This is a genomic window from Promicromonospora sp. Populi, from assembly GCF_041081105.1.
In the GTDB taxonomy this organism is placed as follows: Bacteria; Actinomycetota; Actinomycetes; order Actinomycetales; family Cellulomonadaceae; genus Promicromonospora.
In genome coordinates, this window is record NZ_CP163528.1 from 1,258,006 (window position 1) to 1,315,517 (window position 57,512).

The following is a 57,512-nucleotide window of genomic DNA, read 5'->3' on the forward strand; positions in this document are numbered from 1 at the left end:
CGTGAGCGCCGCCGTGTCCACGAGGCCGCCCCGCGCCGTGTTGATCAGGACGGCGCCCGGCCGCATGAGCGCCAGGCGGCGCGCGTCGGCCAGGTGCCGGGTCTCCGGCAGGTCCGGGGCGTGCAGCGTGACGACGTCGCTCTCCCTGAAGATCTCGTCCAGCGTGACCCGGCGGGCGCCCAGCCGGCGCGCGGTCTCGTCGTCGACGTGCGGGTCGTGGAGCAGGAGGTCGAGGTCGAAGGCGGCGAGCAGCGCCAGCACCCGGCGGCCGATCCGGGAGGCCCCGACGACGCCCACCGTGCGCCGGTAGTTCCCGGCCGCCGGAAAACGCGTGTGCCAGTCCGCGGTGGTGCGCTCGCTGCGGTACGCGGCGCGCATCGCGTCGAGCTCCTTGTTCGCCAGCAGCACCTGGGCGACCGTGTACTCGGCCACGGGGACGGCGTTGGCGTCCGCCGCCGAGCTCACGGCGATCCCTGAGTCCCAGAACTCGTCCGACAGGTGGTTCTTGACCGTGCCGCCCGCGTGCACCACCGCCTGGAGCCGGCTGGCCGCCAGGGCCGCCGGATCGAGCAGCGGGCTGCCCCACCCGGTCACCAGGACGTGGGTGTCGCGCAGCGCCGCACGGGCCTCGGGCCGGGAGAGGTCGTCGATCACCTCGGTACGCACGGTGCCGAGGGCCGCCAGCCGCCGCATGGCGGCGTCGTCGAACAGGCCGGGCCGCAGGCCTGGACTCATGGCGAAGGAAATGACGAAGGACATGGTCCGCGGGGTGGATCGCGACATTGGCATCCTCTTCGGTCCGGGGCTGTCCGGACGATCCTCGCGCCGCGCCGCGCTCAGGCCGAGCAGGGGCCCGGCAAACGATCACGAACGATCACGAGCCGCCGGTTGCCCGGGCGCGCGCCGGGGCGGGCGCCGTCGTCGAGCGCCGCAGCACCAGCCGCGGGACGAGCCGGATCCGCTGCGTCGCAGACCGCCCGCCGGTCAGCAGGCGGTGCGCCGCGACCTGCACCGCGAGGCGGCCCACGTCGAACTTGGGCGGAGCCACCGCGGTCAGCGGGACCGAGCCGAGGGGGGCCAGGACGTCGTCGTAGGCGATGATCGACAGGTCCTCCGGCACCCGCAGCCCGCGGTCGAGCGCGAGCCCGAGGAGCGCGATGGCGTCGTCGTCGGAATGGACGATCACCGCGGTGGTCCCGGTGGCCGCGCAGTCGTCCAGGACGGACTCCAGGTCGGAGTTCCGTTGTGACGGGTCGTGGTCGTCCCCGGCGAAGCGGACCGGCGGGAAGGGCGCGGTCAGCCCGCTCTGCGGCCCGAGCGCGGCCAGGTACCCCTCGACCAGGCGGATCGACGTCGGCGTTGTCGCCCGTACGACCAGAGCTACCCGCTCGTGCCCCTCCCGGGCGAGGTGGTCGAGCGCGACCTGCACGCCCGCCTCGTGCTCGGAGCGGACGTAGTCGATCTCACGCGTGTCGCACTGCCGTTCCACGAGCACAACCGGCTTGTCCACGGTGTCGAACCAGGCCGGCAGCCGGGTGTCCGTCGGCCGCGCGGTGGCGATCAGCAGGGCGCCCACGCGTGCGCGGCGCAGCCGCTCGACGATCCGGCTCTCCTCGGTCTCGTCGTAGTACGACGTGGCCAGCACAAGCCGGACGCCCGCCTCGCGCGCGCCCTGCCGCGCGCCGGCGAGGATCTCCTGGAAGTAGCCGTGCCCGGACGGCACGACCATGCCGACGACGCCGCGACGGTTCCCGTCGTCCGTCTCGGTGGGGATCAGGATGCCGCCCCCGTGGACCCGTTCGAGCTTGCCCAGCCGCGCGAGGGCCGCGACGTCACGACGTGCGGTGACCAGCGAGACGCCGAACCGGTCGGCGACCTCCGCCACCCGCACCGAGCCGTGCAGGCCGAGCTCGGTCAGGATCGCCGCACGGCGTCGTGCGACAAGCTCTCGCTCACGTGCGCTCATCAGCGGGCTCCCGTCCAGGCTGCCGTGCGGGCGGCGCCTGCCGGCCGCACTGCCGGATACCGGCGGCTCCGCCGGGTCCCGGCAACTGTGCCGGGTGGCGCAGCCGGGTGTCCGCCCCGGCGAGAAGACTGATCATAATTGATCACCTGTAATAGACGGCGTCGGCCCGCGACGCGAGGATCAGCGCATGACAACGCACCGGCGCGTGGCCCAGGATCCCGATCCCGTCCGGGAGGCCTGGCCCGCGGCCTGGGGCACCGCTCCGGCGGACGACCCCACCACCAGCGGTTCGACCGGGTTCACCCGGGAGCACTGGATCGCCGCGGCGGACGGCCTGCTGCGCTCCGCCGCGCGGTACGCGACGCCGAGCGGGGCCCGCATCGTCCCTGACGGCCCGCCGTCGTGGAACGGCCCGGACTCGGATGCGCTCGAGGGGTACGCGCGCACGTTCCTGCTCCTCGCGTGGCGCCTGTCCGGCACGGGTGAGGTCGAACCGGAGCTGCTGGAGCAGTACACGTCCGGGCTCGTCGCCGGCATCAACGCCGAGCACCCTGAGGCGTGGCCCAGAATCTCGCCGGACTGCTGGCAGACCGTCGTCGAGGCCGCCTCGATCGTGCTGGCCCTGCACCAGACCCGGCCCTGGATCTGGGAGCGGCTCACGCCGGGGCAGCGCGACGCCGTTGTCGGCTGGCTCCTCGGCGTCTTCACCGTTGACCTGCCGGACAACAACTGGCACTGGTTCCGGGTGGTCGTGGCCACGTTCGTCGAGACCACGGGACACGTGCTGAGCGACGCCCAGCACGCCGTCGTCGACGCCGATCTCGCCCGGATCGAGGACTTCTACGTCGGCGACGGGTGGTACCGCGACGGGGCCGGCGACGGCGACCGGTTCGACCACTACGCGGGCTGGGCCATGCACTTCTACCCCGCCCTGTGGCACCGCATGTGCGAGTCGCTCCCGGCGACGTCGCCCCTCGCCCGGAGCTCGGCGACCGTGCGGGACACGCACCGGGCGCGGCTCGCGGAGTTCCTCGACGACTACGGGAGCCTCGTCGGGGCGGACGGCGCCCCGCTGTTCCTCGGCCGGTCGCTCACCTACCGGTGGGCCGCGGCGGCGGCGCCGCTCGTGGGCGTCGTCGCCGGGAGCACACGCTGGGAGCCGGGCGTCACCCGGCACCTCGCGAGCGCCATGCTGCGCTACTTCCTCGACCACGGCGCGATCGGGCCGGACGGGCTGCCGAGCCTGGGCTGGTTCGGGCCGTACCCGCCCATGATCCAGGGGTACTCCGCCCCCGCGTCGCCGTTCTGGCTGTCCAAGGCGTTCGTCTGCCTCCTGATCGACGCCGACGACCCGTTCTGGACGGCGCCCGAGCTGCCGCTGCCCGCGGCCGTGGCGAGCCAGACCCGGACCATGCCCCGCCCGGGCCTGGTCGTGTCGTCCACCGCCGACGACGGCATCGTGCGCGTGGCCAACCACGGCACGGACAACCACCTGCCCGGGACGCCCGACGACCCGCTCTACTCCCGGCTGGCGTACTCGACAGCGACGGCCCCGGTCCTGGGGCCACTGGCGTCCGTCGTGCCGGACAACCACGTCGGCCTCGTGTCCGGCGGCCGGATCACTCGCCGCGGGCGCATCCACCGGACCACGGCCGGGGACGGCAGCGCCGGTTCATGGCACGTGCCGACCTGGGTCGACGGCGGCGCGGTGGCCCTGGTCACCGGCGCGCGCATCGAGACGATCAGCGTGCTGGAGGGTCCCTGGGAGCTGCGCATCCACCGGGTCGAGGCCGTCGAGGGTTTCGCTGTGCTGGACAGCGGCTGGGCGATGGCCGACGACGTCCCGCCCCGGGTCGAGCGCGTGGGACACCAGGTGCGGGTCACCGGCCAAGGGGGTCTGGTGAGCGTGCTGATGCCGGTCCTCGACGGCGGGCCCGGCAAGCACGTCGTCGAACCCGCTGACGAGCCCGTCGTCGAGGACGCGGCGGGCGGCAGCCCGCTGGGCCCGTTCGTCAAGGTGCCCACCCTGACCACCCCGCGCAGGCCCGGTGCGGTGAGCGTCCACGCGGTCCTCGTCGGCCTCGCGGGGTCGTTGTCGAGCCTCGTGCTCGACCGCGACCCGCAGGTGGTGGTGGAGGAGGCCGGCGGCGAGCACGTGGTCCGCGTGACCATGCCGTCCGGGTCGCAGCGGCTGCTGCTGCTGGGCTCCGGACGGCATCGTCAATCCCCCGTCAGCCCTTGACGGCGCCCTGCATGATGCCTGCGACGAGCTGGCGCCCGGCGAAGGCGAAGACGAGCAGGAGCGGAAGGGTGACGAGGAAGACCCCGGCCATGATCAGGGAGTAGTCGTCGTGGTAGCCCGCGGTGAGGTTCTGTACCGCGATGGGCAGCGTCGGATTCTGTGACCCCAGCACGATCGAGGGCCAGAAGAAGCTTGTCCACTGCCCGACGAAGACGAACAGGCCCAGCATGGACGCGGCGGGCAGCGCCGCGGGCATCGCGATGCTCCAGAAGGTGCGGATCATGGACGCCCCGTCCACGCGGGCGGCCTCGATCAGCTCGTACGGCAGCGCCGAGTCGAGGTACTGCGTCATCCAGAACACGCCGAACGCGGAGACCAGGTGAGGCACGATCACGGCCTCGATCTTGCCGATCCACGACAGCTCGGACATCAGGATGTACAGCGGGATGACGCCGAGCTGGGTGGGTACCGCCATGGTCGCGATGACAAAGACCAGCAGGGCGTTGCGCCCGGGGAACCGCAGCTTGGCGAACGAGAACCCGGCCAGCGTCGAGCTCAGCACCGTGGCCAGCGACACCACCACGGCGATGATCAGGGAGTTGGCCAGCGCGAGCCAGAAGTTGACCTGGGTGTTGGTCATGACGTTCGCGAACCCCGCGAAGATGCTCGCGTCCGGCCAGAGCTGCGGCAGCGGCCGCTGGGAGATCGACACCTGGTCCGAGGAACCCAGCAGCAGCGTGTAGTACAGCGGGAACGCCGAGACCACCAGCACGACCGCCAGGATCGTGTAGGTCACCCACCCCGGCCGGCGCACCGCCGAGATGGTGCCGCGCCGGTCCTGACGTGCCCGCTTGCGGGCCACCGCCCGTGCGGAACCCCTGCCGGCGGACTGCGCGGCGGCTGCGACGGATGTCATGAGTCCCTCCGGGTCGTTGTGGTGCTGGTTGTCTTACCGGTTGTCGCGGTTGTCGCGGTGGTCGCTGGGTTCGCGTCGCCCGCGGCCCGGGCCTCGGCCCGCAGCCGGCGCGTCACGGACCGCGGCACCCGCGCGGTGCGGGTGGTGGACGACGCGATCCGCCGGCTGAGCAGGAAGTTGCCGAACCCGATGATGAGGATCAGCACGAACAGCACCCAGGCCACCGCGGCCGCCCGGCCGAGGTCCCGCTGGTTGCCCCATGCGACGTCGTACAGGTAGAGCACCGTCGTCATCCACTGGCGGTCCGCGCCGCCCAGGCCACCGGCGTCGAACAGCCGCGCCTCGTCGAAGATCTGGAGGCCGCCGATGCTCGCGGTGAGCACCACGAAGATCACCGTGGACCGGATCTGCGGGACCGTCACCGAGAAGAACTGCCGCCAGGGACCCGCGCCGTCGATCGTCGCGGCCTCGTACAGGTCACGCGGCACCGCCTGCATAGCGGCCAGGAAGATCAGGGTGTTGTAGCCCGTCCACCGGTAGTTCACCATCGCCGCGACCGCCACGTGGCTGGCGAACCGGTCCCGGTGCCAGCCGATCGGGTCGAGGCCGAACGTGCCCAGGATGTCGTTGATCAGGCCGTACTGGTCGGCGAACAGCCGGCCGAAGATCAGCGACACAGCGATCGGCGCCACGACGTACGGCACCAGGACACCCATGCGCCAGAACGTGGCGTTGCGGATGTTCTGGTCCAGCAGCGCCGCCAGGGTGATCGCGATGATGATCTGCGGCACCGCGGAGAGCAGGAAGATCGACAGCGTGTTGACCAGGGACCGCCAGAACGTCTCCTGGCTGAGCACGTCGGCATAGTTCTGCAGGCCTACGAACTCCCCCTGCCCGCCCAGCAGGTTCCAGTCGTAGACCGACACCACCGCCGTGTACCCCAGCGGGAACAGGCCCGTGAGCGCGAACAGCACGAAGAACGGCGAGACGTAGAGGTAGGGCGAGACCTTGACGTCCCAGCGGCCCAGGGTCTGGGAGAACCCCAGCCGGCGCGGTGCACGCTGCGGAGCGTCCGGCGTCGGCGCCGGCTGCGTGGTGGTGAGTGCGGCCATTTCAAGCTTCCTGATCAACGGGGCGAGACGAGGACGGGTTGGGTTCTAGAGACCGAGATCGTCGTAGGCGCTGAGCGACTTCTCCCACGAGGAGTCGGGGTCCTCGCCCGTCGTCTCGACGCGCTCCAGCCCCTGCTGCACCGTCTGGTGGATCGCGAAGTAGTTCGGGCCCTTGAACGGGTTGCCCTCGATCGCCTGCGCGCGGTTCGAGAAGATCTGCCCCACCGGCGCACCGTTCATGAACTCGTTCACGAACGACTGCACCTGCTCCGACTCCTGCGCCTCGATCTGCGACGGGAAGTTCCCGGAGGTCTCGAACGCCGCGGTCTGCTGCTCGGGCGCGGTCAGCCACGCCGCCAGCTCCTTGGCCGCCTCGGTGTGGGCGCCGGACGCGGGCACCGTCAGGAACGAGCCGCCCCAGTTGCCGCCCCCGCCGGGGAACACGTCAGCGATGTTCCAGCCCGTGACCCCGCCCGAGTTGGACTCGATCGAGCCGGTCATCCACGCGGGGCACAGCATGGTGGCGAAGGCGTCGTTCTGGAACCCGGAGGCCCAGTCCTCGCCCCACTGCACCAGACCCGCCGAGAGCCCGGCCTCGTGCTGCTCCACCACCAGGTCGTACAGGTCCTTGATCTCCGTGTTCCCGGCCAGCGGCTTGGGTGTGCCGTCCTCCTCCTCGTAGGCGAAGTCGACCTGGTTCACCAGCCCCTGGTACGTGGCGACGCCGGAGTCGTACCAGGCGGTGTCAGAGTTCTCGACGAAGTCCGCGCCCGCGGCGAAGTAGTCCTCCCACGTGGCGTCCTCGCCGCCCAGCAGCTCCGCTACCTCGTCCGGCTCCGACGGGAGGCCCGCCGCCTCGAACAGGTCCTGGCGGTAGCAGATCGCCTCCGGCCCGATGTCGGTGCCGTAGCCGATGAGCTTGCCGTCCGGCGTGGTGGCCTGCTCCACCTTCCAGTCCATCCAGCGCCCGTCGAGCGCGGGGTCGGTCATGTCGGTGAACAGGTCGGGGTACTGGGCCAGCTCGCTGATCCAGTCCACCTCGATCGCCTCGACGTCGGCCAGGCCCTCGCCGCCGGCGGCGAGCTTCGTGGTCAGGTTGGTCCGCGCGTCGGCTGCGGACGCCGCGTCGATCAGCTCCACCGTGACGTTCGGGTGCTCGTCGGTGTACCCGGCCAGGAGCTCGTCGGAGTACCCGAAGTCGTTGAACGTGGCGACGGTCAGCGTGATCGGACCGTCGTCGGCGGCCTCGCCGCCGCCGTCGGACCCACCACAGGCGGTCAGCGCGAGGACAACGACGGCGGTGCCGGCGGTGGCCTGGAGGGTGCGCGCGACAGCGCGCCTGGTGGGTCGGGTGCTGCTTCGCACGATGACTCCCTTGTCTGGTGTGAAAGCGGTTACCCAGATGGTCATTCCGGTCGCCGGAACCGTCAACCAGCCCTCTAGCGGCCCGGGCCTGAAACGGGCTCAGAACGGCCAGTTCCCGCGGCTCACGGGCCCCCCGGGGCGGGGGCGCCAAGTGATCGGTATTGATCGTCTCCGAGGCTCGTCCCCGGAACCGCTCAGCGGCCCGGTGGCCTCACGCGCGCTCGGCGTGATCGGTCCGGTCGGCCAGCAGCTCGTGGGTGAGCTGGTCCACGAGGCGCTCCACCTCCGGCTCGTCGCACTCGGGCCACTCCGCGACGTAGCGCCGCAGCTCCTCCCGCTCGGCCGCCCGGATCGATTCCGCGACGGCGTCCCCGGCCGGCAGCGCCCGGACGGTGTCGCCGTCGACCGCAACAAGCCCGCGGGCGGCGAGGGCGTCCGCGACCGAGCGCACCGTGTCCTCGGAGCCCGCGCTGCGCTCGGCCATGAGCCGCACCGACCGGGTGCGCTTGAGGGAGACACGCGTGACCATCCACGCCTCCTGTGGGGACAGCCCGACGTGCCGCGAGACCAGCTCGTACACCCGCAGCGGGTCGCTCTTGCCCACGCGGCGCCACAGGATCATGCGCAGCTCCTCGATCGAGGTGCGCGACGACGGGATGGCGAACGACTCGCCCGCCGCATGCCCCGCCGCCGTCGCACCATCACCACCACGGGTAGCGGTGCGCAGCTCGACCTCGGGTAGCAGCCAGGTCAGGAGGAAGGCCAGCGCCGCGACCGGCACCGCCCCCAGGAAGACGATGTGCAGGGCGCCGGAGTAGGCGTCGAGGAACCAGGCCTGCACCTCGGGCGGGCACTGCGTGACCGTCTGGGCGGACGCCGCGAGCGCCCCCGGGCCGCAGGCGCCCTGGGCGGTGTCCGGGATAGCGCGCACCAGCTCGTCCGTAAGGCGGTTCGCGAAGATCGTGCCGAAGACCGCGACGCCGACCGACGCGCCGATGGTGCGGAAGTACGTGGTGCCCGACGTCGCGGTGCCCAGGTCGCGATAGCTCACGGCGTTCTGCACCGCGATGACGAGCACCTGGGTGACCATGCCGAGCCCGGCGCCGAGCACGAACATGCTCAGGCCCGCCTGGACCGTCGTCGTGTCCTGGTCCATGAGGGAGAGCAGGTAGAGCCCGACGGCGGTGACGGCAGTACCGAGGATCGGGTAGATCTTGTAGCGCCCGGTGCGGGTGATGAGCTGCCCCGAGCCGATGGACGTGATGAGCAGGCCGAGCATCATCGGCGTCATCTCGAGCCCGGACTCGGTGGGGGTGGAGCCCTTGACCGTCTGCAGGTACAGCGGCAGGAAGGTGATGGCGCCGAACATCGCGAAGCCGACGGCGAAGCCGATGACCGCAGCGACGGAGAAGGTCTTGCTGCGGAACAGGCGCAGCGGCAGCACCGGCTCCGGGGTGCGGCGCTCGACCATGATGAACGCGACCAGCCCCGCGACGGCGAGGGCCACCATGGCGTAGACGGGGAGCGAGGCCCACTCCCATGTGGTGCCGCCCAGGCTGGTGACCAGCACGATCGCCGTCGAGATGGTGGCCAGCAGGATGATGCCGGCGTAGTCGATGCGTGGCCTGGCCCCTGCTGCGATGCGCGGCAGCACGGCGGCGACGACGATCAGCGCGATCGCCCCGAGGGGGATGTTGATGTAGAAGACCCAGCGCCAGTCGAGGTTGTCGACGAAGAATCCGCCGAGCAGCGGTCCAGCGACCGACGAGACGCCGAAGACCGCGCCGAACAGGCCCTGGTACCGGCCGCGCTCCCGCGGCGGCACGACGTCGCCGATGATCGCCTGGGACAGCACCATGAGCCCGCCGCCGCCGATGCCCTGCACGGCGCGCCAGGCGATGAGCTGGCCCATCGTCTGCGAGGTGCCGGCCAGGATCGACCCGATGAGAAAGATCAGGATGCAGGCGATGAACAGCGCCTTGCGCCCGAAGAGGTCGCCGAGCTTGCCCCAGAGCACGGTGGTCGCGGTGCTCGCCAGCATGTAGGCCGTCACCACCCAGGACAGGTGCTCCGCGCCGCCGAGGTCGGAGACGATGGTGGGCAGCGCGGTGGCGACGATCGTCTGGTCGAGGGCGGCGAGCAGCATCGCGAGCATGAGCCCGGCGAAGATCGCCCAGACCTTGCTCTGCGGCAACGCCTGCGGCTCGGCCTCTGTGCTCGGTGCGGCCATGCGGCGCCTCCCTGCGTCCGGTGGACAGCGGGGTACGCGCGACCGTGCGCGCGCCCCGACATGCAGGCTTTCACGGCCCGTCCAGGTCGGCGCGGGGAAGCCGTCGTGTGCCGCTGCCCACCCGGGGGTTGCGGAACGATATATCTTTGATGTATCTTTCGTTTGTCGGTAGAGCGCAGCAGCGCTCCCGGCCGACGAGGGCGAGACGCCGTAGTGCGTGACCACGCACCGCATCGCACCGCTTCCACAACTCAAGGAGAAACATCATGCGTACCCACAACTTCTTCCCCCAGCCCCCCGAGATGCCGGGCGGTTATGCCGCGAGCGAGCAGCGCGGCCGAGGCCCACGCCCCGGCCGCGGGGGCTTCGACCCGCGCGACCTCGACCCCCGCGACTTCGGCCGCGGCGAGCTCGGCCGTGGTGCGGGACGCGGAGGCTTCGGCCCCCGTGGACCGCGCGGCGACCATGGAGACCACGGAGACCACCGGGATCGCGGAGACTACGGTCACCGCGGTCCGCGTGGCCCCCGCGGCCCGCGGCGCGCCGGGCGCGGCGAGATCAGGGCAGCGATCCTGCTGCTCCTGGCCGAGCAGCCCATGCACGGCTACCAGATCATCGGTGAGCTGGCCGACCGCACCGACGGTCGCTGGCGCCCGAGCGCCGGCGCGGTCTACCCCGCGCTGTCCCTGCTCGCCGACGAGGGCCTCGTGGCCCTCACCGAGGACGGCGGCCGCAAGCTCGCCACGCTCACCGACGAAGGCACCGCCTACATCGAGGAGCACAAGGACGAGCTCGGCTCCCCCTGGGAGCAGGTCGGGCGCGGTCACGGCCGCCAGCTGCGGCACGAGCTCCACGCCCTGGCCGACGCCGTCGAGCAGGTGTCCCGCACCGGGACGGCCGAGCAGGCGACGACCGTCACGTCGATCCTCGACCGGGCCCGCCGCGAGGTCTACCTGACCCTCGCGGGTCAGGCCCCCGCCTCGGACGCACCTGTGTCCGACGCACCCGTCTCGGACGACTGAGCCGCGGGATGACCTCCCGCGCACACTGTCGCAAGGACAGCAGAACGGCCGGACCTACCACCTGGTAGGCCCGGCCGTTCGTCGCTCACGGTCCGGACCGGCCTGCCGGCCGCTCACCCCAGCGTGCGGAGGACCGCGACCACGCCGTGCTCCTCGACCGTGCCGGTCACCTCGCCCGCCGCATCCAGGACGGCCGCCGGCGCATGGCCCATCGCGACGCCGCGCGCCGCCCAGGCGAGCATCTCCAGGTCGTTGACGCCGTCCCCGACGGCAACGGTCTGCGTCCGGTCCACCCCGATGTGCTCGCGGACCCGCTCGAGCGCCGTCGCCTTGCTCAGGCGCCGGGGTGTGACGTCGATCCAGTCCGGGCCGGCCGGGGTCGGCGTGACACCCAGCGCACGCAGCGGCTCGATCAGGGCCCCCACGCCGTCGGCCCGCAGGATGACCCGCGAGGCGGGCAGGCTCCACAGCTCCTCGTCGGAGACGCGGCGCTGCAGCCCGTTGACCAGCCCGGGCTTGAAGAGCCGGTTGACCCGGTAGCCCCAGCCGATCTCCTCGACGCCCACCTGCACCCCGGGGATGGCGGCACGGGCCCGGCGGATCACCGGCTCGACGTCGAACGAGTGCACCTTCTCGAGTCGGTAGCCGCCCGGCAGGGCACGACCGACCCGCGCGGTGACCGCGCCGTTGGAAGCCACTACCCAGCCCTGGTCGATGCCGAGCTGGCGCGCGACGGGCAGCACACCCACGAGGGACCGCCCCGAGGCGAGCACCACGTGGTGGCCGGACCGGCGCGCGTCCTTGACCGCTCCGATCGTCACCGCCGGGACGGTCATGTCGGCGCCCAGCAGGGTGCCGTCGATGTCGAGTGCGACCATTGTGGTTGTTCCGGCGTTTTCCGCCGGAAAAGGGACAGAGGTTCTGTGCATACCGCCGGAGGGCGGGGTGACCGTTCCCGTGGTGTCTGTCATGCATCTCAGACGCACGGCGGGGTGATAAGTCACAGCACTTTGCTGACGAAAGCTTTGGCGGACAAGAGGAGATCTCGCAGATGACCCAGGTAGCCCAGGTCGGCACGGTCTATCAGACCAGCCAGGAGCTGCTCGAAGCCGACCTGCCCCACCTCAGCGTCGCGCTGGACGCCAGCGGCTACGCGGTCCAGCGGGACATGGACGGCAACTGGTACAGCGTGTCGTCCGTCGGCCCGGCGGATCTCGCGGAGGTCTACACCCTCATCCATCTCCCGACCGAACCGCTCCCAACCGCTTACGGTTCCGTGGTCATCGCCGACAACGGCACACCCTTCATGCGCCGCTGGGACGCCGCGACCGACGACCGCTTCGGTCTTGAGCACTGGATCGGGCCCGACGGCGCCACCGTGACCGGCACGCACCTGCGCCGGCTCGGCATCGCGCGCGCCTGGGACGCGGGATCGACCAACGGTGCCTCGAGCCTTGGCTCCCGTAGTCGATCCCGCGCTGCCCAGCACTCCCCCGGTCACTGACTCACTCAAGCAGCCCGCCGGGCAGCAGCGTCAGGCGGTCGCAGCGTGCCGGTGCGGCCACAGCGCGATGGCCAGGCCGGCCAGGGCGCTCAGCAGGTGCAGCACGTTGTCCGCCGCGTTGATGTTGAGGAAGTTGATGTCGGGGTTGCCCACCGCGATCAGCCCGAAGACGAACGTCGCGCCGTAGCCGACCACGAGCAGCCAGCCGAACGTCCGAGCGCGGCTCGGGACGGACCACAGGGCCAGCCCGAGGATGCCGATCAGGATGTGCACGATGTTGTGCAGCGGGTTCACGGCGAACCCGAGCAAGGTCTGCTCGTGGTCGTGCTCGACGAAGCCGCCGAACCCGGTCACGAAGAATCCCGCGATGCCGACCAGCAGATAGACGGCGCCGATCGTGAGGGCGAGCCACTGGTGCGGCGCCCGGGTCTGCGTCGAGGACATGGACTGCGTCATGGTGTCTCTCCATTCTGTGTAGTTGTAGCCAGAATGGTTCGGAGCCACGGCAGCGCCGGATGGGGCTTTCCTCCCGGATATTTTCAGGAACGCCTGGGGTCGAGAGTGGTCGCCCACAGGGAGCGCCCGGCCTGGTCGCGCAGGTCGACGCGCAGCTGCCCGGAGACGCCGTCGACGTTCACCTCACCGAAGTGCTGGAAGCCCTCCAGCGGCGAGGTGTTGGCGCGTGGCGGAGAGCTGACGAACACCTGCCGCGGCCCGAACGTCGGGTCGAGGGAGTTCGGGCCGAACGCGCCGGCATGCAGCGGTCCGGAGACGAACTCCCAGAAGGGGTCGAACCCGTCGAACGCGGCCCGCTCGGGCGAGTAGTGGATCGCCGCGGAGTAGTGCACGTCGGCGGTGAGCCACACGGTGTTGCACACCCGCCGCCGGCTGATCTCCTGCAGCACCCACGCCAGCTCCGCCTCGCGACCGTTGGGTACGCCGGGCAGACCGTTGGCGACGCCCTCGATCTTGTCGCCGTCGGGCACGACTATGCCGATCGGCATGTCCGAGGCGATGACCTTCCAGGTCGCGCGCGACCGGGCGAGGGAGTCCACCAGCCAGCGTGCCTGCCGGGCGCCGAGGATCCGCTCCGGTGTGGTGCCGGTCGAGTTCGGGTCGCGGTAGCTGCGCATGTCGATCACGAAGATGTCGAGCAACGGGCCGTGGGACACCTTGCGGTACACCCGGCCGTCGACGGCGTCCTGCTTGCGCACCGGCTGCCACTCGTGGAACGCCTGGAACCCCCGCGCGGCGAGCACGTCCACGCGCTGCTCGGTGTAGCGGGCGTCGTCCAGGATCTCGCCCGGGTACCAGTTGTTCGTGACCTCGTGGTCGTCCCACTGCACAAGCTGCGGGACCTTCGCGGCGAAGCGGCGGACGTTCTCGTCGAGCAGGTTGTAGGCGAACTGCCCGCGGTACTCGGCCAGCGTCTCGGCCACCTTGGACTTCTCCGGCGTGACGACGTTGCGCCACACCCGGCCATCGGCCAGCGTCACGGTCTCCTGGAGCGGCCCGTCGGCGTACACAGTGTCCCCGCTGTGCAGAAAGAAGTCCGGGTTGCGGGCGGCCATCGCGTCGTAGATCGTCAGCCCGCCGATGTCGGGGTTGATGCCCCAGCCCTGGCCCACCACGTCACCCGACCACACGAACCGCACGTCCCGGCGGCCGGCCGGCACGGTACGGAACTGCCCGGCCAGCGACTGGCTCTCGGCTCGGCCGTCCAGGTCCTGCGCGACGACGCGGTAGTGCACCTCCTGCCCCGCCGGCAGGCCGGCCAGGCGCACCTCACCGGTGCCGTCGGTCTCCGGGGTCAGCAAAGGGCCTCGGATCCGCGTCGTGCGACGGAAGTCGGGATCCCGGGAGAGCTCGACGAACATGCGCGACGGCCGGTCGGCCCGGGTCCACACGACAGCCCCGTCCGGACGCGGGTCACCGAGCTGCACACCGTGAGTCAGCACGGGGCGGCCGGCCCGGGCAAAGGCAGGAGCGGCGAAGGCACGCGAGGCGGGGGCCGGCGCAGCAGAGGCCGGTGCGGGCAGCAGCAGCGCGGCGGCGGCCAGCCCGGTCGCACCGAGCAGGGTGCGCCGGTTGATCTCAGGACCAGGGTTCATGTGCCCGTTCTAGTCCCGCCAGGAGACACCCGGATGACCGCATCCCCAATCCCGGGTGAATGGCGGTGGCAAGCGCCGAGCCGGCACGCAAAGTTCAGGTCGTCGAGTACTTGTGTTCGGACGTCCGAACTTTTAGGGTCACGACATGCCCTCCGCTCGCCGTGCACCCGCTCTCCTCCGCCTCGCGCTCCCGTGCCTGCTGATCGCGGGAGCTCTGTCCGGCTGCGCGATCTCGGTCCAAGGATCGGGCTCGGGGGCCGACGACGACCGGCCGGTGGTGCTCACGACGTTCACCGTGCTCGCGGACGTCGCGCAGAACGTGGCCGGCGAGCACCTCCGCGTGGAGTCGATCACCAAGGTGGGCGCGGAGATCCACGGCTACGAGCCGACGCCGGGCGACATCGCGCGGGCGTCGGAGGCCGACCTGATCCTCGACAACGGGCTGAACCTGGAGCTGTGGTTCGGGCAGTTCGTCGAGTCCGTGGACGTGCCGCACGTGGTCGTCTCCGACGGCATCGACGTGCTGGACATCACCGAGGACGCCTACGCCGGCAAACCGAACCCGCACGCGTGGATGAGCCCCGTGAACGTCTCGATCTACGTGGACAACATGGTCGACGCGTTCAGCGAGCTCGACCCGGCGCACGCCGACGACTACGCGGCCAACGGCGCGGCGTACCAGACGCAGCTGCAGGAGGTGCAGGACGAGCTGGAGACCGGGCTGTCGACCCTGCCCGAGAACGAGCGAGCGCTGGTGAGCTGCGAGGGCGCGTTCTCCTACCTCGCCCGCGACGCCGGGCTGACCGAGCAGTACATCTGGCCCGTGAACGCCGAGCAGCAGGCCACGCCGCAGCAGATCACCTCGGCCATCAACTTTGTCGAGGACAACGGCGTCCCGGCCGTGTTCTGCGAGTCGACGGTATCGGACCAGGCGATGCAGCAGGTGGTCGAGGCGACCGGCGCGGCCTTCGGCGGCACCCTCTACGTCGACTCCCTCTCCGAGGCCGACGGGCCGGTGCCGACCTACCTCGACCTGATCCGCTACGACGCGACGACGATCATCAACGGCCTCACCGGGGGTGCCTCATGACCCGCTCGAACCAGACCGCGACCGACCAGGCCGCCACCGACCAGGCCGCCACGGACGAGGTCGCCGCGATCAGGACCACAGCGATCCAGGTGGACGACGTCGTGGTCCGCTACGGCGAGGTCCTGGCCCTGGACGGCGTGACCCTGAACATCGCGCCGGGGCGGGTGACCGGGCTGATCGGGATGAACGGATCGGGCAAGTCGACCCTCTTCAAGTCGATCATGGGTCTGGTCCGCCCCGACCGCGGGCGCGTGCTGATCGACGGCGCCGACCCCGCGGCCGCGCGCAAGCAGGGCCAGATCGGGTACGTGCCGCAGAGCGAGGACGTCGACTGGTCGTTCCCCGTCTCCGTCCGCGACGTCGTGATGATGGGCCGCTACGGGCGCCAGGGCCTCACCCGGCGAGCCAAGCCGGCCGACCACGCCGCCGTCGCCGAGGCTCTGGACCGGGTAGAGCTCACCGCCTACGCCGACCGGCAGATCGGGCAGCTCTCCGGCGGGCAGCGCAAGCGGACGTTCGTCGCCCGCGGCATCGCCCAGGACGCCCGGGTCCTGCTGCTGGACGAGCCGTTCGCCGGGGTCGACAAGCGCTCCGAGGCCACCATCGTCCGGCTGCTGAAGGAGCTCGCCGACGACGGCCGGACCATCCTGGTCTCCACCCACGACCTGCACGCCCTCCCCCGGCTCGCGGACGAGGCGGTGCTGCTGCTGCAGCGCGTCCTGTTCCACGGCGAGGTGTCCGAGGCGCTTCGGCCGGCGAACCTCGCCCGCGCCTTCGGTCTCGACGGCGTCGACGTGCTCGACTCCGGCGATGGATCTGGAGGTGCGGCATGAGCCCCCTCGACCTGCTCCTGGAGCCGCTGCAGTACGACTTCATGGTCCGCGCGCTGGTCACCACGGTGATCGCCGCCGTCGTCTGCGCGCTGCTGTCGTGCTGGCTCGTCCTGGTGGGCTGGTCGCTGATGGGCGACGCCGTCTCCCACGCCGTCCTGCCCGGGGTGGTGATCGCGTACGTGCTCGGTGCCCCGTTCGCGCTGGGCGCCCTCGTCTTCGGGTTCCTCGCCGTCGCCCTGATCGGCGCCGTGCGCGGCACGAGCCGAGTCAAGGAGGACGCGGCGATCGGGATCGTGTTCACCACCCTGTTCGCGCTCGGCCTGGTCCTGATCTCCGTGACGCCGAGCCAGACAGACCTGAACCACATCATCTTCGGCAACGTCCTGGGCGTCTCCGCCGCCGACCTCGTCCAGATCTCCGTGCTCGCCGCCGTCGCGTTCGTGGTCCTGGTCGTCAAGCGCCGCGACCTGACCCTGTACGCGTTCGACCCCGTGCACGCGCACGCCATCGGGCTCTCGCCACGGTTCCTCGGGGCGCTGCTGCTCGGGCTGCTCGCCCTGACCGCCGTCGTCGCCCTCCAGGTCGTCGGCGTGATCCTGGTCGTGGCGATGCTGATCATCCCGGGCGCCACCGCCTACCTGCTCACCGACCGGTTCGGGCGCATGCTCGTGATCGCCCCGGTGCTGTCGGCGGCCTGCTCGGCGATCGGGATCTACCTCAGCTACTGGCTCGACGCGGCGTCCGGCGGGCTCGTCGTCGTCGTGCAGGGCGCGGCGTTCACGCTCGTCTACCTGTTCGCCCCGCGCCACGGCCTGCTCGGCAAGTACCTCACGACCAGGAGGCAGACGGTCCCCGTGGGGTGACGGCGTCGGAACGCCGTCACCCCACGGGGACCGCTTGCTACTGGCCGGTGATGGTGAACTGCGAGCCAGGCTCGATGTCGATGTTGCCCTGCCCGGAGTTGGTGATGGTCACGTTCGACAGGATGGCGTTACCGCGAGCGCCGCCCATCGCGAGGATGCCGGACCCGTTGTTGGACCCGTCGATCCGCACGTTCGTGATCCGCACGTCGGGCATGTTCCCGCCGCCGGTCTTGAACTGGATGCCGTCGTAGGTGGAGTCGTAGATGTCCGTGTCACGGATGGTGACGCCGACGATCGGGTGCCCCTGCGGGAAGAGCGTGATCGCCCCGAACTCCTGGTCCTCGTTCCAGAACGCCCCGCCCGTGCGGTACAGGCCGTTGTTGGCGATGAGCGTGGTCCCCGAGAACGGCAGCGGGGAGTGGTCGGTCGCCAGCATGATGCCTGGGTAGTTGGCGGTGTCGTAGATCAGGTTGTTCTGGATGGAGTTGCCGTAGCCGCCGTAGATGGCGATGCCGTTGGCGCGCCACGGTAGCTGCACCGTGTTGTTGCGGAACGTGTTGCTGTGCCCGACGTCGACGTTCGTGTCCCGGACGTACGTGCTGGCCCAGACGGCCAGCGCGTCGTCGCCCGTGGTGCGGAACGTCGAGTTCACGACGGTCGAGTTGCGCGTCCCGTTGGTGAAGTTGATGCCGTCCGCGTAGGTGTTGCGGATGCGCATGCCGGAGAACTGGAGGCCGTCGCCGGGTCCCCACAGCTCGGGGATGTTGGTGTAGTCGCGGCCGACCCACACGCCGACGTTCGCGTGCTCGATCCAGACGTTGGTGATGTTCGTGTTCTGGCCGAACCGGCCGTTGAGGCCGACGCCGCCCTCCTGCTGCCCGTTGTTGCCGCGGATCGTGCCGGAGCCGAAGATCGCGATGTCGGAGATCTGGACGTTGTCGTCGATGTCGAACCCGAAGTTGCCCTCGTGCGGGTGGTTGATCATGCCCGGGGCGTTCTGCGGCTCGATGAGGCTGTAGAGCTGCGAGTGCCACATGCCCGCACCGCGGATCGTGACGTCGCTGATGCCCACCTGGTTGTGTGTGCCGCGGTTGAGCGGGTCGTCAGTGAGGATCTTCTTCTCCTGGCGCCACTGCCCTGCCGGGATCCACACGCAGGCGATGTCCCCGTTCTGGTCGGCGGTGACCGCTGCCTGGATGGCCGCGGTGTCCTCGAGCCCGTCGTTGGGGATGGCCCCGTACTGGGTGATCGAGGTGCAGTTGGCGGGCTGGCTGGCCGCGGGTGCGACCTGCTCCAGCTCGATCAGGTCGATGACGTAGAACGCCGCGTCGTCTGCGGCGTCACGCTGGAGCCGGAACACCGTGCCCGCCGGGTACGACTGGCTCAGCAGCGCGTGCGACTCGTCGAAGAGCCGGCGTGCGTCACCGCCCGGGGTGTTGGTCAGGCCCTCGGGGTCGTCGGTGGTCCCGTACAGCCACGAGTGCCTGGACGACAGTGTCAGCCGCTGCACGAACTGGCCGTTCGCGTACAGGCTGATCGTGTCCGTCTGGCCCCCGCCGCCCGCGGCGTCGGGGATGGAGTTGCGCACGACTATCGAGTTGGTCTGGTTGGTGGAGGTGAACTGCACGTACTGGCCAGTGCTGTTCAGCCGCACCGACTCGCGACCCGACGACTCGGAGGCGAAGTTGGTGTGCCCGAACGTGCGCAGCGCGTCGGCCTGCAGGAGCGTGCCGTTGTGCGAGCCGTCCTCGGCCTCGTAGCTCGTGTACGGGACGGCGGCACCGCGGCCCACGGTCACGGCCAGCGTGCGCGTGTTGTTGGTCTCGTTGGTCTCGTTGACGACGCCGGTCGCGTCTACCGTCGCGGTCGCTGTGACCCCGCCGTTCGTCGCGGTCCACGTGCCGGACGGGGTGACCCTGACGGTGGCGCCCGCGGCGATCGCCGGGGTTGTGCCGTTCAGGGTGGTCGATCCCGCCACGACCCGGGTCACGGAGCCGGCCGCGACCGCCTGGTTGCCGCGGTTGCGCACCTGGACCGAGAAGGACACCGCGGAGCCGACGGCGGGGCTGGCCGGGCTGGAGGACACCGAGACGATCTCGAGGTCCGGTCCGGGCGCCTCGCCGACGACGAGCGGCTCGGTCGCCGTGAACGAGTTGTCGGACTCGTTCTGCTCGGCCACCGTGTTCGCCGGGTCAACCACCGCGCCGACGGTGTGCTGCCCCGCCGGACGGGTACCTACCGCTACCTGGACCTGGGCGCTGGCGCCCGGCTGCAGGGCCCCGACGTTCGCGGTACCCGCGGCCGTGCCGGCGATCCGCGCTTCCACCGACGTGGCCACAGACGCCAGGTCGCCCGAGTTCCGCACGGTCGCCGTGACCGTGATGGGGGTCGTCGCCGTGGGCGAGGCCGGGGACGTGGTCACCGCGGTGACCGTGAGGTTGGGGCCCGGCGCCGGGGCGCCGTAGACCTCGAGCTCGGCGACCTGGCCGTTGCCGGCGCCGGTGTTGGCCGTGAAGCGCAGGCGCACGTCGCTGACCGTCCCCGTCACGGGGATGTCCACGAGGTTGCCGGTCGCGGGTGCGAACGCGTGCGCGGCCGAGGCCCGCAGGTCCTGCCAGGCGCCCGTTCCGGTGCGGCCCTGGACGGCGAAGGTCTGCGTGCGCGGACCCCATGCGCCGTCAGGGTTGAGCCGCACGCGCACGCTGCTGAGCTGGGTCGGCGCGGCCAGCGCGACGTCGAGCGTCGACGGGTACTGCCCGCCGCCGCCCTCCCAGTACGTCCCGGCCTGACCGTCCACCGCGTTGCCGGCGACATAGGTCCACTCGGTAGACGACGCCACGGCCGGGCGGCCCTGCGCGTAGTTGGTGCCGGTCGGGTCGGGCGGGTCGACCGGGCCGCCGCCCGTGAGCTCGCCCCACACCTGCAGCTCGGAGACCTGGCCGTTGGCCGCTCCGGTGTTGGCGGTGAAGGCGAGGCGGACCTCGTCGACCTCCCCGGTGACCGGGATCTCGACCTGGTTGCCGGTCGCGGGGTTGAAGGTGCGGGCCGCCGAGGCTGCGAGCGTCCGGTAGGCGGTCTCGCCGTCGGACCGGCCCTGCACGCTGAACGTCTGCGTGCGCGTCGCCCACGCGGCGGGCGGCGGCAGCGTGACGACGACCCGCTCGAGGGCGGCCGCCCCGCCGAGGTCGACGGTGAGGTGCGACGGGTACTGGTTGCCCGCGCCCTCCCAGTAGGTGTTCGCGTTGCCGTCGTTCGCGTTGCTCGCGACATAGCTCTGCGTCACCGACGACGCCACGATCGACTTGCCGACCGCGAGGTTGGCGACGACGGCATGCGCGACGGTAGCCATGCCGAGCGGCGCGACCAGCGCCGCCGCGGCTACCGCCACGACCGTGTGCTTCCAGGGGATTCTCATGAACGTCCTCGTTCTCCCGCCGGGGCGGGGGCTCGTCCACCCGTGGGCAACGGTGCCCGACGGCGGCGCGCGCCGTGCTGGTGCGCGTCGGCGTCCTGGGTGGGTCGGGTCGGCACCTCCGAAGCGACCCAGGGATGGATCCGTCGCGCCGGGGCAGGTTGAAGAGTTGCAGAGCATGCACTGCTTTGTGCTTCGCGTCTGTCAAGTTCTTGCAGGTTGCTGTATGGACGTTACGAGACGGCAACCGGGGCGTCAAGAGATCTGCACACATATGTGCCGCAATCCGCCAGGGCGCGCGGCGCCTCCGGGATTGCCTACAGTGGCGCCATGAATCAACCGTGGACGATCACGCTGGGCGCCCTCGACGAGAAGCTGGGCATCAAGGTCCTGGAGCAGTCGACGCAGCGCGTCGTGGCGACCATGCCGGTGGCGGGCAACACGCAGTCGCTGAACCGGCTGCACGGAGGGGCGACCGCCGCATTCGCCGAGGCCCTGGGGTCCTGGTGCGCACTGATCCACGCGAGCACCACGGGCCGGGTGTGCGCCGGCGTCGACCTCAACATCACGCACCACCGCGGCGCGACCGAGGGGATGCTGACCGGTACCGCGACCCCCGTGCACCTCGGCCGCACGATCACCTCGCACGAGATCGTCGTGACCGACGACCAGGGGCGGCGGATCTGCACCGCACGCATCACGAACCAGCTGTTCGAACCCCGCTAGGCCCTCTCGCCGCTGCTAGCCTGACCGCTAGTATCCTGACTGAACGATCGGTAAGTAACTCGACGACCCCGACCAGCGACGATCCCGACCAGCAGGGAGATCTCCGACCCATGATCACACTGACCATCGACGACGACGTCGCGGAGGTAGTGCTCGACGCTCCAGGCAAGCTCAACTCGCTGGACGAGTCGGCGCTGGCAGAGCTGGACGACGCCTACGTGCGCGCCGAGGCGGCCGGCGTGCGGGCCCTGCTCCTGCGCGGAGAGGGCCGGGCGTTCTGCGCCGGCCGGGACATCTCCGCGGTCAAGCCCGAGACCGACGACGCGCTGGGTTACCTCCGGGATCGCGTGACGCCGGTACTGCAGCGGATGGCCGCCTTCCCGGCACCGACGTTCGCGGCGGCGCAGGGCGCGTGCCTGGGGGTCGGGCTCGGCCTGCTCATCGCCACCGACGTCGTGTACGTCGCCGACAACGCCAAGATCGGGTCGCCGTTCGCGAACCTCGGCGCGACGCTCGACTCCGGCGGGCACGCGCTCTTCTTCGAACGCCTGGGCGCGCACCGCACGCTCGACCTCATCTACACGGCCGAGCTGATGAGCGGGGCGGACGCGGTGGCCTCCGGCCTGTTCTCGCGCGCCGTGCCGGCCGAGGAGCTGCTCCCCTTCACGCGGGAGCGCGTCGAGAAGGCCGCCCGCGGCGCGACGAACACCTTCCGGGCCTCCAAGCGCCTGGTCACGGAGCTGCGCGACGAACGTGTGGCGTTCTGGGCGTCCGTGGCTCACGAGAACGAGGCGCAGGGCGACCTGTGCCTGACGGAGGACTACCGGGAGGGCTTCGCGGCCTTCCAGGAAAAGCGCGCCCCGAAGTTCACGGGACACGCCACCGCCGGCGACTGACCCGCGTTCAACAGGCTCCAGCGGACCGTCGACACGAGGTTGACGGCCCGCTGGAGCCTGTTGAACCGACGTCAGGACACGTCAGAGGCGAGGTATGGCTGCTGCCGGGTTTTCTATCGCGTCGGCTACCGAGCGCATGAAGCCTGCCGCCGTGCCGCCGTCGCAGACCCGGTGGTCGAACACGAAGGACATCTGGGTGATCTTGCGCGGCACGATCTGGCCGTCGACGACCCACGGCCGGTCGATGATGCGGCCGAAGCCCATGATCGCGACCTGCGGGTGGTTGATGATCGCCGCGCTGCCGTCGACCCGGAACCCGCCGTAGTTGTTCAGCGTGAACGTTCCCGCCGCCTGCTCCTCGGGCGTCGCCTTCCCGACGCGAGCGCGCGCGACGAGGTCGCGGAGGGCGACGTCGAGCTCGGCGGTGGTCTTCGAGCCCGCGCCGAGCACCGCCGGGACGACCAGCCCGTGCTCACCCTGGACGGCCACGCCCAGGTTGATGGCGCTGGGCATGACTATCTCGTCGCGTTCGACGTCGAGGCGCGAGTTGAGCACCGGGTACTCCTTGAGGCCCGCGACGACGAACCGGGCGAGGTAGGCGAGCAGCCCCGGCCCCGGATCGGTGGGCGTGCGGGCGGCCTCGCGCAGGTCCCACAGCGGCGTTGCGTCGACGTCGACCCAGACGGTCGCCTCCGGGATCTCCGCGCGGCTCCGCGACAGCACCTTGGAGGCTGCCTTCCGGAACCCGCTGAGCGGGATGCGCTGCTCGCCGGGAACGTTCGGCGCAGCGACTGCGGGAACCGGAGCCGGTACGACGGCGGGAGTCGCATCGGGCCCAGCGGCCGGCAGCGTGCTCACGGCGGCGGCCAGCACGTCGGACCTGGTGACAACCCCGCCGGCTCCGGTCGGCCGGATCTCCCGCAGGTCCAGCCCTGCGTCCCGCGCAAGCCTGCGGACGATCGGGGAGACCACCTTCACCGGCGGATTCTGCGGGGCCAAGGTCGCGGTGGATCCAGCGCCCCCGGGTGCTGTCGGGTCCGGACCGACGGGCGGCGTCAGTCCGGCACTCACAGGCGCGGTCGGTCCGGCCCCTACGAGTGCGACCGGCCGGGCAGCGCGGGGCCGGCGTCGTCGGCCCGGACCGGGACCTGCCGAGGTGCCATAACCGATGAGCACGTTGCCGGAGCCGGCCTGCTCCTCCGCGCGGTAGGTCTCGGCGGCGGCCACGACTCCGCCCGGTGCGGGCTCGATCTGCGGCTCGGGCCCAACGGCGCCGTCGGCGGTGATGGTGATCAGCGGCTTGCCGACCTCAAGTACCTGCCCCTCGGCGGCGTGCAGCACGGCGACCCGGCCCGCGTACGGGCTGGGCACCTCGACCACGGACTTGGCCGTCTCGACCTCCACCACCGGCTGGTCGACGGCGACGACGTCACCCTCGGCGACGAGCCACTGCATCACCTCGGCCTCGGTCAGGCCCTCGCCGAGGTCGGGCAGGAGAAAGGTCTGCCCGGTCGCTGCGCTGGTCGGGCCGCTGGTCGGGCCGCTGGTCGTTCGGCTGGCCGTGCCGCTGGTCATGCGTCCTCCCACTGGAGATCGTCGACGGCGTCGAGGATCCGGTCGACCGACGGGAGCTGGACGTGCTCCAGCTTGGGCGGCGGGAACGGGATGTCGAAGCCGGTGACGCGCCGCACCGGCGCGAGGAGCGAGTGGAAGCAGCGCTCGCTCACCCGGGCGGCGATCTCGGACGCGACGCTGGCGAAGCCTGCCGCCTCGGCGATCACAACTGCGCGGCCCGTCGACTCCACGGCCGCGCAGATGGTCGCGTCGTCGAACGGGACGATCGAGCGGACGTCCACGACCTGCAGGCTGCGGCCGTCGAGTGCCGCGACCTCGGCGGCCGCGAGCGCGATCGGCACGGCCGGCCCGTAGGCGATGAGGGTGGCGTCCGTGCCCTGACGTCGGACAACGGCCTTGCCGATACCCGGCTCGCCGGCACTGCCCGGGGTGACCTCCCCCTTCGTCCAGTAGAGCTTCTTCGGTTCGAGGAAGACCACCGGGTCGGGCGAGGCGATCGCCTCGCGCAGCAGGGTGTAAGCGTCCGCGGGGTTCGACGGCGCGACGACGTGCAGGCCGGGTGTGTGCGCGTAGTAGGCCTCCGACGAGTCGCAGTGGTGCTCGACCCCGCCGATGCCGCCCGCGTACGGGATCCGGATGACAAGCGGCAGCTCGATGCGGCCGCGGGTCCGGTTCCGCATCTTGGCGATGTGGCTGACCACCTGCTCAAAGGCCGGGTACGCGAAGGCGTCGAACTGCATCTCGATCACGGGGCGCATGCCGTTCATGGCGAGGCCGACGGCGAAGCCCGCGATCCCGGCCTCGGCGAGGGGGGTGTCGAAGCAGCGGTCCTCGCCGAACTCGGCGGTGAGCCCGTCGGTGACCCGGAAGACGCCGCCGAGCGGGCCGACGTCCTCGCCGAGCACAAGGACCGTCGGGTCCTCGGCCATGGCATCACGCAGGGCCTGGTTGATCGCCTGGGCGGTACTGAATGTCTTGGGCTGTGCCTTGTGCTCCACCGCGGTGGCGGTCATCGGTGGGCCCCCTCTCGGCTCGGGTCGTCGCTGCTCGTCTCGTCCCTGCTCAATTCGTCGTGGACCATCGCGAGCTGCTCCACGAGCTGCGGTGTGGGCTCGGAGTAGACGTAGCGGAACAGGTCGTCGGGGTTCGGCTCGACGTCGCGGTTCATCCCGTCCCGCGTGTGCTGGGCGAGCTGCTCGGCGGCCTCGGCGAAGCCGGCGGCGCGGGCGTCGTCCAGGATCCCCTCGGCGCGCAGGTAGGTCTCCAGCCGCACCAACGGGTCCTTGGCTGCCCACTGGGCGACCTCCTCGTCGGCGCGGTAGCGGGTGGCGTCGTCGGCGTTGGTGTGGGCCTGCATCCGGTAGGTGTGGGCCTCGACGAGCTGGGGCCCCTCGCCGGCGCGCGCTCGCGCGACGGCCCCGGACAGCACGGCCAGGAGCGCCGCGAGGTCGTTGCCGTCCACCTGTTCCCCGGGAATGCCGTAGCCCACACCCTTGTGCGCCAGCGACGGCGCGACCGACTGCCGGGACAACGGCACCGAGATCGCGTACTTGTTGTTCTGCACGAGGAACACAACAGGCGCATGGAACACGGCAGCGAAGTTCAGCGCCTCGTGGAAGTCGCCCTCGCTCGTGCCGCCGTCCCCGCACAACGCCAGCACCACGGTGCTCTCACCGCGCAGGCGCGCGGCGTGCGCCACTCCGACGGCGTGCGGGAGCTGGGTCGCGAGCGGCGTCGTCAGCGGGCCTACCCGGTGCTCGTACGGGTCGAACCCCGAGTGCCAGTCGCCCTTGAGCAGCCCGAGCACCTCGACCGGGTCGACGCCCCGCGCGACGGCGGCCGCGGTGTCGCGATACGTCGGGAAGAGCCAGTCCTCGGCGCTGAGGACCTGCGCGGCGGCCACCTGGCACGCCTCCTGCCCGTGGGAGGAGGGGTAGACCGCCAGGCGTCCCTGCCTGACGAGCGCGGAGGCCTGGTCGTTGAACCGGCGGGCGACGACCAGGCCCGCGAAGCCGCTCAGGAGGTCGTCGGCCGCGGGCAGGGAGGTCTTGCCGGCGGCAGTCGGGCTGCCGTCCGGGTCCAGGAGCATCACCGGCTCCTCGGACGGCAGGAGACGATCCACGTCGATTGTCATATAGATATACTCGTCAAGGTTCTATCCGGATTCCATCAACCGCAAGGATCCGAGAGAACGTCCAGCAATCGCCGCGCAAAGCGATCCAAATGTCCAGGAGTGAGGGGGCGCAGGACGTGGCCGCGAGACAAGTGGCAGGGGGCCTCGACGACGTCGACCAGCGCATCGTCGACGAGCTGCGCGAGAACGGCCGGATGTCGATGCGCTCGCTGGCCGAGAAGCTGCACATCTCGCGGGCCAACGCCTACGCGCGCGTGCAGCGCCTCGAGACCACCGGGGTCATCCGCGGCTACCGCGCGGACATCGATCCGGTGCTGGCCGGCCTCGGCACGTCGGCCTACGTCACGGTCAACCTGGAGCAGTCCCAGTGGCGCACGGTCCGCGAGGAGCTCCGCACCCTGCGCGGCATCGACCACATCGGGCTGGTCGGTGGGGAGTTCGACCTCGTCCTGCTGGTCCGCGCGCGGGACAACGCCGACCTGCGGCACCTGATCCTGGACCAGATCCAGGGCATGCCGGGCATCCTGAACACGCACACGCTGCTGGTGTTCGAGGAGCCGATCCCCGCCGGCCCAGGCCCGGCCGCGGACCGCGACGCCGGCTCCGCGCCCTAGCCCGACAGCCCCCTCCGAGCAAGTGGCTACAGTGATAGACACTTGCGCGTCTAGCCAATTAGACTTTAGGCTCATGGTCGACGGGACGAGGTCTGCGCAGCAGGTGCTCAAAGCAGTCCGCAAGCATGCACGCCGACTCGGATACACGGTCGAACAGCTGCCCAAACGAGGCAAGGGGTCTCACACGATCTGGGTCGTCCTCGACACGGAAGGCAAGGAGATAGGGCGCATCGGCCTTACCGGCCATGCCGGCCAGCAGTCCCAGGCGGTGACCAGGTCGAACGAGAACGCACTCGAAGGCCTGCTCGGAGAAGGGTGGTTGGACAAGTGAAGGTAACCGTGAAGGTGACCCGAGAGGGCAAGTGGTGGATCGGCGATGTCGAGTCCGTCCGCGGCGCAACCACCGAGGCCACCCGTCTCGCCGAGCTGGAGACCGAAGTACGTGACCTGCTCGGCGGCCTGCTCGACATGGACGACGACGCGTTCGACCTGACCTGGGACATGTCCGCAGTGCTCGGCCCTGAGGGTCAGGCGATGTGGGAGAACTACCTCACCGAACGAGCTGAGCTCGCCGAGCGCCGCGCCAAGTTCGAGGCGGACCGGGCCGCAACCGTGCGGCTCCTGCACGACGCCGGCGTATCGGTACGTGACTCCGCCGCACTGGTCGACCTGTCCCACCAGCGCGTATCGCAGCTGCTGAACAAGTAGCGGCGCGGCTACTCGTACGTGTCCGTCCAGGCCGGCCCCCAGGAGGTGACGCGCCAGTCCTCGACACCCGGGCACGCGTGGAACTGCGCCGCCGTCAGGCCGTCGGGCGAGATCTCTTCATCAGTCATCCCGACATTGTGTCCGCGACCACTGACATCCACGGCGTCAGGAGCGGTTGGCGGCGTCGCCATCGGCCAGCGGGAGCGCCCTGCGGGACGACGCCGCCACCACGGCCAGGCACAGCGCCGCCGCGACAGCTCCGAAGCCGAGCATCTCGCCGTAGGACCAGATGCTGTGCAGCCAGGCGAGCACCATCGGCACGAAGAAGCCGAGGTACGTCAGGGAGTAGAAGACGGCGGTCAGTCCGGCGAGCTGGCCCGGTCCCGCGATGCGCACGACCTCGCTCAGGCCCGCCACCAGGCTCAGCCCGTAGCCCGTACCGAGCACCATGGCCGCCACCACGCCCAGCGGCAGCGAGAGCGCCACTGACGCCCAGGCGGCGAGCGCCATCCCGGCCGCGACGATGGCGAGCGCCACCACGGACGCGCGAGCCGACCACGGTGTGTCGATCCGCCGGGCCACCACCTGGACACCGATGCCGCAGCCGAGCGCGAGCACGGCCATGATCCCCGCAAAGGCGACGGGGATGCCGCCGACGTGGTCGGTGAGCAGACTGGGCAGCACCGCGAAGGCGCAGCCGGCGCAGCCGAACACCCAGGGCGCGAGCGGCACCACAACCCGCAGGAAGCGCGGGTGCCCGATGGCGGTGATGCGCAGGTCGTCGAGCAGCGGCGCCCGAACGCCGCGTGGGAGGGTCGGACGGGTCTCCGGTACGCGTAGCAGCAAGAGCCCGGCGAGCAGCGCGCCGGCCGCGTGCAGCACGTACGAGAGGTGTGTTGGCCACGGGGCGAACTGCGCGAGCATGGCGGCGACGCCCGCGCCCGAGAGGAACCCTGCGGTCAGGGACAGGGACCCGCGCCTAGGGCCCGCGGCACGGTCGCCCGTGGCCGCGCTGAGCTCGGTGAGCCAGGTGGATCCCACGGCCATGGCCAGGCCGAGCGCAACGCCGCACAGCAGGCGTCCGATCCCGAGCACCACCGGGCTTGCCGGGTCCAGCGCGAGCACCAGCGACCCGAGCGCCGAGACCGGCGCCGCGGGAAGCAACAGCAGGCGACGCCCGAACCGGTCGGACAGCGGTCCACCGAGCAGCAGTGCGGGGACCAGGCCGAACACGTACACGGCGAGCAGCGCGTCGACGGTGACGGGCCCCATGTCTCCCTGCTCGCGGTACATCACAAGCAGCGGGGTGAACTCGTTACCGCCCCAGGCGACGGCCAGCAGGACGGCGGCCACCGGCCACGAGGTTCGCCGGTCCCCGGTGAGCGGGGTCAGGGCAGGGGTGTCCCTCGGCGGCGAATGTGGCATGACCACATCCTGCGCAACAGGTGCCCGGGTAAACAAGCCGCAGGGCTGTGAGGGTACGCACAGGGGGCGACGACGCCGTTGACCGGCGGGGCAAGACGTACCCGCTGGGCTCGGCTCGACGGGCTACTTGCTCCCGGCCGGGTCCGCGGGGCTCGCGTCGGTGTCCACGACCTCGGGGTCCGCGACCTTGGCCGCCGCGGCCTTGGCACCCTTGGCGTCCGCACCCTTGGCGTCGTCAGCCTTGGCATCGGCAGCTTCGACGTCCGAACCATCGGCGTCCGAACCATCGGCATCGGCACCCTCGGCGTCCTCGTCCACGGGCTCCCGCCCTGGCATGTACACCGATTCCTCGGGCTCCGGGTGCCGCCGGCCCTGCACCACCACGATCGCGATGCCCGCCAGTATCGCGATCCCGGACGTCCAGATGTTCGCGGGCACGCCCAGGGGCGCGTCGCTCGTGGGGTCGATCCGGATGGCCTCGAGCCAGCTGCGGCCCAGGCCGTACCAGATCAGGTAGAGACCGAACAGGCGGCCCCAGCGCAGACCGGGCCCGGGTGTACCGCCGTCGGCCAGCAGGGTGGCGTTGCGACGCACCACGCGGCGCTCGATGTACAGCAGCACGGCCACGCCGATGAGGTTCCAGATCATCTCGTACAGGAACAGCGGGTGGAACAGCGTGCCCTCGGGCGTCCCGGCAGGGAACATCGGCGCGTCGGAGCGGATCTCCAGGCCCCACGGCAGCGTGGTCGGCAGGCCGAACAGCTCCTGGTTCACGTAGTTGCCGAGGCGGCCGATCGCCTGGGCGACGAGCAGGGCGGGCGCGAGCGCGTCGGCGAACGACCAGAAACGCAGGCCGGTCATGCGGCAGCCGATCCAGGCGCCGACCGCACCGCCGAGCAGCGACCCGAACAGGGCGTTGCCGCCCTCCCAGATGCGCACCCAGGCCCAGGCGTCGACGTCGGGACCGGTGAAGTCGCCGAGGTGGGTGAGCACGTGGTAGATCCGGGCGCCGACGATGCCGATCGGCACTGCCCACATCGCGATGTCGATGGCGAGGCCGGGGGCGGCGCCGCGCGCCCGCAGGCGCCGGTCGGTGATGTACGCGGCGGCAACGATGCCCGCCAGCAGACACAGGGCGTAGGTGTGGATGGTGAGCGGGCCCAGGTGGATCTGAGACCACACCGGGTCAGGGCTGGGGATACTGGCCGGAAGCACGACCTGAAGGTACCGCGACTCGGGGTCGGAGCACGACTGTGCCGGGCGGCAGTTTCAGTAGTTTCGATAGTTTAGCCTTACCTCACTATGCCTGACCTTGCCCCGGCCCGACGCGCCGCCGTGTTCGCCGCAGCGCTCGTCGCACTGGCCGTGGCGGTGGTGCTGAGCCTGATGATCGGCCGCCAGGTCCTCGCGCCAGGCACCGTGGTGCACGAGCTGTTCACCGCCACCGGGTCGCAGGCCGGCGGCATCGTGCGGGGTCTGCGCCTGGAGCGCACGGTGGTGGCGGTCGTCGTCGGGCTGGCGCTCGGCGGGGCCGGCGCGCTCATGCAGGCGCTGACCCGCAACCCGCTCGCCGATCCCGGCCTGCTCGGCGTCAACGCGGGCGCCGCGGCCGCCGTCGTGACCGGAGTTGCCCTGTTCGGCATCTCGAGCCAGCACGCGCAGCTGTGGCTGGCGCTGGTCGGCGCCGCAGCGGCGTCGGTCGTCGTGTACGCGATCGGCACCGGCGGGCGTGGCACCACAACACCGGCCCGCCTGGCGCTGGCCGGCGCCGCGCTCTCCGCGGTGCTGGTGTCCTGGATGAACGGACTGGCGCTGCGCGACCAGCAGACCTACGACACGATGCGGCACTGGGTGGTGGGCTCCGTGGTGAACCGCGGCCTCGACACCCTCGCACAGGCCCTGCCGTTCCTCCTGGTCGGGGCCGTGGCCGCGCTGGTGGTCACGCCCGGCCTGAACGCGCTCGCGCTCGGCGAGGACACCGGGCGCTCCCTCGGCCTCAGCGTGCCGCGCACCCGCATTCTCACCGCCGTCGCCGTGACGCTGCTGTGCGGCGCGGCCACCGCCGTCGCCGGGCCCATCGGGTTTGTCGGCCTCACCGTGCCGCACGTCGCCCGCTTCGCCGTGGGGACCGACCAGCGGGCGGTAGTACCCCTGTCGATGCTGCTCGCGGCGACAGTCCTCGTGCTCGCCGACACGGTGGGCCGGGTGGTCACCTCCGGCCGTGAGATCGAGGTGGGCGTCATGACCGCCCTCCTTGGCGCCCCGGTCTTCGTCGCGCTGGTCCGGCACCGCAGGCTGGTCGCCCTGTGAGCGCGGCGCCCCGCGCCCTCGAAACCGGGCCTGGCGCCCTGCGCGCGCTGAGCCTCGGGCGGTGGTCAGTGCTGCTCGACCCGCGGTCGGTCCTCGTGTGCCTGCTGCTCGCGACCGCGCTCGCGATCGCGATCGTCGCGGCCGTCCTGGCCGGCGAGCACCCCATGCCGATAGCCGCCCTGGCCCGGGTGCTGAGCGGCACCGCGACGCCCGCGGAGGACCTGATCATCGGCCAGCTCCGGGCACCGCGCGTGCTCACGGGCGCCGTGGTGGGGCTGGCCCTGGGCCTGGCCGGCGCCCTCTTCCAGTCGGTGACCCGCAACCCGCTGGGCAGCCCCGACGTGATCGGCTTCGACACCGGTGCGGCCACCGGCGCGCTCGTGGCCATGCTCTTCACGGGCGGCGGAGTACGCACCACGGCACTGGGCGCCGTCGCGGGCGGTGCGGGCACAGCCGTCGCCGTCCTGCTCCTGGCCTCCGGGCGCGGCCAGGCCGCCCGGCACGGCCCGGACGCGCTCCGCCTGGTCCTCGTGGGGCTCGGCATCGGGCTCGGGCTCGCGGCGCTCAACTCGTTGCTCGTGGTCGGCTCCAACATCTACGACGCGCAGAGCGCCGCCGTCTGGCTCATCGGCAACCTCGCCGGGCGCGACTGGTCCCGCCTCGCGCTCCTCGCCCCGGTGGTCGCGGTGGGCCTGGTCCTCGCGCTCCTGCTCAGCCGCCGGCTCTCGGTCGCAGAGCTCGGGGACGACGGCGCTGCCGCCCTCGGCCTGCAACCCGGCCCGCTGCGCCTCGCCGCCGTCGCCGTGGGCGTCCTGCTGGCCTCGTCGGCGGTGGCCACCGCCGGCCCCATCGGCTTCGTCGCGCTCACCGCCCCGCAGGTCGCCCGCCGGCTCACGCGGGCCGACGGACCCGGCCTGCCCGCCGCGGGGCTCACCGGCGCCCTGGTCCTGGTGCTCGCCGACCTGGCCGCCCGGGAGGCGTTCGTCCCGCGCGAGGTCGCGGTCGGGGTCCTGACCGGCGGCGTCGGCGGGCTCTACCTCATCTGGCTGCTCGGTCGCGAGTGGCGAAAGGGACACGCATGACCCACGACACGACACACCGGCTGCGCGCCGAGCAGGTCACGCTCGGGTACGGCGGCCCACCGATCGTCGACCGGCTCGACCTGGCGGTGCCCGACGGGTCGTTCACCGTCATCCTCGGCGCCAACGGCAGCGGCAAGTCCACGCTCCTGCGTGCCCTGGCCCGCCTGCTGCGGCCCACCAGCGGCACGGTGCTGCTCGACGGCGAGCCGGTGCACCACCGGTCGCCCAAGGACGTCGCCCGCCGCCTCGCGCTGCTGCCGCAGTCCCAGGTCGCCCCGGAGGGCATCGGGGTCGCCGAGCTCGTCGCCCGCGGCCGCTACCCGCACCAGTCCCTGCTGCGGCAGTGGGCGCCGTCCGACGCCGACGCCGTGCGTACCGCCATGGAGCTCACCGACACCACCGACCTCGCCGACCGGCGGCTCGACGAGCTGTCCGGCGGCCAGCGCCAGCGCGTGTGGCTCGCCATGGCGCTCGCGCAGGAGACCGACCTCCTGCTGCTCGACGAACCCACCACCTTCCTCGACCTCGCCCACCAGGTCGAGGTCCTGGAGCTGTGTGCCCGCCTGCGCGCCGACCACGGCCGAACGGTGGTCGCCGTCCTGCACGACATCAACCTCGGCTGCCGCTACGCCACCCACGTCGTGGCCATGAAGGACGGCGCGATCGTCGCGACCGGCACACCCGCCGACGTCGTCACCCCCGACCTGGTCGAGCACGTCTACGGGCTGCCCGCCCGTGTCATCGCCGACCCCGAGTCCGGCACCCCGCTCGTCGTCCCGCGCCTGCGGGCGCCACTCAACCACGAAGGAGAGACCCCGTGAACCACGCTCCCCACCGCCTCGCCGCCGTCGCCCTCGCCGCGACCACCGCCCTCGCCCTCGCCGCCTGCGGCGCCGCGGGCGCCGACACCACCTCCACCGACGACGAGGCCGCACCCGCCGGCCCGTTCGAGTACACCGACGCGCGCGGCGAGACCGTGCAGCTCGACACCGTGCCGCAGACGGTGGTCGCGCAGTCCAGCATGGCCGCGGGCCTGTGGGACGCGGGCTACCAGGTCGACGGCGTCTACGGCGAGCTCGCCGAGACCGACGGCGAGCTGAGCTACCAGGCAGGCAACATCGACCTCGACCAGGTGACGACCCTCGGCGCCACCTACGGCGAGTTCGACGTCGAGGACTACGGCCTGATGAACCCGGACCTGCTCATCGACTACACGTACGACGGCGAGAACCTCTGGTACGTCCCTGCCGAGCAGGCCGAGCAGATCCTCGGGCTCGCCCCGTCCATCGGTGTGGGAGGCACCTGGGCCAACACCGACGACGCGATCGCCGAGTTCGTGGACCTGGCGGGCAAGCTCGGCGCCGACACCGGCAGCGCTGAGCTCGCCGCCGACAGGGAGGCCTACGAGGCAGCGCTCGAGGACGTCTCCGCGGCGTCGGCGGAGACCGGCCTGCAGGTGGTCGTCGTCTCCGCGGACGCGGACACCCTCTACGTGGCCGACCCCGACTCGCTGCCCGAGCTCAGCACCCTGCGCGCGGCCGGGCTCGACATCCTCGACGACGAGGGGGCTGACGGCGAGGTCTTCCACCAGCACAGCTGGGAGGAGGCCGGTGACTACGCCGACGCCGACGTCATCCTCTTCGACGCGCGCTCCCGCGAGTCGAACGAGGCCGACCTCGCGGAGATCGACACCTGGGCAAGCCTGCCCGCCGTGCAGGCCGGCCAGATCTACGACTGGTACGCGGCGGCCCCGTACTCCTACCGCGCGTACGCCGAGATCTACCAGGGAATCGCGGACGCCCTGCGCGCGGCGGAGGCCCTGTAACCCGGGCGGCTCAGCGCTTGCGCTTCTCCCGGACGCGGACCGAGATCTCCAGCGGCGTGCCCTCGAAGCCGAACGTCTCCCGCAGGCGGCGCTCGATGAACCGGCGGTAGCCGGCCTCGATGAAACCGGTGGCGAAGATGACGAACCGCGGCGGCCGGGTCGAGGCCTGCGTGGCGAACAGGATGCGCGACTGCTTGCCACCGCGCAGCGGGTGGGGGTGCGCGGCGACGAGCTCGCCGAGGAACGCGTTGAGCTTGCCCGTCGGGATCCGCCGGTCCCAGGAGGCCAGCGACCGCTCGATCGCCGGGACCAGGCGCTCGCTGTGCCAGCCGGTGCGCGCCGACAGGTTCACGCGCGGCGCCCAGGTGATCTGCACGAGCTCCTTCTCGATCTCGCGCTCCAGGAAGGGCCGGCGGTCCTCGTCCATGAGGTCCCACTTGTTGTACGCGATCACCAGCGCGCGGCCGGCGTCCACGACCTGCTGGATCACGCGGATGTCCTGCTCGGTCAGCGGGTTGGACGCGTCCACCAGGACGACGCCGATCTCCGCCTTGTCGATCGCGGCGGCCGTGCGCAGCGACGCGTAGAAGTCGGCGCCCTTGGTCTGGTGCACCCGCCGGCGGATGCCCGCGGTGTCCACGAACCAGTACGGGATGCCGCGCAGCTCGATCAGCTCGTCGACCGGGTCCCGCGTGGTGCCCGGGACGTCGTCGACGACTACGCGCTCCGACCCGGCGATCTTGTTCAGCAGGGAGGACTTGCCGACGTTCGGCCGCCCGACGAGCGCGACCCGGCGCGGCCCCGCGGGGCGCAGCTTGCCGTACTCGGACTTCGTGGGCAGCGCCTTGATCGCGGCGTCGAGCAGGTCGCCCGTGCCGCGGCCGTGCAGCGCGGAGACCGGGTGCGGCTCCCCCAGGCCCAGGGCCCACAGGAACGTGGCGTCGGCCTCGCCCGACGCGCCGTCGACCTTGTTGGCGCACAGCACCACGGGCTTGCCGGAGCGACGCAGCAGCTCGACTACCCGCTCGTCGGTGGCGGTGGCCCCCACGGAGGCGTCGACCACGAAGACCACGGCGTCGGCCAGGGAGATCGCGACCTCCGCCTGCTCGGCGACCTTGGCCTCGATGCCCGCGATGTCGACCTCCCAGCCACCAGTGTCCACGAGCATGAACCGGCGGCCGGCCCACTCGGCCGGGTAGGACACGCGGTCGCGCGTCACGCCCGGCTTGTCCTCCACGACCGCCTCGCGACGGCCGATGATCCGGTTGACCAGCGTCGACTTGCCGACGTTCGGGCGCCCGATGATGGCGAGCACCGGCAGGATCTCGTCGCCGTCGCCCTGGTCGTCGGACCATTCGGAGTCCAGCAGCGCCTGGTCCGACTCGTCGAGCTCGAACTCCTCCAGGCCGACACGCAGGGCGCGCTCGCGAGCGACGTCGTCCTCGGTCTCGGCGAGATCGAGGTCGGGTGCGGGCGGGGCGGCAGCGTCGAGGGCAGCATCATCTCGGGCCGCCGCGTCCAGCGCAGCAGTCTCCGATGCAGAGGGGTCGTGGGTCATCCCCCCATTGTCGCAGGCCTGGCGGCCTGAGGCCGACTCGCGGGCGTATGACCTGCGTCGCTCAGGCCCGGCTCGTCGCCGCCTGTGCCTGCGCGACGACGGCGAGCACCGCGTCGACCGTCTGCTCGAAGTCGAGGTCGCTGGAGTCGACGGTCACCACGCCGTCCGCGGCGACCTGGAACTGCGTGACCTTCGCGTCGTCCCGGTCCCGGCGCAGCACCTGGTCCTTGGTCGCCTCGACGGCGCCCGCGTCGGCGGCGCCGTGCACCTCCAGGGAACGACGGCGCAGGCGCGCCTCCTCGGACGCCGTGAGCAGCACACGCACGTCGGCGTCGGGCGCCACGACCGTGGTGATGTCGCGCCCCTCGGCGACGATCCCCCGGCCGCGCGCCTGCACCGCACGCACCGTGCTGGTCTCCTGGTCGATGATCTCCCGCTGGAGCCGCTTGAGCTCGGCGCGCACCTCGAGGTTGGACGCCACCTTGGAGACGTTGGTCGTGACCTCGGTGGAGCGGATCGGTACGGCGACGTCCCGCCCGTCCAGCTCGACGCCCGGCGCCTCCGGGTCCAGCCCCATGACCAGGGGCATCGCACGAACCGCCGTCGCGACCGACGCCGGATCGTCCAGGTCCGCCGTCTCCATGCTCCACACCGTGGCCGCCCGGTACATGGCACCGGTGTCGAGGTAGGCCAGGCCCAGCCGGGCGGCGACTGCCTTGGACACGCTGGACTTGCCGGACCCGGACGGCCCGTCGATGGCGATAACAGTCACAGTCCTGCTCACTTCCGTTGAGTGCTGGATATCTGTTGCCGGAGCGCTTTCCCGGGCACAGATACCCAGCACTCAGCGGACGAGGTTACAGGTCGACCGCACCCATGAGGGTGCCCAGCTCCGTGCGCCCCAGGACGCGGGTGCGGCCCGCCTTGAGGTCGCCCAGCGGGATGGGGCCGATCCGGGTGCGCACCAGGCGCGTCACCGGGTGCCCGACGGCCTCGAACATACGGCGCACAATCCGGTTGCGCCCCTCGTGCAGCACCACCTCCAGCATCGCGAAGCCGTCGATCTGCTGCAGCACGTGCACGGCGTCCATCTTCGCGAGGCCGTCGTCGAGCTCGATGCCCTTGAGCAGCTCGCGGCCCGTGCGCGGGTAGACCTCGCCCTCGACCGTCACCAGGTACGTCTTGGCGATCTGGTACTTCGGGTGGGACAGGCGGTTGGCCAGCTCGCCGTCGTTCGTCAGGAGCAGCAGGCCCTCGCTGTCGGCGTCGAGCCGGCCCACGTGGAAGAGGCGTTCCTCACGGTTCTTGATCAGGTCCGCGACGGTGGGACGGCCCTTGGGGTCGTCCATGGTGGAGACCACACCCAGGGGCTTGTTCAGCGCGATGGTCACCTTTGCCTGGTCGAGCTGGATGCGCAGCCCGTCCACGTGGATGACGGCGGTGGCGGGGTCGACCCGCACGCCCAGCTCCGTGACGAGCTGTCCGTCCACCTCGACATGCCCGTTCGCGATCAGCTCCTCGGACGCGCGGCGTGAGCCCAGCCCCGCCTGCGCGAGCACCTTCTGCAGCCGCACACCGTCCTCGACATGGACGTCGCGGCCCTGCTCGGCGGGCTGCGCGGGCTTGCGGCGCGGGGTGTTCGCCTGGGCGCGGCTCTTGGCCGAGCTGCCACCTCGGAAGTTCTTGCCGCCCTTGCCGGAGTGGTCGGGTCGGCGCGGCTGCTGTCCACCACTGGATTCGCGGCGGCTCCCGCCGCGGCGTTCGTTGCTCATGATTCGTCTCTCGTCGATTCGTAAGAGGCGCGCGCAGGAGCTAGTTGTCCAGCCCGTCAAAACCGTCGAGCATGTCGAGGTCCGGCAGGTGCGGCGCCAGCGGAGGCAGCTCGTCGAGCGACGTGAAGTCCATCCGCTCCAAGAAGTATCCCGTGGTTCCGAACAAAACCGCACCAGAGCTCGGGTCCTGGCCGATCTCAGCGATCAGCCCCCGGGTCAGCAGGGTCCGCACGACGCCGTCCACGTTCACGCCGCGCACCGCGCTGACCTGGCCACGCGTCACCGGCTGCCGGTAGGCGACCACCGCCAGCGTCTCCAGGGCAGCCTGGCTCAGCTTCGCCGACTGGCCGTCCAGCACAAACCTTCCGACGGGGTCCGCGTGCGCCGCCGACGAGTAGATGCGCCACCCGTCCATCGTCCGGCGCAGCTCGAACCCGCGCGGGCGGGACCCGAGGTGCCCGGCGTACTCGTCGGCCAGCTCGTGCAGGATGTCGTCGGTCTCGTTCTGCGTCAGGTTTAGCGCCGCGGCGATGCGGTCCGCGCCGATCGGCGCGTCCGCCACCATGAGTACGGCCTCGACCGCCGCGTGCGCACCGCCCGGGAGCGTGTGCACGTCGACGAAGGTCAGCTCGTCCTGCGTGGAGTCCTGCGTTGCGCCCTCGGCCGGAGCGTCCAGCACGGCCTCAGGGGCCTGTTCTTCGACGGTCATGCGTTCGCCTCCGGTCCGGTCTGTGCTTGCTCTGGGTCGGTCTGCTCAGGGTCGGCAGCCTCGACGGCAGGAACGTCGTCGGCCGGTACCTCGACCGGCGCCACCAGGTCGTCCTCGTCGAACTCGCTGGGGCCGGCGGCGGGGTCGAGGTACTTCGCGCCGTCGTCGGGCCCGGCGGTCCAGCGGACCGTCAGCTCGCCCAGCGGGCTGACCTGCTCGAACCCGACCAGCGAGTCCCTGAACAGCTCCAGCAGGGCAAGGAACCGGGCAACGGTCACCAGCCGCTCCGCGCCCGCCGTCAGCGACCGGAACGTCACCGCGTGCTCCGTGCGCAGGCGCTTGACGAGGACTCCCGCCTCGTCCCGCACGCTGACGGCGGAGCCGTGCAGGTGGGCAAGGCCGACCACGGGCGGCGGCTTCGGGGCCAGCACCCGCGCGGCGAGCTCGGCGAGCCGCTCGGCCGACGTGTCCCAGACCAGGTCGGGCAGGATCGCCGCGAGGTGCGGCTCCAGCGGCGTCAGGCGCGGCACTCGGCGCCCGGCCGACGCGAGCTGCTCCGCGATGACCTTCGAGACCTCCTTGTACGCCCGGTACTGCAGAAGGCGGGCGAACAGGAGGTCCCGCGCCTCCAGCAGCTCCAGGTCCTCCGCGTCCTCGTCGACGATGCCGGGCAGCAGCCGGGCCGCCTTGAGGTCGAGCAGGGTCGCGGCGATGACGAGGAACTCGCTGGCCACGCCGAGGTCCCAGGACGCGTGCTCCTCGCCGCGCGCGGCGGCCTCGCGGGTGGCGCGCTCCGCCTCGCGGATGTGCGCGACGAACTCGTCGGTCACCACCGCGAGCGCCACCTCGGTGACGTCCATCTTGTGCTTCGCGATCAGCGAGAGCAGCAGGTCGAACGGGCCCTCGAAGTTGTGCAGGTGCACCTGGAACGTGCGGGAGGAGCGACGTTCGTCGACGGCGGAGTCCGGCTCCGCGGCAACGACGTCAGACTCAGCGGCAACGTCAGCCTCCGCCTCAAGGACGTCCGACCGATCCACCGCCACGTCAGGCAGCGTCGCCACGGACCACGAGCTCCCGGGCGAGCTGACGGTAGGCGGCCGCGCCCGGGTGCCCCGGTGCGTAGTCGGTGATCGGCTCGGCGGCGACCGTGGCGTCGGGGAACTTCACCGTGCGCCCGATGATCGAGTGGAGCAGCGTGTCGCCGAACGCCTCGTACACGCGGGCCACGACCTCCCGGGAGTGGAGGGTGCGCGAGTCATACATGGTGGGGAGGATACCGTCGATCTCCAGGGCGGGGTTGAGCCGGTCCCGCACCTTCTCGATGGTCTCCACCAGGAGCGCGACGCCGCGCAGGGCGAAGAACTCGCACTCCAGCGGGATCAGCACACCGTGCGCCGCGGTCAGGGCGTTCACCGTGAGCAGGCCGAGGCTCGGCTGGCAGTCGATGAGGATGACGTCGTAGTCGTCGATCACCGGGCGCAGCGCGCGGGCCAGCACGGACTCGCGGGCGACCTCGCCGACGAGCTGCACCTCCGCAGCGGACAGGTCGATGTTCGCCGGCAGCACGTCGAGGTTCTCGATCCCCGACGCGATGATCACGTCGCGGATGTCGACGTCCCGCTCCATGAGCAGGTTGTAGACGGTGAGGTCGAGCTCGTGCGGGTTCACGCCGATGCCTACCGACGCGGCGCCCTGCGGGTCGAAGTCCACCAGCAGCACCTTGCGGCCGTACTCCGCGAGGCAGGCGCCGAGGTTGATGGTGGTGGTCGTCTTGCCGACCCCGCCCTTCTGGTTGCACATCGCGATGATGCGCGCCGGCCCGTGGCTGGCGAGGGGCGCCGGCTCGGGCAGCTCGGGCATGACACGGCCGACGACGTCGCGCACGATGTCCGAGTCGTTAGGTGCGCCGACGACCGTCTTGCCGAGAAGAATGTCGGTCATCGTGCTCGCTCCCTCCTGGCTGGGTGCCTCGCTCACGCCCGCCACGCTATACCAGAGTGTGGGCCCCGCCCCGCGAAAGTCCCGGCGTGGCGTAGTTCGGCTAGCGAGCCCGCGGGTGGGCGGCGGCGTAGACCTCACGCAGCGCGTCGGGCGTGACCATGGTGTAGATCTGCGTGGTCGTGACCGACGCGTGCCCCAGCAGCTCCTGGACCACGCGCACGTCGGCCCCGCCGGACAGCAGGTGCGTGGCGAACGAGTGCCGCAGGGTGTGCGGCGAGACGTGCTCGTTCAGGCCCGCGCGCGTGGCCGCGGACTGCAGCGCGGCCCAGGCGGTCTGCCGCGACATCCGCGAGCCACGCGTGTTCAGGAACAGGGCGGGTGTGCCACGGCCGGCCGCGGCCAGTGCTGGGCGGGCCCGCACCAGGTACGCCTCCAGTGCTTCGCGCGCGAACGAGCCCACGGGCACCGCACGCTCCTTGGATCCCTTGCCGAGCAGCCGGACGGACGTGCTGTCACTCACCCCGTCGACGTCGAGCCCCACGATCTCGGAGATCCGCGCGCCGGTGGCGTACAGCAGCTCCAGCAGGGCCCGGTCGCGCAGCGGCAGCGCGCCGTCGCCCGCGCCGGCGGCGTCGAGCAGGGCCGCGACGTCGTCCACCGACAGCGCGTGCGGCAGGCGCCGCAGCTGCGTGGGCGCGCGCACCTCAGCGGACGGGTCGTCGGTCGCCAGGCCTTCGGCCTGCGCGAACTTGTGCCAGCCGCGCACCGCGGCCAGGGCCCGGGCGGTGGACGACGGCGACAGCGGGCGCCCGCCGTCCGACCCCTGGCGCACGGACTCGACGAAGCCCGTGACGTCGGACTCGGTGACCCCGGACAGGCCGGCCCGGCCCGCCCTAGCGAGGAACCCCGCGTACCGCCCGAGGTCGCGCCGGTAGGCGGCGACGGTGTTGGCCGAGAGCCCGCGCTCCACGCTCAGGTGCGCGAGGTAGTCGCGCAGGGCGCGGTCGAGCCCGCCGCCCTCGGCCGGTTCGCCGGGCAGGGACTCGCTGAACGACGACGGGTGGGCGAGAGCGGTGGACACCGCCCCATCATGCCGAGACCCACCCCGCCCTACGACCAGGCCACGCCGGGCGCCCGACACGCGGGCCGGGTCGGCCCCCAGGCCCACTCTCCTTCGAGCCCTAAGTTTCTTCGCTTTGAGGCCCCGGAAAGCGAAGAAACTTAGGGCTCGAAAGAGAGGCGGACGGTCCGTCCCCCCAGGGCGATCCCCCTGGAACCTCAGGCCGGGTTGATCCCGAACAGCTCGGCGCGCGAGCGGATCACCTGCGCGCGGGCCAGGCGCGGCTTGTCGCTGCCGTCCCGGATCACGGAGCCCGCGGCCTCGAACTCGGCGAAGAAGTCGACAGCCCAGGCGACGTCGGACGACGTGGGCGCGAACGACTCGTTGATGACGCCCGACTGATCGAAGTCCAGGCAGAGCTTGCCGGTCATGCCGAGCGCGACGGCGTCGGCCGACTGCTCGCGCAGCAGGGCGTGCGACGAGCCGACGGTGGGGCCGTCCACCGGGCCGGGCAGGCCGCCGATGCGGCTGGCGACCACAAGCCGCGTGCGCGGGTACGCCATGGCCATGGGCTCGTTGGAGGCGCCGGTGTCGCGGCGGTAGTCGCCGGAGCCGAACGCGAGGCGGAAAGCGCCGCGGGCCTTGGCGATGTTGACCGCCTCCTCGATCCCGAGGGCCGACTCGACGAGCGGGATGACGGGCATGTCGCCGCCGAGGCGCTGCGCGGTGTCGATCACGTCGTCGGCGCTCTCCGTCTTGGCGAGCATCACGCCGTTGAGCCCCTTGAGGCCGCGCAGGTATGCGACGTCGTCGGCCCAGGCGGGCGCCTGGCGGTCGTTGATCCGGACCCAGGCGTTGCCGCCGTTCTTGACCCACCGGATGACGTTCTCGCGCGCCTCGTCCTTGAGGCGGTCGTCGATGGCGTCCTCGCAGTCGAGGATCACCTGGTCCGCACGGGAGAGCTGCGCCTTGTCGAAGAGCTCGGTCCGCATCGCGGAGAGCAGGAGCCAGGCACGCGCGTAGTCCGGGGCTACCCGCGACTTCTCGCGAGCGGCCCGGCGGGGAGCCAGGTCGACCTCGGGGGCGACGGCGGCCGCCGTCGGCAGGCCCGAGGAGTAGCCCGCGGACTGCTCGGCGGGCTGATCGACAGGCTGATCGGCAAAGTCGGTGGTTCGGTCGGCTGGGGTCTCGGTCACGCACTCAGCCTAGGCGGGGACACCGACACGGCCGAATCATGAACCGCTACATGGGCGCGAACAATATGAACAGAACACCACCTTGACGAAGTGGCGTCAGGACGAGCGCCCACGCGAGCGTCAGAACGGCAGGAAGACGTCCACCGCTACCGCCACGAACAGCAGCGACAGGTACGTGATCGAGGCGTGGAACACCTTCATGGCGCCCAGCTTGCCGCTCGCCCGGCCCTGCGCCCGACGCAGCATGGCGATCGTCGACCACAGGAACCACGCGCCCAGCGCGCCCGCCACCACGGTGTACACCCAGGACATGCCCGCGAGCGGCGTCAGGAGGAGCGAGCAGGCGATCATCGCGATCGTGTAACCCACCATCTCGGCGGCGACCCGCTTGTCGTCGCTGACCACCGGCAGCATCGGGACGTTCGCGTTCGCGTAGTCCTGCTTGAACTTGATGGACAGCGGCCAGTAGTGCGGCGGCGTCCAGAAGAAGATGATGCCGAACAGGGCCAGGGCGGCCCAGCTCAGCTCGCCCGTCACGGAGGCCCACCCGATGAACACGGGCATGCAGCCGGCGATGCCGCCCCACACGATGTTCTGCGGGGTGCGGCGCTTGAGGATCATCGTGTAGCCCACGACGTAGATGACGATGGCGGCCAGCGTGAGCCACATCGCGGCCCAGTTGATGACGAGCGCGAACCACGTCAGCGACAGCAGGCCCAGGATGGAGGCGAAGACCAGGCCTGCGCGCGGGGAGATCTCCCCCGTGGCCAGCGGACGCTTCTTGGTCCGGTTCATGATCTGGTCTATGTCGCGGTCCCACCACATGTTGAACGCGTTGGCGCTGCCCGCCGCTCCGGCGCCGCCGATGAGCGTCGTGATGATCAGCCAGAAGCTGGGCAGGCCGTCGGCGGCCAGGATCATGGTGGGCACGGTCGTCACGAGCAGCAGCTCGATCACGCGCGGCTTGGTCAGCGCGACGTACGCGCCCGCCCGGCGGAAGAACCAGCCCCCGGGACGCTGTCCGACGTCGGCGGTGGACCCATCCCTCTCGGACCCGTCCTGCGGCGCCGCGGTGCGCACGCTCTGGCCGTTCCTCGTCTGGCTCGTTCTCACGCGCTTCGCAGTTCCGTCCGTGGGTCCTGATGTGGGTTTCGCACCAGGTGGGCCACGGTGCGAGCGGGGGGCGTGCACATCGTACGTCGCACCGTGACCCGGCCGCGCACCGCATTCCCGCGGTGCCATGTGAGATTTGTCCTGGGGTCCTGTGATCCACAGAGCATGGACAGGCCTGCGCAGCGGCTCGGGTGCGCGTATAGGGTTGATTTTGTTGTCGAACGAAGGGCGGCCGGTATCCCGCCGCCGCCGCACGCACGCTGCGCGGTCCTTGAGGCCCGTCCGCTCTCCGGGCAGGACGAGGATCCGACGGCGGAGAGAAAGAGGACTCGTGAACGCTTTCGACCCCGTGCTGAAGCCCTTGGAGTGGTCGGAGCTCGACGAGCGAGCGGTCAAGGCCATCAAGGCACTGGCCGCGGACGCCGTCGAGAAGGTGGGTAACGGACATCCCGGAACCGCGATCTCGCTCGCTCCGGCCGCATACCTCCTCTTCCAGAAGACCATGCGCCACGACCCGTCGGACCCCGCCTGGCTGGGCCGCGACCGGTTCGTGCTGAGCGCCGGCCACTCGTCGCTGACGATCTACCTGCAGCTCTTCCTCGCGGGCTACGGCCTCGAGATGGACGACCTCGCCGCGCTGCGCACCTGGGGCTCGAAGACCCCCGGCCACCCGGAGCTCGGCCACACCGCCGGCGTCGAGATCACCACCGGCCCGCTGGGTCAGGGGCTGGCCTCCGCCGTCGGCATGGCGATGGCCTCGCGCCGCGAGCGCGGCCTGCTCGACCCGGCCGCCGCCCCCGGTGAGTCGCCGTTCGACCACCACGTGTACGTCATCGCGTCCGACGGCGACCTGCAGGAGGGCGTGACCTCGGAGGCCTCGTCGCTCGCCGGTCACCAGCAGCTCGGCAACCTGATCCTGATCTGGGACGACAACAAGATCTCGATCGAGGACGACACCAACATCGCGTTCACCGAGGACGTCCTGGGGCGCTACGCGGCCTACGGCTGGCACACCCAGCGGGTGGACTGGACGTCGGGCGGCGAGGGCTACGCGGAGGACACCGACGCGCTGGCCGCCGCCATCGACGCCGCCAAGGCGGAGACCGGCAAGCCGTCCATCATCGCGCTGCGCACGATCATCGGCTGGCCGTCGCCCACCAAGCAGAACACGGGCGGCATCCACGGCTCGGCCATGGGCGCCGACGAGGTCAAGGGCCTCAAGTCCGCGCTCGGCCTGGACCCGGAGGCGTCGTTCGTGATCGACGCCGACGTGCTGTCCTACACGCGGTCCGTCGCGGAGCGTCAGGCCACGCAGCGTCAGGCCTGGGAGTCCGCCTTCGCGGCCTGGTCCGAGGCCAACCCGGCGGGCGCGACCCTGCTCGCGCGGCTGCGCGCCCACGAGCTGCCAGCAGGCTGGACCGACTCGCTGCCCGAGTTCGAGGCGAGCGAGAAGGGTGTCGCCACCCGTGCGGCGTCGGGCAAGGTGCTGACCGCCCTGGCGGACGTGCTGCCCGAGCTGTGGGGCGGCTCGGCCGACCTGGCCGGCTCGAACAACACGACGATGGACGGCGCGTCGTCGTTCGTGCCTGCCGTGCACGCGACCAAGAAGTTCCCGGGCAACGAGTACGGCCGCACGCTGCACTTCGGCATCCGCGAGCACGCCATGGGCTCGATCCTCAACGGCATAGTGCTGCACGGCCTGACCCGCCCCTACGGCGGCACGTTCCTGCAGTTCGCCGACTACATGCGGGCCTCGGTGCGCCTGGCGGCGCTGATGAGCATCCCCACCACGTTCGTCTGGACGCACGACTCGATCGGCCTCGGCGAGGACGGCCCGACACACCAGCCGGTGGAGCACCTCGCGGCGCTGCGAGCCATCCCGAACCTCGACGTCGTACGCCCCGCGGACGCGAACGAGACCGCCTGGGCCTGGCGCGGCATCCTCGAGAACCGGGCCAACCCGGCCGGCATCGTGCTCACCCGGCAGAACGTGCCCACCTACCCGCGTGGCACCGACGGCTTCGGCGGCGCCGAGGGCACCCTCAAGGGCGGCTACACGCTCCTGGACACCGAGGGCACACCCGACGTCGTCCTCGTGGGCACCGGGTCCGAGGTGCAGCTCGCCGTCGAGGCGCGCAAGCTCCTCGCCGCCGACGGCGTGCAGGCCCGCGTGGTCTCCATGCCCTCGCGCGAGTGGTTCGACAAGCAGGACGCCGCCTACCGCGAGTCGGTCATCCCGTCCGGAGTGAAGGCCCGCGTCTCGGTCGAGGCGGGCGTCGCGCAGGGCTGGCGCGAGATCGTCGGCGACGCCGGCCGCATCGTGTCGCTCGAGCACTACGGCGCGTCGGCCGACTACAAGACGCTCTACACCGAGTACGGCATCACGGCCGAGGCGGTCGCCCAGGCCGCCAAGGAGTCGATCGAGGCCGCGTCCTGAACACGGCAGGACCACACGGACACGAGAGAGGAAGGGCACGATGACCGAGAGCACGAGCACAAGCGAGAACGTCAGTCCCACCCAGCGGCTGTCCGAGGCGGGTGTCGCCATCTGGCTGGACGACCTGTCCCGTGAGCGCCTGCGCACCGGCAACCTGGCCGAGCTCATGACCACCAGGAACGTCGTGGGAGTCACCACCAACCCGACGATCTTCGCCGCCGCGCTCGCGCACGGCGACGCCTACGCCGGGACCCTGGCCGAGCTGGCCGGCTCCGACGTCGAGACGGCGGTCGAGCGCATCACCACCGACGACGTGCGCGACGCCGCCGACGTGCTGCGCCCCGCGTACGACGCGAGCTCAGCCGTGGACGGCCGCGTGTCCATCGAGGTGGACCCGCGGCTCGCCCGCGACACCGGGGCGACCCAGACCACCGCCGTGCGGCTGTGGGAGACCGTCGGCCGGCCGAACGTGATGATCAAGATCCCCGCCACCGTCGAGGGCCTGCCGGCCATCACGGCCACCCTGGCGAAGGGCATCAGCGTGAACGTGACGCTGATCTTCTCGATCGACCGGTACCGGGCGGTGATGGACGCCTTCCTCGCCGGGCTGGAGCAGGCCAAGGAGGCGGGCCACGACCTGTCCGTCATCGGCTCGGTGGCGTCGTTCTTCGTGTCCCGCGTGGACTCGGAGGTCGACAAGCGCCTGAACACGATCGGCACCGACGAGGCGCTCGCGCTGCGCGGCCAGGCCGCCATCGCGAACGCTCGGCTGGCCTTCGCGGCCTACGAGGAGGTCTTCTCGACCGACCGGTGGGCCGCGCTCAAGGCCGCCGGCGCCCAGCCGCAGCGTCCGCTGTGGGCGTCGACCGGCGTGAAGGACCCGAGCTACCGCGACACGATGTACGTGGACGAGCTTGTGGTGGCGGGTGTGGTCAACACGATGCCCGAGAAGACGCTCGACGCGTTCGCCGACCACGGCATCGTCCTGGCCGACACCGTCACGGGGTCGGGCGCGGAGGCCGCCGCGGTGATCGCGGCCATCGAGGCGCAGGGCATCTCCATCGACGAGGTGACGGCACAGCTGGAGGACGAGGGCGTGACGAAGTTCGAGGTCAGCTGGGACGAGCTCCTGACGACCACCAAGACGGGGCTCGACGGCGCCGGTGCAGGGGGCGGCGTCCGGTGAGGCCGGCAAAGATCGCGCAGGGCGTCAACCCCCTGCGCGACCCCCTCGACCTGCGGCTGCCCCGCATCGCGGGCCCGAGCGGCCTGGTGATCTTCGGCGTGACGGGCGACCTGGCACGCAAGAAGCTGATGCCCGCCGTCTACGACCTCGCCAACCGCGGCCTGCTCCCGCCGGGCTTCGCCCTGACGGGTTTCGCCCGGCGCGACTGGGCGGACCAGGACTTCGCGCAGGTGGTGCACGACGCCGTCAAGGAGCACGCCCGTACCCCCTTCCGGGAGGCCACGTGGCGCCAGCTCGCCGAGGGCATCCGGTTCGTGCAGGGCTCGTTCGACGACGACGCCGCGTTCGAGCGGCTTCGCGAGACCGTCGAGACCCTCGACAAGGAGCGCGGCACCGGCGGCAACCACGCGTTCTACCTGTCGGTCCCCCCGGCGGCGTTCCCCGTGGTCTGCCGGCAGCTCGCCAAGCACGGGCTGTCGCGGCCCGACGACGACGCGGACGGCGACGGCGTGGACGCCTGGCGGCGGGTGGTCATCGAGAAGCCGTTCGGCCACGACCTGGCCAGCGCGCGCGAGCTCGACGCCGTCGTCTCCGAGGTCTTCGAGCCCGAGTCGGTGTTCCGCATCGACCACTACCTGGGCAAGGAGACCGTCCAGAACCTGCTGGCGCTGCGGTTCGCGAACACGATGTTCGAGCCCATCTGGAACTCGAGCTACGTGGACCACGTGCAGATCACGATGGCCGAGGACATCGGCATCGGCGGCCGCGCCGGCTACTACGACGGGATCGGCGCCGCGCGCGACGTCATCCAGAACCACCTGATCCAGCTCCTGGCGCTGGTGGCGATGGAGGAGCCCGTCAACTTCGACGCCCCCGAGCTGCGCGCCGAGAAGATCAAGGTGCTCTCGTCCGTGCGCCTGCCGCGGGACCTCGGCAAGCACACCGCCCGCGGCCAGTACGAGGGCGGCTGGCAGGGCGGCGACGAGGTGCCCGGCTTCCTCGAGGAGGACGGCATCGCGAAGGACTCCACCACGGAGACCTTCGCCGCCGTCCGGGTCGACGTCGACAACCGCCGCTGGGCGGGTGTCCCGTTCTACCTGCGGCACGGCAAGCGCCTGGGCCGCCGGGTCACCGAGGTGGCAGTGGTGTTCAAGAAGGCGCCGCACCTGCCGTTCGAGTCGTCGCTGACGTCCGAGCTCGGCAACAACGCCCTGGTCATCCGCGTGCAGCCCGACGAGGGCGTCACCATGCGGTTCGGCGCCAAGGTGCCGGGCACGGCGATGCAGGTGCGCGACGTGACGATGGACTTCGGGTACGGGCACTCGTTCACCGAGTCCTCCCCCGAGGCCTACGAGCGACTCATCCTGGACGTGCTGCTCGGCGACCCGCCGCTGTTCCCGACGCGGGAGGAGGTCGAGCTCTCCTGGAAGATCCTCGACCCGATCACGTCCTACTGGGCGCGCAAGGGCCAGCCGGAGCCGTACGCGTCGGGCACCTGGGGTCCGGCGTCGGCCGACGCCATGATGGAACGCGACGGCAGGACCTGGAGGCGACCATGATCATCGACATGCCGGACACCACTACCAACCTGATCAACAAGCGGCTGGTGCGCCTGCGCGACGAGGGCGGCGCGGTAGCCCTCGGTCGGGTCCTCACTCTCGTGGTCCTGGCCGACGAGCGGGACGTGGAGGAGTCCGTCGAGGCCGCGAACGACGCGAGCCGCGAGCACCCGTGCCGGGTCATCGTCGTCGCCCCGGCGGCGAGCGGTTCCAACGCCCGCCTCGACGCCCAGATCCGGGTGGGCGGTGACGCCGGCGCCTCGGAGGTGGTGGTGCTGCGCGCCTTCGGTCCGCTCCTGGAGCGCACGGACACCCTCGTGATGCCGCTCCTGCTGCCCGACGCGCCGATCGTGGCCTGGTGGCCGCGGGAGGCGCCTGAGGTGCCGTCGCAGGACCCGGTGGGCGCCATGGCGGCCCGCCGGATCATCGACAGCACCATCGCCAAGAACCCGGCGGAGATGCTGGAGAACCTAGCCGGGACGTACGCCCCCGGGGACACCGACCTCGCATGGGCCCGGGTCACCCTGTGGCGGGGGCTCATCGCGGCCGCCGTCGAGCAGCCGCCGTACGAGCCCGTGCTCTCCGTGTCGGTCGAGGGGCAGAAGCGGCACACGTCGCTCGACCTGCTCGCGGCCTGGCTCGGCACCCGGCTGAACTGCCCCGCCGAGGTGGTCCGCACGGACAGCGACGACGCGATCACCCGCGTGACCCTGGAGCGCAAGAGCGGGCCGATCGTGCTCGACCGCCCCGACGGCCGCACAGTCACCATCACGCAGCCGGGCAAGCCCGCACGCCGGATCGCCCTGCCGATCCGTGCGCTCAACGAGGCCCTGATCGAGGAGCTGCGCCGGCTCGACCCGGACGAGATCTTCGAGGAGACCCTCATCCGGGGCCTCAAGCACATCACCACGCGGACAGCGGCCTGATGTCCGGCTCGGAGACGGGGCCCGGCCCGGCGGCCGGCCCCGGGTCCGGGGTGCGGCTCGTCGTCGTGCACCCCGACAAGGAGGTGCTGGCGCAGGCAGCGGCCGCGCGGCTGCTGACGCGCATCCTGGACGTGCAGTCGGTCCGCTCCCCCGTGCACGTTGTGCTCACCGGTGGCACGGTCGGCATCGCGTCGCTGGCGGCCGTGGCCGCCAGCCCGCTCGTGCCGGCCGTCGACTGGTCGGGGGTCCACCTCTGGTGGGGCGACGAGCGGTTCCTGCCGGACGGCGACCCGGACCGCAACGAGACGCAGGCCCGTCAGGCCCTGCTCGACGACCTGGTCGTCAACCACGGGCTCCCGGCGGCCAACGTCCACCCCATGCCGGGCCCGACGTCGGTCGCGACTCCCGAGGAGGGCGCCGCGGTCTACGCGGCGCAGCTCGCGGAGCACGCACCGGCCGGCGCGGCGACCCCCGTGCCGGCGTTCGACGTCCTGCTGCTCGGCATGGGGCCCGACGGGCACGTCGCGTCCCTGTTCCCCGGCCACGACGGCCTGGCCGCCCAGGGCACGACGGCGGGCGTGCACGGCTCGCCCAAGCCGCCGCCCGAGCGGGTCTCGCTCACGTTCGACGCGATCCGGTCCGCCCGCGAGGTGTGGATCGTTGCGGCGGGGGCCGAGAAGGCCGGGCAGGTGGCCGCCGCGCTGGCGGGCGAGCCGGTGACGAAGGTGCCCGCCGCGGGCGCCGTCGGGCAGGCACGGACCCTGTGGCTGCTGGACGCGGAAGCGGCCGGCGCCAAGAAGTGACCGCACAGCGGAACTGACAACACAGCGGTGAAGCAGAGCGCCTGCCCCGGTCGACCCGACCGGGGCAGGCGCTCTGCTTCACCACACTGCAAAAAAAGTTAGCTTGCTACGCGTCCGCCACGGCGGATCCGCAGTGCCTCCAGCGCCTCCTCCAGGAGGGCGGCGCCGTCCTCCTCGGACCGGCGCTCCTTCACGTAGGCAAGGTGCGTCTTGTACGGCTCGTTCCGCACGGGAGCCGGCGGATTGACCGGATCCATCCCTGCGGGGAACCCGCAACGGGGGCAGTCCCACTGCGTGGGAGCCTCCACGTCCTCGCCCACCGAGAAGCTCGGTGCTGTCTCGTGCCCGTTGGCACACCAGTAAGAAACCCGGATACGTGGCGCAGTGTCGCCGCGCTCCGTCTCCCCGAGGGGGCCTGCACCTACCCTGCTCCCCCGAATCGCATGACCACCTGATGCCACGTCTGTCGTCCCCTCTGTGTGTGGCCGTCAGCCGCTGGCCGCTTGGCGACCGGTCAGCTGACCCGCTGGATGAGCCCGAGCAGCACGATCACCACGGCCCACACCAGGGCGAAGCCAACGGTGATGCGGTTGAGGTTCCGCTCGGCCACGCCGGACGAACCGGCGCCCATCGAGATACCGCCACCGAACATGTCAGACATCCCGCCACCCTTGCCCTTGTGGAGCAGGATGAGCATGGTCAAGAAGCCGCTGGTCAGGACCAGCAGGACCAGAAGGATGATGCGGAGCGCGTCCACGAGTTCACGTCCTCGGTTGTAGGTGTACCGGGTGTTTCCCGGCGGCGGATCGGTCAAGAGTAAGCGAGACGCACCTCACAGTGCGAACCACCTGTTCAGGACTCCATGCAGCAAGCGATAGAGCCGTGAGCAGCGGTCACACCTGGAACATCACGCCCGAGCGAGAGTACATCAGCCAGATTGCGAGACGGTCTCAGCCCCGCGATGTCAGCCATTGGTTGTGGGCGCGACCGTTGCGACCAACCGCCCGTTCTAGGCGCAACGATCGCGCCCACAACCACTGGAGAATCAGGCCGTTACGTGGGACTGGTAGCGGGCAATTCTCGCGAACTCTTCCGGGTCCAGGCTCGCGCCGCCGACCAGGGCGCCGTCGACGTCGGGCTGCGCCATGATCTGCGCGACGTTGCCCGACTTCACCGAGCCGCCGTACAGCACCCGCACGCCCGCGGCGACGTCGGCGCCGCACAGCTCGCCGAGCACGCGGCGGATCGCGCCGCACACCTCCTGCGCGTCCTCCGGGGTGGCGACCTCGCCGGTGCCGATGGCCCAGACGGGCTCGTAGGCGACGACGATCTGCGCGACCTGCTCGGCCGGGACGTCCGCCAGCGCGGCCTCGACCTGCGCCAGCGTGTAGGACACCTGGTCGCCGGCCTTACGGACCTCCAGGCCCTCGCCGACGCACAGGATCGGGGTCAGGCCGTGGGCGAAGGCGGCACGCACCTTGGCGTTCACGACGTCGTCGGTCTCCGCGTGGTGCTCGCGCCGCTCCGAGTGCCCGATCGCCACGTAGGTGCAGCCCAGCTTCGACAGCATCGCCCCGGAGACCTCACCGGTGTACGCGCCGGACTCGTGCTTGGAGAGATCCTGGGCGCCGTAGACGAGCTCCAGCTTGTCGCCGTCGACGAGCGTCTGCACCGACCGCAGGTCGGTGAACGGCGGCAGCACCGCCACCTCGACCGCCTGGTAGTCGTGCTTGGCGTCCTTCAGGGACCAGGAGAGCTTCTGGACCGTGCTGATCGCCTGCTGGTGGTCCAGGTTCATCTTCCAGTTGCCCGCCATCAGGGGCGTGCGGGTGGTAGCCACGTTTTCTTCCTTCTTTTCGTCAGATACGACAGGTCGGTCAGTCGGCGAGGACGGTCAGGCCGGGGAGCTCCTTGCCCTCCAGCAGCTCCAGGCTGGCGCCGCCGCCGGTGGAGATGTGGCTGAACCCGGCCTCGTCGAAGCCGAGCGCACGCACGGCCGCTGCCGAGTCACCGCCGCCCACGATCGAGAAGGCGCCCGCGGCCGTCGCGTCGATGATGCCCTGCGCCACGGCCTTGGTGCCCGCGGCGAACGCCTCGAACTCGAAGACGCCCATGGGACCGTTCCAGGCGATGGTCTTGGCGTCGGCGAGCTTCTGCGCGAACAGCTTGCCCGACTCCGGGCCGATGTCGAGCCCCATGGTGCCGTCCGGGATCGCGTCCGCGGCGACGGTCCGGTGCGCCGCGTCCGCGGCGAAGGAGTCCGCCGCGACGATGTCGACCGGCAGCACGATCTCGACGCCGTTCTCCTCCGCCGAGGCGAGGTAGCCCTTGACGGCCTCGACCTGGTCGGTCTCCAGCAGGCTGTTGCCCACCGACAGGCCCTTGGCCGCGAGGAACGTGAAGACCATGCCGCCGCCGATGAGCAGGCGGTCGGCCTTGGTCAGGAGGTTCGCGATGACGCCGAGCTTGTCGGACACCTTGGAGCCGCCGAGCACCACGGCGTAGGGGCGCTCCGGGTCGCCGGTCGCCTTCGACAGCGACTCGACCTCGTTCAGTACCAGGTCACCGGCCGCGGCAGGCAGCACCTGCGCGACGTCGTACACCGACGCCTGCTTGCGGTGCACCACACCGAAGCCGTCCGAGACGAACGCGTCCGCGAGCTGCGCGAGCTCACCGGCGAGCTCGGCGCGCTCGGCGTCGACCTTCGAGGTCTCGCGCGCGTCGAACCGGACGTTCTCCAGGAGGGCGACCTGGCCGTCGGCCAGGGCCTCGACCGTCGCCTTCGCCGACGGGCCGACGAGGTCCTCGGCGAGCGGGACGTCCTGGCCGAGCAGCTCGCCCAGGCGGGCCGCGACGGGCGCGAGGGAGTACTGGGGGTCCGGCGTGCCCTTGGGGCGGCCGAGGTGCGCCAGCACGACGACGCGGGCACCGGCACCGGTCAGCCGCTGCAGCGTGGGCAGCGCGGCGCGGATGCGGCCGTCGTCCGTGATGGTCGTCCCGTCGAGCGGCACGTTGAAGTCGGAGCGGACCAGGACGCGCTTGCCGCGCAGGTCGCCGAGGGAGTCGATGGTCTTCATGAGCTCTCCAGATCGGGGTCCGGCAGCGAAGGTTGTTCGCCGGACGGGCTGTCGTTACATGACGACGTCCGCGTGCGCCGGCTGGCCGATGCGCACGCGGACGTCGGGGTTCACGTCAGGACGAGGGTGGTCAGAGCTTCTCGCCGACGAACACGGTGAGGTTGACGAGGCTGTTCGAGTAGCCCCACTCGTTGTCGTACCAGGCGACGACCTTGACCTGGTTGCCGATCACCTTGGTGAGCTTCGAGTCGTAGATGCTCTGGTGCGGGTTGGTCACGATGTCCGAGGAGACGATCTCGTCCTCGACGTACTCCAGGACACCCTTGAGCGGGCCCTCGGCGGCAGCCTTGACGGCGGCGTTGACCTCGTCGATCGTGACCTCGCGCGAGGCCTCGAAGGTCAGGTCCGTGGCCGAGCCGGTGATGACCGGCACGCGCAGGGCGTAGCCGTCCAGCTTGCCCTTGAGCTCCGGCAGCACCAGGGCGACGGCCTTGGCCGCACCCGTCGTGGTCGGGACGATGTTCTGCGCGGCTGCACGGGCGCGACGCAGGTCGCTGTGCGGGCCGTCCTGCAGGTTCTGGTCACCCGTGTAGGCGTGGATCGTGGTCATGAGGCCACGCTCGATGCCGATCGAGTCGTTCAGCGCCTTCGCCAGCGGGGCGAGGCAGTTCGTGGTGCACGACGCGTTCGAGATGATGTGGTGCGCCGCCGGGTCGTACAGCTCGTTGTTGACGCCCATGACGAAGGTGGCGTCCTCGTTCTTGGCCGGGGCCGAGATGATGACCTTCTTGGCGCCGGCGTCGATGTGCGCCTTCGCCTTGGTGGCGTCCGTGAAGAAGCCCGTGGACTCGATGACGATGTCCGCACCCAGCTCGCCCCAGGGAAGGTCTGCGGGGTTGCGCTCGGCGAGGGCGCGGATCTTCTTGCCGTCCACGATGATGTTCTCGTCGTCGAAGTCGACGGACTTGCCGAAGCGGCCGAGCGTCGTGTCGTACTTGAGCAGGTGCGCGAGCGTCTTGTTGTCGGTCAGGTCGTTGACCCCGACAACCTCGATGTCTGCACCCGACTCGACGAGAGCCCGGTAGAAGTTCCTGCCGATACGGCCGAAGCCGTTGATGCCGACGCGGATGGTCACAATGCCCTCCTCAGGGGGCGCCGGCCGTCCCGGCGCACACGTTTCTTTTAATCTGTCGCGTATCTGTCGCCACTGCCGTCGATGCCCGACGGCGAAGTGCGTTGCCAGGGTATTCATGGCACCGCGACCCCGCGACGACCCGTACGGGAAACGCGATGGTCACGGCGTCGTCACCTGACGATTTCGAGCCTATACCCGAAGCCGGGCGAACCGTGACCCGAGCCGGACAGCGTAGAACTCCCGGTTCTGTTCGTATCCACAGAATGGATGCGATACGGATTCGGCAGCCGGCCGCGCGGGTCAGGTCACAGGTCGAGCAGGTCCGCGGGGAGCCCGGCCTCGGTGTCTGGGATACCCAGCTCAAGAGCGCGCTTGTCCGCGGTCGACAGCAGCCGGCGGATCCGGCCCGCCACGGCGTCCTTCGACAGCTGCGGCTCGGCCAGGCGGCCCAGCTCCTCGAGCGACGCCTGCTTGTGCGCGAGCCGCAGCTCGCCGGCCTGGCGCAGGTGCTCCGGCAGCTCGTCGCCCAGGATCTCGAAGGCCCGCTGGACGCGCGCACCCGCCGCGACGGCGGCGCGGGCGGAGCGGCGCAGGTTCGCGTCGTCGAAGTTCGCCAGACGGTTGGCGGTGCCGCGCACCTCGCGGCGCTCCCGGCGCTCCTCCCAGACCTTGAGGGTCTCGGGCGCGCCGACGCGCTCCAGCATCCGCCCGATGGAGTCGCCGTCGCGGATGACCACGCGGTCGATCCCGCGCACCTCGCGGGACTTCGCAGCGACGCCCAGCCGGCGGGCCGCACCGACGAGCGCGAGCGCCGCCTCCGGCCCGGGGCTGGTCACTTCGAGCGCCATGGAGCGGCCGGGTTCGGTCAGGGAGCCGTGCGCCAGGAAGGCGCCGCGCCACACGGCCTCGGCCTCCTGCACCCCGGCGGACACGACCTCGGGCGCAAGTCCGCGGACGGGGCGGCCGCGGGCGTCGAGGAGGCCGGTCTGGCGGGCGAGCGACTCGCCCTCGCGCACCACGCGCACCACGAACCGCGAGCTCTTCCGCAGGCCACCGGCCTGGACGACGATGAGCTCGCTCGTGTGCCCGTACAGGTCGTGGATGGCATGCCGCAGCCGGGTGGCCCCCGCCTCGGTGTCGAGCTCAGCCTCGATCACGACCCGACCGGAGATGATGTGGAGCCCGCCGGAGAACCTCAGCGTCGCGGAGACCTCGGCCTTGCGGCACGACGTCTTCGCCACCCTCACCCGCGCGAGCTCCTCCTTGACCTGTCCCGTGAGCGCCATGGCGTCATCCTGCCATGGTCACGCCCACGGCATCCCGGTGGAATCGCGGATACTCGGGCGAAATGTCCCGGCGTGTCGCCACATGGGTCCTTCGGCCTGCAAGAATGCGTCCTTCATCGCGGCGCCTTCTCCCCCGCCGTGACCGCGAACGGCAGGTGGTTGCCCCGCAGCGGCGCCGCGCTCGTGCTGAAGTCCGTGAAGGCGTGCGGCAGGTTCACCGCCCGGTTCAGGTCCAGCCGCAGCGTGTCCGACGTCGCGGGGGCAGCCTCGTCCGCCCGCTCGTCGGCGTCGGCGTCGGCGTCGGCGTCGGCGTCGGCGTCGGCCTGGTCCGACGTCGTGACAACCACGGCCCGCCAGGACGCGACGCCATCGGCCTCGTCGCTGAAGACGATGGTGGGCGAGGTGAGGGTGCCGGTGAGCGAAACGGTCGCCGACCGCCCGTCGTGCACGACGTCGACCTCGCCGAACACCTCGACGTGGTGCACCAGGCCGGGCTGGGCGGAGCCGACCGCGACGGACTCCGGCTCGTCGTACCAGCGCACGGGGGCGTCGAGCACCCAGGCGGGGTCGTAGTCGAACGAGGGGACACCGGTGAACCCCGTGCGCGTGGCGGCCTGCGGGTCGCGCGGGCGCACGCCGTACCGGCCCGTGCGCACCACGACCTCGACGGCCACCTCGGCGTCGTCGGCCCCGGCGGCAGGACCGCCCCGGTCCTCCGGCACGAACGTGCCGATGATCCGGCTGCGGCCCTCGCCGACCCCGACCGCCGTCGGGCCGTCCGGCTCGACCCGCTCCCCCGCCAGCACCGCCGTATCGCCCGGCACCGGCCGGGTGTACAGGATCCCGTCGGCGACCCACCACTCGCCGGGCAGGCCGGGCAGGCGCCCCGGCTTCGCCGTGGGCCACAGCAGCGCGGTCGGGCTCAGCCACCCGTGCGGCTCGCGCAGCTCGCGCTCGCGGGCGGCGCGCCAGGCCGCATGCTCGCGGACGGCGTCGGCGGCAGCGTCGTCGACGGCAGTGCCGACGGCTCGGGTGTGCAGAGCCTCGGTCATGTCAGTCCTCCCGGTCGGGGTGCCTGCTGGCGCGGGCATCGGCCCCCACCGGTACAGGACGGGCGGGCGGCCGTTTTGGTTGCCCCCGGCAGCGGGTGAAGTCGCGGCGCCAAGCCCCGATCTCATACCCAGCCAAACCAATACGCATTGGATCAGTAGGGTATCGCCGCCGGGTCGACGGCGGTGAAGCCGGCGGCCCGCCGCCCGTCGAGCGGACCCCACAGGTCGGTGTGGACCTCGGCCCGCACCTGCGGGATCACCTCGGCCGCGAACCGGCGCAGCACGTCCTCCTGCTGCGCCGGGGCGAGCAGGTGGTTCACGGAGACCGACTGCAGCACGTGCCCGAAGGAGGAGTGGTAGTCGAGGATCTTCTTGGCCACCCGCTCGGGCGAGCCCACCAGCGCCGGCCCGCGCTCGACGGCGTCCTCGATGGTCCGGAAGCTGGTCACCTTGCCGACGGCGCCCGGGGCGTACTTGCGCGCGTCCTGCTGGCGCACCTGGCCCTCGTAGATGGGCCGGTACTGCTCTACGGCTTCCTCAGTGGTGTCGGCGAGGAACAGGCCGCCCGACCCGGCGCCCACGAACCCGTAGGCCGGGTCGTGCCCGGCAGCCGCGTACTGCTCGCGGTACCGGTCGATGAGCACACCGTAGTTCTCGCGGGGCTGCAGCGCGTTGGCGGTGACTATCGGGTCCCCGTGCTCGGCCGCGAGGTCGACGGCGAACTGCGACGTCGCCGAGCCG

Annotated in this window: 52 protein-coding genes (2 of these 52 only partly in view); 20 read left to right on the plus strand and 32 right to left on the minus strand. The window is 71.3% G+C overall.

The annotated features are described in order from the left end of the window. Both AB1046_RS05660 and AB1046_RS05665 read right to left on the minus strand, forming a co-directional pair. A protein-coding gene (locus AB1046_RS05660) for a hydroxyacid dehydrogenase (protein WP_369373228.1) crosses the window boundary here: on the minus strand, positions 1–783 show its 5' portion. It extends 240 nt beyond the left edge of the window; the window shows 783 of its 1,023 coding nt (coding positions 1–783); its start codon is at positions 781–783; its stop codon lies off the left edge, out of view. Positions 784–874: 91 nt separating this feature from the next. Next, positions 875–1,966: a substrate-binding domain-containing protein gene (locus tag AB1046_RS05665; RefSeq protein ID WP_369373230.1), complete on the minus strand. Its 1,092-nt coding sequence runs from the start codon at positions 1,964–1,966 to the stop codon at positions 875–877. Between the two features lie 187 nt (positions 1,967–2,153). Here AB1046_RS05665 and AB1046_RS05670 point away from each other — a divergent pair, with 187 nt between their 5' ends. Further along, a complete protein-coding gene (locus AB1046_RS05670) occupies positions 2,154–4,208 on the plus strand; it encodes a DUF2264 domain-containing protein (protein WP_369373232.1) in 2,055 nt (684 codons plus the stop codon). On the opposite strand, the gene AB1046_RS05675 is transcribed toward AB1046_RS05670, so the two are convergent. From AB1046_RS05675 to AB1046_RS05690, 4 genes are all read right to left on the minus strand, one after another. Further along, a complete protein-coding gene (locus AB1046_RS05675) occupies positions 4,198–5,124 on the minus strand; it encodes a carbohydrate ABC transporter permease (RefSeq protein WP_369373234.1) in 927 nt (308 codons plus the stop codon). The genes AB1046_RS05670 and AB1046_RS05675 overlap by 11 nt on opposite strands. Further along, on the minus strand, positions 5,121–6,236 hold the full coding sequence (locus tag AB1046_RS05680; RefSeq protein WP_369373236.1) for a carbohydrate ABC transporter permease: 1,116 nt from the start codon (positions 6,234–6,236) through the stop codon (positions 5,121–5,123). Before AB1046_RS05680 ends, AB1046_RS05675 begins: the two co-directional genes overlap by 4 nt. Before the next feature lie 45 nt (positions 6,237–6,281). Beyond that, positions 6,282–7,601 carry an ABC transporter substrate-binding protein gene (locus tag AB1046_RS05685; RefSeq protein WP_369373238.1) on the minus strand — a complete coding sequence of 440 codons (1,320 nt, stop codon included), beginning with the start codon at positions 7,599–7,601 and terminating at the stop codon, positions 6,282–6,284. 211 nt (positions 7,602–7,812) lie between these two features. Further along, on the minus strand, positions 7,813–9,831 hold the full coding sequence (locus AB1046_RS05690) for an MDR family MFS transporter (protein WP_369373240.1): 2,019 nt from the start codon (positions 9,829–9,831) through the stop codon (positions 7,813–7,815). Between the two features lie 266 nt (positions 9,832–10,097). Here AB1046_RS05690 and AB1046_RS05695 point away from each other — a divergent pair, with 266 nt between their 5' ends. Next, complete coding sequence (locus AB1046_RS05695) at positions 10,098–10,853, plus strand: PadR family transcriptional regulator (protein ID WP_369373242.1); 756 nt, start codon at positions 10,098–10,100, stop codon at positions 10,851–10,853. Between the two features lie 113 nt (positions 10,854–10,966). On the opposite strand, the gene AB1046_RS05700 is transcribed toward AB1046_RS05695, so the two are convergent. Further along, the gene (locus tag AB1046_RS05700; protein WP_369373244.1) at positions 10,967–11,731 is read right to left on the minus strand and encodes an HAD family hydrolase; all 765 of its coding nucleotides are present in this window, start codon (positions 11,729–11,731) and stop codon (positions 10,967–10,969) included. A 173-nt stretch (positions 11,732–11,904) separates the two neighbouring features. On the opposite strand from AB1046_RS05700, the gene AB1046_RS05705 reads away from it, so the two are divergent. Next, on the plus strand, positions 11,905–12,357 hold the full coding sequence (locus AB1046_RS05705) for a hypothetical protein (RefSeq protein ID WP_369373247.1): 453 nt from the start codon (positions 11,905–11,907) through the stop codon (positions 12,355–12,357). 30 nt (positions 12,358–12,387) lie between these two features. Here AB1046_RS05705 and AB1046_RS05710 read toward each other — a convergent pair whose 3' ends face one another. Further along, complete coding sequence (locus tag AB1046_RS05710; protein WP_369373249.1) at positions 12,388–12,813, minus strand: DUF4383 domain-containing protein; 426 nt, start codon at positions 12,811–12,813, stop codon at positions 12,388–12,390. An 83-nt stretch (positions 12,814–12,896) separates the two neighbouring features. Continuing rightward, the gene (locus tag AB1046_RS05715) at positions 12,897–14,468 is read right to left on the minus strand and encodes an alkaline phosphatase (protein ID WP_369373252.1); all 1,572 of its coding nucleotides are present in this window, start codon (positions 14,466–14,468) and stop codon (positions 12,897–12,899) included. Positions 14,469–14,613: 145 nt separating this feature from the next. On the opposite strand from AB1046_RS05715, the gene AB1046_RS05720 reads away from it, so the two are divergent. From AB1046_RS05720 to AB1046_RS05730, 3 genes are all read left to right on the plus strand, one after another. After that, positions 14,614–15,558 (plus strand): metal ABC transporter substrate-binding protein, encoded by a 945-nt coding sequence (locus AB1046_RS05720; protein ID WP_369373254.1) that lies wholly within the window; start codon positions 14,614–14,616, stop codon positions 15,556–15,558. Between the two features lie 68 nt (positions 15,559–15,626). Beyond that, a complete protein-coding gene (locus AB1046_RS05725; RefSeq protein WP_369375580.1) occupies positions 15,627–16,391 on the plus strand; it encodes a metal ABC transporter ATP-binding protein in 765 nt (254 codons plus the stop codon). Next, positions 16,388–17,254, plus strand: a complete 867-nt coding sequence (locus tag AB1046_RS05730) for a metal ABC transporter permease (protein ID WP_369373257.1) — start codon at positions 16,388–16,390, stop codon at positions 17,252–17,254. The genes AB1046_RS05725 and AB1046_RS05730 overlap by 4 nt, the downstream gene beginning before the upstream one ends. A gap of 37 nt (positions 17,255–17,291) precedes the next feature. Here the strand turns inward: AB1046_RS05730 and AB1046_RS05735 are convergent, their stop codons facing one another. Continuing rightward, positions 17,292–20,669, minus strand: a complete 3,378-nt coding sequence (locus AB1046_RS05735) for a CARDB domain-containing protein (protein WP_369373259.1) — start codon at positions 20,667–20,669, stop codon at positions 17,292–17,294. Between the two features lie 327 nt (positions 20,670–20,996). On the opposite strand from AB1046_RS05735, the gene AB1046_RS05740 reads away from it, so the two are divergent. Continuing rightward, a complete protein-coding gene (locus tag AB1046_RS05740) occupies positions 20,997–21,392 on the plus strand; it encodes a PaaI family thioesterase (RefSeq protein WP_369373261.1) in 396 nt (131 codons plus the stop codon). A 110-nt stretch (positions 21,393–21,502) separates the two neighbouring features. Beyond that, positions 21,503–22,288, plus strand: a complete 786-nt coding sequence (locus tag AB1046_RS05745; RefSeq protein ID WP_369373263.1) for an enoyl-CoA hydratase/isomerase family protein — start codon at positions 21,503–21,505, stop codon at positions 22,286–22,288. Between the two features lie 81 nt (positions 22,289–22,369). Here the strand turns inward: AB1046_RS05745 and AB1046_RS05750 are convergent, their stop codons facing one another. From AB1046_RS05750 to pdhA, 3 genes are read right to left on the minus strand one after another with little or no spacing between them, the layout of a single operon-like run. Continuing rightward, a complete protein-coding gene (locus tag AB1046_RS05750) occupies positions 22,370–23,863 on the minus strand; it encodes a dihydrolipoamide acetyltransferase family protein (protein WP_369373265.1) in 1,494 nt (497 codons plus the stop codon). Then, positions 23,860–24,876 (minus strand): alpha-ketoacid dehydrogenase subunit beta, encoded by a 1,017-nt coding sequence (locus tag AB1046_RS05755; protein ID WP_369373267.1) that lies wholly within the window; start codon positions 24,874–24,876, stop codon positions 23,860–23,862. The genes AB1046_RS05750 and AB1046_RS05755 overlap by 4 nt, the downstream gene beginning before the upstream one ends. Beyond that, a complete protein-coding gene (gene pdhA, locus AB1046_RS05760; protein ID WP_369373269.1) occupies positions 24,873–25,997 on the minus strand; it encodes a pyruvate dehydrogenase (acetyl-transferring) E1 component subunit alpha in 1,125 nt (374 codons plus the stop codon). Before pdhA ends, AB1046_RS05755 begins: the two co-directional genes overlap by 4 nt. A 116-nt stretch (positions 25,998–26,113) precedes the next feature. Here pdhA and AB1046_RS05765 point away from each other — a divergent pair, with 116 nt between their 5' ends. The 3 genes from AB1046_RS05765 (at position 26,114) to AB1046_RS05775 (ending at position 27,319) form a co-directional block, all read left to right on the plus strand. After that, positions 26,114–26,611 (plus strand): Lrp/AsnC family transcriptional regulator, encoded by a 498-nt coding sequence (locus AB1046_RS05765; protein WP_369373271.1) that lies wholly within the window; start codon positions 26,114–26,116, stop codon positions 26,609–26,611. A gap of 73 nt (positions 26,612–26,684) precedes the next feature. Next, positions 26,685–26,942 (plus strand): hypothetical protein, encoded by a 258-nt coding sequence (locus AB1046_RS05770; RefSeq protein ID WP_369373273.1) that lies wholly within the window; start codon positions 26,685–26,687, stop codon positions 26,940–26,942. Between the two features lie 8 nt (positions 26,943–26,950). After that, positions 26,951–27,319 (plus strand): hypothetical protein, encoded by a 369-nt coding sequence (locus AB1046_RS05775; RefSeq protein ID WP_369373275.1) that lies wholly within the window; start codon positions 26,951–26,953, stop codon positions 27,317–27,319. Positions 27,320–27,484: 165 nt separating this feature from the next. Here the strand turns inward: AB1046_RS05775 and AB1046_RS05780 are convergent, their stop codons facing one another. Further along, entirely contained in the window at positions 27,485–28,744 is a 1,260-nt protein-coding gene (locus AB1046_RS05780) for an MFS transporter (protein ID WP_369373277.1), read from the minus strand. A gap of 123 nt (positions 28,745–28,867) precedes the next feature. Continuing rightward, a complete protein-coding gene (lgt, locus tag AB1046_RS05785) occupies positions 28,868–29,959 on the minus strand; it encodes a prolipoprotein diacylglyceryl transferase (protein ID WP_369373279.1) in 1,092 nt (363 codons plus the stop codon). An 87-nt stretch (positions 29,960–30,046) separates the two neighbouring features. Between lgt and AB1046_RS05790 the strand changes: the two genes are divergently transcribed. The 4 genes from AB1046_RS05790 to AB1046_RS05805 are packed head-to-tail and all read left to right on the plus strand — an operon-like array spanning position 30,047 to position 33,961. Beyond that, on the plus strand, positions 30,047–31,054 hold the full coding sequence (locus AB1046_RS05790) for a FecCD family ABC transporter permease (protein WP_369373281.1): 1,008 nt from the start codon (positions 30,047–30,049) through the stop codon (positions 31,052–31,054). After that, complete coding sequence (locus AB1046_RS05795; RefSeq protein ID WP_369373283.1) at positions 31,051–32,136, plus strand: FecCD family ABC transporter permease; 1,086 nt, start codon at positions 31,051–31,053, stop codon at positions 32,134–32,136. Before AB1046_RS05790 ends, AB1046_RS05795 begins: the two co-directional genes overlap by 4 nt. Beyond that, positions 32,133–32,957: an ABC transporter ATP-binding protein gene (locus AB1046_RS05800; RefSeq protein ID WP_369373285.1), complete on the plus strand. Its 825-nt coding sequence runs from the start codon at positions 32,133–32,135 to the stop codon at positions 32,955–32,957. The genes AB1046_RS05795 and AB1046_RS05800 overlap by 4 nt, the downstream gene beginning before the upstream one ends. Continuing rightward, positions 32,954–33,961 (plus strand): ABC transporter substrate-binding protein, encoded by a 1,008-nt coding sequence (locus AB1046_RS05805; RefSeq protein WP_369373287.1) that lies wholly within the window; start codon positions 32,954–32,956, stop codon positions 33,959–33,961. The genes AB1046_RS05800 and AB1046_RS05805 overlap by 4 nt, the downstream gene beginning before the upstream one ends. A gap of 10 nt (positions 33,962–33,971) precedes the next feature. On the opposite strand, the gene der is transcribed toward AB1046_RS05805, so the two are convergent. From der to AB1046_RS05850, 9 genes are all read right to left on the minus strand, one after another. Next, on the minus strand, positions 33,972–35,519 hold the full coding sequence (gene der / locus AB1046_RS05810; protein ID WP_369373289.1) for a ribosome biogenesis GTPase Der: 1,548 nt from the start codon (positions 35,517–35,519) through the stop codon (positions 33,972–33,974). A 61-nt stretch (positions 35,520–35,580) separates the two neighbouring features. Further along, positions 35,581–36,303, minus strand: a complete 723-nt coding sequence (cmk, locus tag AB1046_RS05815; protein ID WP_369373291.1) for a (d)CMP kinase — start codon at positions 36,301–36,303, stop codon at positions 35,581–35,583. A 73-nt stretch (positions 36,304–36,376) separates the two neighbouring features. Continuing rightward, positions 36,377–37,291 (minus strand): pseudouridine synthase, encoded by a 915-nt coding sequence (locus tag AB1046_RS05820; RefSeq protein WP_369373293.1) that lies wholly within the window; start codon positions 37,289–37,291, stop codon positions 36,377–36,379. Positions 37,292–37,331: 40 nt separating this feature from the next. After that, positions 37,332–38,000 carry an SMC-Scp complex subunit ScpB gene (locus AB1046_RS05825; RefSeq protein ID WP_369373295.1) on the minus strand — a complete coding sequence of 223 codons (669 nt, stop codon included), beginning with the start codon at positions 37,998–38,000 and terminating at the stop codon, positions 37,332–37,334. After that, positions 37,997–39,061 (minus strand): ScpA family protein, encoded by a 1,065-nt coding sequence (locus AB1046_RS05830; protein ID WP_369373297.1) that lies wholly within the window; start codon positions 39,059–39,061, stop codon positions 37,997–37,999. Before AB1046_RS05830 ends, AB1046_RS05825 begins: the two co-directional genes overlap by 4 nt. Beyond that, complete coding sequence (locus AB1046_RS05835) at positions 39,045–39,860, minus strand: ParA family protein (RefSeq protein WP_369375582.1); 816 nt, start codon at positions 39,858–39,860, stop codon at positions 39,045–39,047. The genes AB1046_RS05830 and AB1046_RS05835 overlap by 17 nt, the downstream gene beginning before the upstream one ends. A 181-nt stretch (positions 39,861–40,041) precedes the next feature. Next, on the minus strand, positions 40,042–40,980 hold the full coding sequence (gene xerD, locus AB1046_RS05840; RefSeq protein ID WP_369375584.1) for a site-specific tyrosine recombinase XerD: 939 nt from the start codon (positions 40,978–40,980) through the stop codon (positions 40,042–40,044). 239 nt (positions 40,981–41,219) lie between these two features. Next, entirely contained in the window at positions 41,220–42,071 is an 852-nt protein-coding gene (locus tag AB1046_RS05845) for a CoA ester lyase (protein WP_369375586.1), read from the minus strand. Between the two features lie 246 nt (positions 42,072–42,317). After that, entirely contained in the window at positions 42,318–43,310 is a 993-nt protein-coding gene (locus tag AB1046_RS05850) for a heme o synthase (RefSeq protein WP_369373299.1), read from the minus strand. 331 nt (positions 43,311–43,641) lie between these two features. Between AB1046_RS05850 and tkt the strand changes: the two genes are divergently transcribed. The 5 genes from tkt to pgl are packed head-to-tail and all read left to right on the plus strand — an operon-like array spanning position 43,642 to position 50,221. Continuing rightward, complete coding sequence (gene tkt, locus AB1046_RS05855) at positions 43,642–45,747, plus strand: transketolase (RefSeq protein WP_369373301.1); 2,106 nt, start codon at positions 43,642–43,644, stop codon at positions 45,745–45,747. Positions 45,748–45,787: 40 nt separating this feature from the next. Next, the gene (gene tal, locus AB1046_RS05860) at positions 45,788–46,933 is read left to right on the plus strand and encodes a transaldolase (protein WP_369373303.1); all 1,146 of its coding nucleotides are present in this window, start codon (positions 45,788–45,790) and stop codon (positions 46,931–46,933) included. Beyond that, positions 46,930–48,492: a glucose-6-phosphate dehydrogenase gene (gene zwf, locus AB1046_RS05865; protein ID WP_369373305.1), complete on the plus strand. Its 1,563-nt coding sequence runs from the start codon at positions 46,930–46,932 to the stop codon at positions 48,490–48,492. Before tal ends, zwf begins: the two co-directional genes overlap by 4 nt. Continuing rightward, positions 48,489–49,418 (plus strand): glucose-6-phosphate dehydrogenase assembly protein OpcA, encoded by a 930-nt coding sequence (opcA, locus tag AB1046_RS05870; protein WP_369373307.1) that lies wholly within the window; start codon positions 48,489–48,491, stop codon positions 49,416–49,418. The genes zwf and opcA overlap by 4 nt, the downstream gene beginning before the upstream one ends. Further along, positions 49,418–50,221, plus strand: a complete 804-nt coding sequence (pgl, locus tag AB1046_RS05875; protein ID WP_369373309.1) for a 6-phosphogluconolactonase — start codon at positions 49,418–49,420, stop codon at positions 50,219–50,221. The genes opcA and pgl overlap by 1 nt, the downstream gene beginning before the upstream one ends. 98 nt (positions 50,222–50,319) lie before the next feature. Here pgl and AB1046_RS05880 read toward each other — a convergent pair whose 3' ends face one another. From AB1046_RS05880 to AB1046_RS05915, 8 genes are all read right to left on the minus strand, one after another. Next, positions 50,320–50,682, minus strand: a complete 363-nt coding sequence (locus AB1046_RS05880; protein WP_369373311.1) for an RNA polymerase-binding protein RbpA — start codon at positions 50,680–50,682, stop codon at positions 50,320–50,322. Between the two features lie 53 nt (positions 50,683–50,735). Beyond that, positions 50,736–50,978 carry a preprotein translocase subunit SecG gene (gene secG, locus AB1046_RS05885; protein ID WP_369373313.1) on the minus strand — a complete coding sequence of 81 codons (243 nt, stop codon included), beginning with the start codon at positions 50,976–50,978 and terminating at the stop codon, positions 50,736–50,738. Positions 50,979–51,266: 288 nt separating this feature from the next. Next, a complete protein-coding gene (gene tpiA / locus AB1046_RS05890) occupies positions 51,267–52,037 on the minus strand; it encodes a triose-phosphate isomerase (RefSeq protein ID WP_369375588.1) in 771 nt (256 codons plus the stop codon). A 61-nt stretch (positions 52,038–52,098) separates the two neighbouring features. Beyond that, positions 52,099–53,298 (minus strand): phosphoglycerate kinase, encoded by a 1,200-nt coding sequence (gene pgk, locus AB1046_RS05895; protein WP_369373315.1) that lies wholly within the window; start codon positions 53,296–53,298, stop codon positions 52,099–52,101. 130 nt (positions 53,299–53,428) lie between these two features. Next, positions 53,429–54,433, minus strand: coding sequence for a type I glyceraldehyde-3-phosphate dehydrogenase (gene gap, locus AB1046_RS05900; RefSeq protein ID WP_357442463.1), 1,005 nt, complete (start codon positions 54,431–54,433; stop codon positions 53,429–53,431). Positions 54,434–54,738: 305 nt separating this feature from the next. Further along, positions 54,739–55,719: a DNA-binding protein WhiA gene (gene whiA / locus AB1046_RS05905; RefSeq protein WP_369373318.1), complete on the minus strand. Its 981-nt coding sequence runs from the start codon at positions 55,717–55,719 to the stop codon at positions 54,739–54,741. Positions 55,720–55,832: 113 nt separating this feature from the next. Further along, the gene (locus AB1046_RS05910; protein WP_369373320.1) at positions 55,833–56,771 is read right to left on the minus strand and encodes a DUF1684 domain-containing protein; all 939 of its coding nucleotides are present in this window, start codon (positions 56,769–56,771) and stop codon (positions 55,833–55,835) included. Positions 56,772–56,923: 152 nt separating this feature from the next. Continuing rightward, a protein-coding gene (locus tag AB1046_RS05915; protein ID WP_369373322.1) for an LLM class flavin-dependent oxidoreductase crosses the window boundary here: on the minus strand, positions 56,924–57,512 show its 3' portion. The gene runs 530 nt beyond the window's last position; the window shows 589 of its 1,119 coding nt (coding positions 531–1,119); the start codon falls outside the window, past its right edge; the stop codon is at positions 56,924–56,926.

Coding starts and splice junctions, on each gene's coding strand:
- AB1046_RS05715 (WP_369373252.1), bottom strand. CDS start 14,468: ATGAACCCTGGTCCTGAGATCAACCGGCGCACCCTGCTCGGTGCGACC.
- pdhA (WP_369373269.1), bottom strand. CDS start 25,997: ATGACAATCGACGTGGATCGTCTCCTGCCGTCCGAGGAGCCGGTGATG.
- AB1046_RS05735 (WP_369373259.1), bottom strand. CDS start 20,669: ATGAGAATCCCCTGGAAGCACACGGTCGTGGCGGTAGCCGCGGCGGCG.
- opcA (WP_369373307.1), top strand. CDS start 48,489: ATGATCATCGACATGCCGGACACCACTACCAACCTGATCAACAAGCGG.
- AB1046_RS05665 (WP_369373230.1), bottom strand. CDS start 1,966: ATGAGCGCACGTGAGCGAGAGCTTGTCGCACGACGCCGTGCGGCGATC.
- AB1046_RS05705 (WP_369373247.1), top strand. CDS start 11,905: ATGACCCAGGTAGCCCAGGTCGGCACGGTCTATCAGACCAGCCAGGAG.
- AB1046_RS05770 (WP_369373273.1), top strand. CDS start 26,685: ATGGTCGACGGGACGAGGTCTGCGCAGCAGGTGCTCAAAGCAGTCCGC.
- AB1046_RS05790 (WP_369373281.1), top strand. CDS start 30,047: ATGCCTGACCTTGCCCCGGCCCGACGCGCCGCCGTGTTCGCCGCAGCG.
- AB1046_RS05755 (WP_369373267.1), bottom strand. CDS start 24,876: ATGACCGCCACCGCGGTGGAGCACAAGGCACAGCCCAAGACATTCAGT.
- AB1046_RS05800 (WP_369373285.1), top strand. CDS start 32,133: ATGACCCACGACACGACACACCGGCTGCGCGCCGAGCAGGTCACGCTC.
- AB1046_RS05680 (WP_369373236.1), bottom strand. CDS start 6,236: ATGGCCGCACTCACCACCACGCAGCCGGCGCCGACGCCGGACGCTCCG.
- AB1046_RS05690 (WP_369373240.1), bottom strand. CDS start 9,831: ATGGCCGCACCGAGCACAGAGGCCGAGCCGCAGGCGTTGCCGCAGAGC.
- tpiA (WP_369375588.1), bottom strand. CDS start 52,037: ATGGCGGGCAACTGGAAGATGAACCTGGACCACCAGCAGGCGATCAGC.
- AB1046_RS05825 (WP_369373295.1), bottom strand. CDS start 38,000: ATGACCGTCGAAGAACAGGCCCCTGAGGCCGTGCTGGACGCTCCGGCC.
- pgl (WP_369373309.1), top strand. CDS start 49,418: ATGTCCGGCTCGGAGACGGGGCCCGGCCCGGCGGCCGGCCCCGGGTCC.
- AB1046_RS05740 (WP_369373261.1), top strand. CDS start 20,997: ATGAATCAACCGTGGACGATCACGCTGGGCGCCCTCGACGAGAAGCTG.
- AB1046_RS05700 (WP_369373244.1), bottom strand. CDS start 11,731: ATGGTCGCACTCGACATCGACGGCACCCTGCTGGGCGCCGACATGACC.
- AB1046_RS05670 (WP_369373232.1), top strand. CDS start 2,154: ATGACAACGCACCGGCGCGTGGCCCAGGATCCCGATCCCGTCCGGGAG.
- AB1046_RS05720 (WP_369373254.1), top strand. CDS start 14,614: ATGCCCTCCGCTCGCCGTGCACCCGCTCTCCTCCGCCTCGCGCTCCCG.
- der (WP_369373289.1), bottom strand. CDS start 35,519: ATGACCCACGACCCCTCTGCATCGGAGACTGCTGCGCTGGACGCGGCG.
- pgk (WP_369373315.1), bottom strand. CDS start 53,298: ATGAAGACCATCGACTCCCTCGGCGACCTGCGCGGCAAGCGCGTCCTG.
- AB1046_RS05695 (WP_369373242.1), top strand. CDS start 10,098: ATGCGTACCCACAACTTCTTCCCCCAGCCCCCCGAGATGCCGGGCGGT.
- AB1046_RS05910 (WP_369373320.1), bottom strand. CDS start 56,771: ATGACCGAGGCTCTGCACACCCGAGCCGTCGGCACTGCCGTCGACGAC.
- AB1046_RS05750 (WP_369373265.1), bottom strand. CDS start 23,863: ATGACCAGCGGCACGGCCAGCCGAACGACCAGCGGCCCGACCAGCGGC.
- AB1046_RS05780 (WP_369373277.1), bottom strand. CDS start 28,744: ATGCCACATTCGCCGCCGAGGGACACCCCTGCCCTGACCCCGCTCACC.
- whiA (WP_369373318.1), bottom strand. CDS start 55,719: ATGGCGCTCACGGGACAGGTCAAGGAGGAGCTCGCGCGGGTGAGGGTG.
- AB1046_RS05820 (WP_369373293.1), bottom strand. CDS start 37,291: ATGAGCAACGAACGCCGCGGCGGGAGCCGCCGCGAATCCAGTGGTGGA.
- AB1046_RS05745 (WP_369373263.1), top strand. CDS start 21,503: ATGATCACACTGACCATCGACGACGACGTCGCGGAGGTAGTGCTCGAC.
- tal (WP_369373303.1), top strand. CDS start 45,788: ATGACCGAGAGCACGAGCACAAGCGAGAACGTCAGTCCCACCCAGCGG.
- AB1046_RS05675 (WP_369373234.1), bottom strand. CDS start 5,124: ATGACATCCGTCGCAGCCGCCGCGCAGTCCGCCGGCAGGGGTTCCGCA.
- AB1046_RS05710 (WP_369373249.1), bottom strand. CDS start 12,813: ATGACGCAGTCCATGTCCTCGACGCAGACCCGGGCGCCGCACCAGTGG.
- AB1046_RS05730 (WP_369373257.1), top strand. CDS start 16,388: ATGAGCCCCCTCGACCTGCTCCTGGAGCCGCTGCAGTACGACTTCATG.
- AB1046_RS05835 (WP_369375582.1), bottom strand. CDS start 39,860: ATGCCCGAGCTGCCCGAGCCGGCGCCCCTCGCCAGCCACGGGCCGGCG.